57 protein-coding genes and 1 riboswitch (2 of these 58 cut by a window edge) are annotated in these 57,671 nt (G+C 34.1%); of the genes, 42 read left to right on the forward strand and 15 right to left on the reverse strand.

What is annotated here, in order from left to right:
- On the reverse strand, positions 1 to 360 hold the 5' portion of the coding sequence (locus LAB100_RS00590) for a hypothetical protein (RefSeq protein ID WP_119326874.1). The gene continues 183 nt to the left of window position 1, outside the view; only the first 360 of its 543 coding nucleotides appear in the window; its start codon is at positions 358 to 360; its stop codon lies off the left edge, out of view.
- A gap of 166 nt (positions 361 to 526) precedes the next feature.
- On the opposite strand from LAB100_RS00590, the gene LAB100_RS00595 reads away from it, so the two are divergent.
- The 9 genes from LAB100_RS00595 (at position 527) to LAB100_RS00635 (ending at position 10,137) form a co-directional block, all read left to right on the forward strand.
- Positions 527 to 2,032, forward strand: coding sequence for a YfcC family protein (locus LAB100_RS00595; RefSeq protein ID WP_119326873.1), 1,506 nt, complete (start codon positions 527 to 529; stop codon positions 2,030 to 2,032).
- A 30-nt stretch (positions 2,033 to 2,062) separates the two neighbouring features.
- Positions 2,063 to 3,397: a M20 family metallopeptidase gene (locus LAB100_RS00600; protein ID WP_119326872.1), complete on the forward strand. Its 1,335-nt coding sequence runs from the start codon at positions 2,063 to 2,065 to the stop codon at positions 3,395 to 3,397.
- Positions 3,398 to 3,562: 165 nt separating this feature from the next.
- Positions 3,563 to 4,867, forward strand: a complete 1,305-nt coding sequence (gene aroA / locus LAB100_RS00605; RefSeq protein ID WP_119326871.1) for a 3-phosphoshikimate 1-carboxyvinyltransferase — start codon at positions 3,563 to 3,565, stop codon at positions 4,865 to 4,867.
- Between the two features lie 81 nt (positions 4,868 to 4,948).
- Positions 4,949 to 5,770: a Cof-type HAD-IIB family hydrolase gene (locus LAB100_RS00610; protein ID WP_119326870.1), complete on the forward strand. Its 822-nt coding sequence runs from the start codon at positions 4,949 to 4,951 to the stop codon at positions 5,768 to 5,770.
- Between the two features lie 170 nt (positions 5,771 to 5,940).
- Positions 5,941 to 6,249: a PTS sugar transporter subunit IIB gene (locus LAB100_RS00615; RefSeq protein ID WP_119326869.1), complete on the forward strand. Its 309-nt coding sequence runs from the start codon at positions 5,941 to 5,943 to the stop codon at positions 6,247 to 6,249.
- Between the two features lie 136 nt (positions 6,250 to 6,385).
- Positions 6,386 to 6,715 (forward strand): PTS lactose/cellobiose transporter subunit IIA, encoded by a 330-nt coding sequence (locus tag LAB100_RS00620; protein ID WP_119326868.1) that lies wholly within the window; start codon positions 6,386 to 6,388, stop codon positions 6,713 to 6,715.
- A 65-nt stretch (positions 6,716 to 6,780) separates the two neighbouring features.
- Positions 6,781 to 7,554 carry a MurR/RpiR family transcriptional regulator gene (locus tag LAB100_RS00625; RefSeq protein WP_162894237.1) on the forward strand — a complete coding sequence of 258 codons (774 nt, stop codon included), beginning with the start codon at positions 6,781 to 6,783 and terminating at the stop codon, positions 7,552 to 7,554.
- Between the two features lie 182 nt (positions 7,555 to 7,736).
- Complete coding sequence (locus tag LAB100_RS00630; RefSeq protein ID WP_119326866.1) at positions 7,737 to 8,864, forward strand: GGDEF domain-containing protein; 1,128 nt, start codon at positions 7,737 to 7,739, stop codon at positions 8,862 to 8,864.
- A 145-nt stretch (positions 8,865 to 9,009) separates the two neighbouring features.
- The gene (locus LAB100_RS00635; RefSeq protein ID WP_119326865.1) at positions 9,010 to 10,137 is read left to right on the forward strand and encodes a GGDEF domain-containing protein; all 1,128 of its coding nucleotides are present in this window, start codon (positions 9,010 to 9,012) and stop codon (positions 10,135 to 10,137) included.
- Positions 10,138 to 10,211: 74 nt separating this feature from the next.
- Here LAB100_RS00635 and LAB100_RS00640 read toward each other — a convergent pair whose 3' ends face one another.
- Together LAB100_RS00640 and guaD are read right to left on the reverse strand one after the other, a co-directional pair.
- On the reverse strand, positions 10,212 to 11,564 hold the full coding sequence (locus tag LAB100_RS00640; protein ID WP_119326864.1) for a uracil-xanthine permease family protein: 1,353 nt from the start codon (positions 11,562 to 11,564) through the stop codon (positions 10,212 to 10,214).
- Positions 11,554 to 12,876 carry a guanine deaminase gene (guaD, locus tag LAB100_RS00645; protein ID WP_443092617.1) on the reverse strand — a complete coding sequence of 441 codons (1,323 nt, stop codon included), beginning with the start codon at positions 12,874 to 12,876 and terminating at the stop codon, positions 11,554 to 11,556. The genes LAB100_RS00640 and guaD overlap by 11 nt, the downstream gene beginning before the upstream one ends.
- Positions 12,877 to 13,406: 530 nt before the next feature.
- On the opposite strand from guaD, the gene LAB100_RS11630 reads away from it, so the two are divergent.
- From LAB100_RS11630 to LAB100_RS00715, 14 genes are all read left to right on the forward strand, one after another.
- On the forward strand, positions 13,407 to 13,649 hold the full coding sequence (locus LAB100_RS11630) for a hypothetical protein (protein ID WP_281273968.1): 243 nt from the start codon (positions 13,407 to 13,409) through the stop codon (positions 13,647 to 13,649).
- Between the two features lie 382 nt (positions 13,650 to 14,031).
- Entirely contained in the window at positions 14,032 to 14,892 is an 861-nt protein-coding gene (locus LAB100_RS00655; RefSeq protein WP_119326862.1) for a PRD domain-containing protein, read from the forward strand.
- 6 nt (positions 14,893 to 14,898) lie between these two features.
- Positions 14,899 to 15,243, forward strand: a complete 345-nt coding sequence (locus tag LAB100_RS00660; RefSeq protein WP_119326861.1) for a PTS lactose/cellobiose transporter subunit IIA — start codon at positions 14,899 to 14,901, stop codon at positions 15,241 to 15,243.
- A 25-nt stretch (positions 15,244 to 15,268) separates the two neighbouring features.
- Positions 15,269 to 16,996, forward strand: a complete 1,728-nt coding sequence (locus LAB100_RS00665) for a lactose-specific PTS transporter subunit EIIC (protein WP_119326860.1) — start codon at positions 15,269 to 15,271, stop codon at positions 16,994 to 16,996.
- Between the two features lie 18 nt (positions 16,997 to 17,014).
- The gene (gene lacG, locus LAB100_RS00670; protein ID WP_119326859.1) at positions 17,015 to 18,439 is read left to right on the forward strand and encodes a 6-phospho-beta-galactosidase; all 1,425 of its coding nucleotides are present in this window, start codon (positions 17,015 to 17,017) and stop codon (positions 18,437 to 18,439) included.
- 108 nt (positions 18,440 to 18,547) lie between these two features.
- A complete protein-coding gene (locus tag LAB100_RS00675; protein ID WP_119326858.1) occupies positions 18,548 to 19,360 on the forward strand; it encodes a Cof-type HAD-IIB family hydrolase in 813 nt (270 codons plus the stop codon).
- Between the two features lie 71 nt (positions 19,361 to 19,431).
- On the forward strand, positions 19,432 to 20,286 hold the full coding sequence (locus LAB100_RS00680; RefSeq protein ID WP_119326857.1) for a PRD domain-containing protein: 855 nt from the start codon (positions 19,432 to 19,434) through the stop codon (positions 20,284 to 20,286).
- Between the two features lie 276 nt (positions 20,287 to 20,562).
- Positions 20,563 to 21,276: a gamma-glutamyl-gamma-aminobutyrate hydrolase family protein gene (locus LAB100_RS00685; protein ID WP_119326856.1), complete on the forward strand. Its 714-nt coding sequence runs from the start codon at positions 20,563 to 20,565 to the stop codon at positions 21,274 to 21,276.
- 13 nt (positions 21,277 to 21,289) lie between these two features.
- Positions 21,290 to 22,603 (forward strand): APC family permease, encoded by a 1,314-nt coding sequence (locus LAB100_RS00690; RefSeq protein WP_246001185.1) that lies wholly within the window; start codon positions 21,290 to 21,292, stop codon positions 22,601 to 22,603.
- A 70-nt stretch (positions 22,604 to 22,673) separates the two neighbouring features.
- A riboswitch (FMN riboswitch) is annotated at positions 22,674 to 22,807 on the forward strand.
- A 117-nt stretch (positions 22,808 to 22,924) separates the two neighbouring features.
- Positions 22,925 to 23,956, forward strand: a complete 1,032-nt coding sequence (gene ribD / locus LAB100_RS00695) for a bifunctional diaminohydroxyphosphoribosylaminopyrimidine deaminase/5-amino-6-(5-phosphoribosylamino)uracil reductase RibD (RefSeq protein WP_246001187.1) — start codon at positions 22,925 to 22,927, stop codon at positions 23,954 to 23,956.
- A complete protein-coding gene (locus LAB100_RS00700) occupies positions 23,956 to 24,555 on the forward strand; it encodes a riboflavin synthase (protein WP_119326855.1) in 600 nt (199 codons plus the stop codon). Before ribD ends, LAB100_RS00700 begins: the two co-directional genes overlap by 1 nt.
- The gene (gene ribA, locus LAB100_RS00705; RefSeq protein ID WP_119326854.1) at positions 24,545 to 25,753 is read left to right on the forward strand and encodes a GTP cyclohydrolase II; all 1,209 of its coding nucleotides are present in this window, start codon (positions 24,545 to 24,547) and stop codon (positions 25,751 to 25,753) included. Before LAB100_RS00700 ends, ribA begins: the two co-directional genes overlap by 11 nt.
- Before the next feature lie 2 nt (positions 25,754 to 25,755).
- Positions 25,756 to 26,217, forward strand: coding sequence for a 6,7-dimethyl-8-ribityllumazine synthase (ribH, locus tag LAB100_RS00710; protein WP_119326853.1), 462 nt, complete (start codon positions 25,756 to 25,758; stop codon positions 26,215 to 26,217).
- 78 nt (positions 26,218 to 26,295) lie between these two features.
- Positions 26,296 to 27,078, forward strand: coding sequence for a Cof-type HAD-IIB family hydrolase (locus LAB100_RS00715; protein ID WP_119326852.1), 783 nt, complete (start codon positions 26,296 to 26,298; stop codon positions 27,076 to 27,078).
- An 88-nt stretch (positions 27,079 to 27,166) separates the two neighbouring features.
- Here LAB100_RS00715 and LAB100_RS00720 read toward each other — a convergent pair whose 3' ends face one another.
- Positions 27,167 to 28,012, reverse strand: a complete 846-nt coding sequence (locus LAB100_RS00720; RefSeq protein WP_119326851.1) for an aldo/keto reductase — start codon at positions 28,010 to 28,012, stop codon at positions 27,167 to 27,169.
- Positions 28,013 to 28,233: 221 nt separating this feature from the next.
- Here LAB100_RS00720 and LAB100_RS00725 point away from each other — a divergent pair, with 221 nt between their 5' ends.
- Complete coding sequence (locus tag LAB100_RS00725) at positions 28,234 to 29,439, forward strand: NupC/NupG family nucleoside CNT transporter (RefSeq protein ID WP_119326987.1); 1,206 nt, start codon at positions 28,234 to 28,236, stop codon at positions 29,437 to 29,439.
- Between the two features lie 62 nt (positions 29,440 to 29,501).
- On the opposite strand, the gene LAB100_RS00730 is transcribed toward LAB100_RS00725, so the two are convergent.
- Positions 29,502 to 30,224, reverse strand: coding sequence for an alpha/beta hydrolase (locus LAB100_RS00730; RefSeq protein WP_119326850.1), 723 nt, complete (start codon positions 30,222 to 30,224; stop codon positions 29,502 to 29,504).
- Positions 30,225 to 30,303: 79 nt separating this feature from the next.
- Positions 30,304 to 31,353 carry a CdaR family transcriptional regulator gene (locus LAB100_RS00735; RefSeq protein WP_119326849.1) on the reverse strand — a complete coding sequence of 350 codons (1,050 nt, stop codon included), beginning with the start codon at positions 31,351 to 31,353 and terminating at the stop codon, positions 30,304 to 30,306.
- Between the two features lie 270 nt (positions 31,354 to 31,623).
- Between LAB100_RS00735 and LAB100_RS00740 the strand changes: the two genes are divergently transcribed.
- From LAB100_RS00740 to LAB100_RS00755, 5 genes are all read left to right on the forward strand, one after another.
- Positions 31,624 to 32,907 carry a GntP family permease gene (locus tag LAB100_RS00740; RefSeq protein WP_174233483.1) on the forward strand — a complete coding sequence of 428 codons (1,284 nt, stop codon included), beginning with the start codon at positions 31,624 to 31,626 and terminating at the stop codon, positions 32,905 to 32,907.
- A 13-nt stretch (positions 32,908 to 32,920) separates the two neighbouring features.
- Positions 32,921 to 34,060: a glycerate kinase family protein gene (locus LAB100_RS00745; protein ID WP_119326847.1), complete on the forward strand. Its 1,140-nt coding sequence runs from the start codon at positions 32,921 to 32,923 to the stop codon at positions 34,058 to 34,060.
- Between the two features lie 109 nt (positions 34,061 to 34,169).
- On the forward strand, positions 34,170 to 34,634 hold the full coding sequence (locus LAB100_RS00750; RefSeq protein ID WP_119326846.1) for a GNAT family N-acetyltransferase: 465 nt from the start codon (positions 34,170 to 34,172) through the stop codon (positions 34,632 to 34,634).
- 66 nt (positions 34,635 to 34,700) lie between these two features.
- Entirely contained in the window at positions 34,701 to 34,868 is a 168-nt protein-coding gene (locus tag LAB100_RS11485) for a hypothetical protein (RefSeq protein ID WP_162894236.1), read from the forward strand.
- 77 nt (positions 34,869 to 34,945) lie between these two features.
- Entirely contained in the window at positions 34,946 to 35,278 is a 333-nt protein-coding gene (locus LAB100_RS00755) for a hypothetical protein (protein ID WP_119326845.1), read from the forward strand.
- A 109-nt stretch (positions 35,279 to 35,387) separates the two neighbouring features.
- Here the strand turns inward: LAB100_RS00755 and LAB100_RS00760 are convergent, their stop codons facing one another.
- Complete coding sequence (locus LAB100_RS00760; protein ID WP_119326844.1) at positions 35,388 to 36,353, reverse strand: AEC family transporter; 966 nt, start codon at positions 36,351 to 36,353, stop codon at positions 35,388 to 35,390.
- A 34-nt stretch (positions 36,354 to 36,387) separates the two neighbouring features.
- Positions 36,388 to 38,010 carry a malolactic enzyme gene (locus LAB100_RS00765; RefSeq protein WP_119326843.1) on the reverse strand — a complete coding sequence of 541 codons (1,623 nt, stop codon included), beginning with the start codon at positions 38,008 to 38,010 and terminating at the stop codon, positions 36,388 to 36,390.
- Between the two features lie 238 nt (positions 38,011 to 38,248).
- Here LAB100_RS00765 and LAB100_RS00770 point away from each other — a divergent pair, with 238 nt between their 5' ends.
- The 3 genes from LAB100_RS00770 (at position 38,249) to LAB100_RS00780 (ending at position 40,424) form a co-directional block, all read left to right on the forward strand.
- The gene (locus LAB100_RS00770; RefSeq protein ID WP_119326842.1) at positions 38,249 to 39,118 is read left to right on the forward strand and encodes a LysR family transcriptional regulator; all 870 of its coding nucleotides are present in this window, start codon (positions 38,249 to 38,251) and stop codon (positions 39,116 to 39,118) included.
- Positions 39,119 to 39,686: 568 nt separating this feature from the next.
- On the forward strand, positions 39,687 to 39,974 hold the full coding sequence (locus LAB100_RS00775; RefSeq protein ID WP_119326841.1) for a helix-turn-helix domain-containing protein: 288 nt from the start codon (positions 39,687 to 39,689) through the stop codon (positions 39,972 to 39,974).
- Positions 39,975 to 40,424, forward strand: coding sequence for a low molecular weight protein-tyrosine-phosphatase (locus tag LAB100_RS00780; protein WP_119326840.1), 450 nt, complete (start codon positions 39,975 to 39,977; stop codon positions 40,422 to 40,424). It begins immediately after the preceding gene.
- A 60-nt stretch (positions 40,425 to 40,484) separates the two neighbouring features.
- On the opposite strand, the gene LAB100_RS00785 is transcribed toward LAB100_RS00780, so the two are convergent.
- Complete coding sequence (locus LAB100_RS00785; RefSeq protein ID WP_119326839.1) at positions 40,485 to 41,237, reverse strand: MurR/RpiR family transcriptional regulator; 753 nt, start codon at positions 41,235 to 41,237, stop codon at positions 40,485 to 40,487.
- Between the two features lie 117 nt (positions 41,238 to 41,354).
- On the opposite strand from LAB100_RS00785, the gene pfkB (LAB100_RS00790) reads away from it, so the two are divergent.
- The 6 genes from pfkB (LAB100_RS00790) (at position 41,355) to LAB100_RS11730 (ending at position 46,544) form a co-directional block, all read left to right on the forward strand.
- Positions 41,355 to 42,284, forward strand: a complete 930-nt coding sequence (gene pfkB, locus LAB100_RS00790; RefSeq protein ID WP_119326838.1) for a 1-phosphofructokinase — start codon at positions 41,355 to 41,357, stop codon at positions 42,282 to 42,284.
- Positions 42,285 to 42,286: 2 nt separating this feature from the next.
- Positions 42,287 to 44,200, forward strand: a complete 1,914-nt coding sequence (locus LAB100_RS00795; RefSeq protein WP_119326837.1) for a fructose-specific PTS transporter subunit EIIC — start codon at positions 42,287 to 42,289, stop codon at positions 44,198 to 44,200.
- Positions 44,201 to 44,397: 197 nt separating this feature from the next.
- Complete coding sequence (locus LAB100_RS00800; RefSeq protein ID WP_119326836.1) at positions 44,398 to 44,961, forward strand: PTS sugar transporter subunit IIA; 564 nt, start codon at positions 44,398 to 44,400, stop codon at positions 44,959 to 44,961.
- A gap of 102 nt (positions 44,962 to 45,063) precedes the next feature.
- Positions 45,064 to 45,768 carry an MgtC/SapB family protein gene (locus LAB100_RS00805; protein ID WP_119326835.1) on the forward strand — a complete coding sequence of 235 codons (705 nt, stop codon included), beginning with the start codon at positions 45,064 to 45,066 and terminating at the stop codon, positions 45,766 to 45,768.
- A gap of 136 nt (positions 45,769 to 45,904) precedes the next feature.
- On the forward strand, positions 45,905 to 46,435 hold the full coding sequence (locus LAB100_RS00810; protein ID WP_119326834.1) for a hypothetical protein: 531 nt from the start codon (positions 45,905 to 45,907) through the stop codon (positions 46,433 to 46,435).
- Positions 46,422 to 46,544: a hypothetical protein gene (locus LAB100_RS11730; protein WP_281273962.1), complete on the forward strand. Its 123-nt coding sequence runs from the start codon at positions 46,422 to 46,424 to the stop codon at positions 46,542 to 46,544. The genes LAB100_RS00810 and LAB100_RS11730 overlap by 14 nt, the downstream gene beginning before the upstream one ends.
- 120 nt (positions 46,545 to 46,664) lie before the next feature.
- On the opposite strand, the gene LAB100_RS11490 is transcribed toward LAB100_RS11730, so the two are convergent.
- Complete coding sequence (locus LAB100_RS11490; RefSeq protein ID WP_162894235.1) at positions 46,665 to 46,817, reverse strand: SPJ_0845 family protein; 153 nt, start codon at positions 46,815 to 46,817, stop codon at positions 46,665 to 46,667.
- Positions 46,818 to 46,911: 94 nt separating this feature from the next.
- Complete coding sequence (locus LAB100_RS00815) at positions 46,912 to 47,472, reverse strand: hypothetical protein (protein WP_119326833.1); 561 nt, start codon at positions 47,470 to 47,472, stop codon at positions 46,912 to 46,914.
- A gap of 205 nt (positions 47,473 to 47,677) precedes the next feature.
- Here LAB100_RS00815 and uvrC point away from each other — a divergent pair, with 205 nt between their 5' ends.
- Both uvrC and map read left to right on the forward strand, forming a co-directional pair.
- Positions 47,678 to 49,495 (forward strand): excinuclease ABC subunit UvrC, encoded by a 1,818-nt coding sequence (gene uvrC, locus LAB100_RS00820; protein WP_119326832.1) that lies wholly within the window; start codon positions 47,678 to 47,680, stop codon positions 49,493 to 49,495.
- A gap of 16 nt (positions 49,496 to 49,511) precedes the next feature.
- Entirely contained in the window at positions 49,512 to 50,348 is an 837-nt protein-coding gene (map, locus tag LAB100_RS00825; protein ID WP_119326831.1) for a type I methionyl aminopeptidase, read from the forward strand.
- A gap of 73 nt (positions 50,349 to 50,421) precedes the next feature.
- Here map and LAB100_RS00830 read toward each other — a convergent pair whose 3' ends face one another.
- Entirely contained in the window at positions 50,422 to 52,269 is a 1,848-nt protein-coding gene (locus LAB100_RS00830) for a hypothetical protein (RefSeq protein ID WP_119326830.1), read from the reverse strand.
- 287 nt (positions 52,270 to 52,556) lie between these two features.
- On the opposite strand from LAB100_RS00830, the gene LAB100_RS00835 reads away from it, so the two are divergent.
- Positions 52,557 to 52,991: a hypothetical protein gene (locus LAB100_RS00835; protein ID WP_162894234.1), complete on the forward strand. Its 435-nt coding sequence runs from the start codon at positions 52,557 to 52,559 to the stop codon at positions 52,989 to 52,991.
- A gap of 48 nt (positions 52,992 to 53,039) precedes the next feature.
- On the opposite strand, the gene LAB100_RS00840 is transcribed toward LAB100_RS00835, so the two are convergent.
- Genes LAB100_RS00840 through LAB100_RS00850 form a run of 3 tightly spaced genes read right to left on the reverse strand, consistent with a single transcriptional unit; the run spans position 53,040 to position 56,673 of the window.
- A complete protein-coding gene (locus LAB100_RS00840; RefSeq protein WP_119326828.1) occupies positions 53,040 to 54,983 on the reverse strand; it encodes a PTS fructose transporter subunit IIABC in 1,944 nt (647 codons plus the stop codon).
- Positions 54,984 to 54,999: 16 nt separating this feature from the next.
- A complete protein-coding gene (pfkB, locus tag LAB100_RS00845; protein WP_119326827.1) occupies positions 55,000 to 55,920 on the reverse strand; it encodes a 1-phosphofructokinase in 921 nt (306 codons plus the stop codon).
- Positions 55,921 to 56,673: a DeoR/GlpR family DNA-binding transcription regulator gene (locus LAB100_RS00850; RefSeq protein ID WP_119326826.1), complete on the reverse strand. Its 753-nt coding sequence runs from the start codon at positions 56,671 to 56,673 to the stop codon at positions 55,921 to 55,923.
- A gap of 201 nt (positions 56,674 to 56,874) precedes the next feature.
- On the opposite strand from LAB100_RS00850, the gene obgE reads away from it, so the two are divergent.
- Positions 56,875 to 57,671 carry the 5' portion of a GTPase ObgE gene (gene obgE, locus LAB100_RS00855; RefSeq protein WP_119326825.1) on the forward strand. 484 nt of this gene lie beyond the right edge of the window, so the window shows 797 of its 1,281 coding nt (coding positions 1-797); the start codon lies at positions 56,875 to 56,877; its stop codon lies off the right edge, out of view.

Below are 57,671 nucleotides of genomic sequence, written 5' to 3' on the forward strand. Positions count from 1 at the left end.
AATATCTTTTAAAGAAAATTCTTGGTTCTCTTCGACGACTTTAAAGTTTTTAATTTGGGAGTAGCTGATAAATTGAAATTCTACCGTGTTCGGAGAAATGACCATTTTTAATTTATCCCAATAAGAATTCATTCTATAGTAAGAAATACCATGAGTTTCTAGTTGCCAATGTCCGAATAAGTTAGGTAAATTCATAGGAAAATAAATGCATACTAGTAAAAATAAAACTATTAAAAATGAGAATATAGATATTCTTATGTCAGCGATTAATCCTATGCTACCAGCGATAAAACTTAAGATAAAACTTATAAATATTGGATAATGATTGATCCGTTTTCCAAACTCAATTGTATCAGTCATTTTAAAATCTCCCTCTTGAACTCAATAACATTGTAATGTTTTGCTAGCGCTTACACAACCGGCAGCAAAGGAAAATTTATTTAAAAATATTTCTTTAGAAAGCATTGTAATAGTTTATTTTATCGTATATCCTGAAACTATATTATAAATATAGGAGGGTTGATTCATGGGAAAAAAGGCCAAAAAAAGGCAAATGCCTTCAGCATACACAATTCTATTTTTTCTTATAATTTTGGTTGCCGTTTTAACTTGGATTATACCCGCAGGTGAGTATGCAACCACTAAAGCGGGGAACATCGTGGCAGGTACGTACAAAGCCCGAGCAAGTAGTCCTCAAGGAATTTGGGACGTTTTCATGGCTCCAATCAACGGAATGGTTGGTACGGATGCCACAGAAGGATCTATTTCAATTTCATTATTCATTTTGGTAATTGGTGGATTCTTAGGAGTAGTTAACAAGACTAAAGCTTTGGATGATGGGATAAGTGCCGTTGTCCGTAAGTATAATAACAAGGAAAAAATCTTAATTCCAATTTTAATGACATTATTCGCCATTGGTGGTTCAACTTATGGAATGGGTGAAGAGACAATTGCATTCTACCCAATTTTGATTCCTGTTATGATCGGTGTTGGTTATGATTCGATCACGGCTATTTCGTTAGCTCTGATAGGTTCGCAGATTGGTTGTTTGGCATCAACAGTTAATCCCTTTGCAACTGGGGTTGCTTCGCAAACAATCAATATTTCTCCAGGAGATGGATTGATTCCAAGATTCATTCTCTTAATTATTGTTACTGTGATCAGTATTCTTTACGTTATGCATTACGCTGATAAGATTAAAAAGGATCCTTCAAAATCATATGTTTTTGAACGTCGTCAAAAAGATCTTGAAGAGTTTTCAATGCCTGAAAGAGATATTAATGACAAATTAACTACAAAACAAAAATCTGTTCTATGGTTATTTGCTTTAACATTTGTTGTTATGATCGTTAGTTTGATTCCATGGTCAAGTTTGAACCCTAGTTGGACATTCTTCGATAATTTCACAAAATGGTTAACACATGTTCCATTCTTAGGAGCTTTGATTGGTCAAAATATTGCTCCACTTGGTACATGGTACTTTACTGAAATCACAACATTATTCTTTATGATGTCAGTTGTTATTATGTTTGTTTTCCGTATGAAAGAAAGTGAATATATTGATGCTTTCTTAAATGGTATGGGTGAATTCTTGAGTGTTGCTATTATCGTTGCCGTTGCTCGTGGAATTCAAGTTATTATGAATAATGGTTATATTACAGCGACAGTGCTTCATGCTGGTGAAACTGGTTTACAAAACCTTTCCGCTGGAGTATTCATTGTTTTGACATACATTTTCTATATTCCAATGTCATTCTTGATTCCATCAACATCTGGTTTGGCAGCAGCTACAATGGGCATTATGGGTCCATTGGGTAAGTTCTCTGGTGTTGACGGTTCTCTAGTTATCACTGCTTACCAATCAGCTTCTGGATTAGTTAATTTGATTACACCAACTTCAGGTATCGTTATGGGTGCTTTGGCTATTGGACATGTTGATATTGTTAAATGGTGGAAGTACATTTGGAAGTTGATTGCAATTCTATTCGTGGTTATCGCAGTATTCTTGGTTATTTGTTCGATGTTTAAATAGTAGTTTTAAAAAATTCTGGGGGGTTTTAAAATGGAACAGTTTATTACAGATAAAATTCAAGATGAAGCTATTAATGATTTGGGTCAGTTAGTTGGAATTGCTTCATTCAATGAAGCTGCAGAAGATAAGGCACCTTTTGGAAAGGGACCTAAAGCAGCTCTTGATAAAGCACTTGAATTGGTTTCTAAATTAGGATTCAAAACTTATGAAGATCCAAATGGTTACTATGGTTATGCCGATATTGGTGAAGGTGATGAAACCTTTGGTATTGTCGGACACTTGGATGAAGTTCCTGCTGGTAATTTAGAAGCTTGGAATGTTGAACCATATAAGTTGACTGTCAAAGATGGCAAGCTATATGGACGTGGAACTCAAGATGATAAAGGACCAACAATTGCTGCTATTTATGCAATTAAGGCAATTTTAGATAAGGGATATAAGTTCAATAAAAAAATTCGAGTAATTTTTGGAACCGATGAAGAGATTCTTTGGAGATGTTTAGCTGAGTATAACAAGAAGGAAGATCCAATTGATTTAGGAATTGCTCCTGATGCTGAATTTCCATTGATTTATGCAGAAAAAGGTCTACAACAATCATATCTAACCGGTCCTGGATCAACAGAATTGAACTTAGATTTGGAAAATGCCTTTAATGCTGTACCAGGCAAGGCTATCTACGATGGCCCTAAACAAGCTGAGGTTATGGCAGCTTTGCAAAAGCATGATTTCGATGCTGATCAAAAAGATGGTTCTATTGAAGTTCATGGTAAGTCAGTACATGCTATGAATGCTCCTGAAGGTACTAATGCTGTTGTTAGATTAGGTATCGCTTTAGCAGATGTTTTCCCAGACATTAAAGTTCTTCAATTTTTAAAGAACTTTGGCGAGGATGCTAATGCTACTAATCTCTTAGGTGATGTTTCCGATGATGTTTCCGGTAAATTAACCTTTAATATTTCTAGTTTGAAGATAACTTCTGAAGAATCAAGAATGCAGATCGACTTGAGAATCCCAGTTAAAGTAGATCATGACCAATTGATTCAACAGGTTTCTGACGCCGTAGCTAAATTCGATATGAAATATGAAAACTTTGATTATGTTGCTCCATTGTATGTACCTACTGACAGTGAATTGGTACAAACATTGATGCAAACATATCAAGATTTAACTGGTGATACAGAATCTAAGCCAGCTATTTCTGGTGGTGCTACATTTGCTAGAACAATGCATAATTGTGTTGCGTTCGGTGGAATGTTGCCAACAACTCCTGATTTCATGCATCAAGCCAATGAAAATTGGAGCAAAGCGGATATGAGAAAAGCTATGGAAATCTTTGCTGAAGCTATTTACAGATTGTGTGTTTAAAAATATAAAATAATAATAAAGTAAGGCGAAAGCCTTATTTTTTTTGCATCTAAGACTAAAAATTTGTTTTCTTTGAATAAATTAGGTAGCGTAGCAGTAGGAAAGTAATGAGATTTTATAGATTAAAAGATAATGGTTCATTAATATATTTGAGGTGTAGCAATAATGTTTGATTATAATACGCAACCACGTAAGTTTAAATTTCAGGGTGAAATTACAGTCCCCGGTGATAAGAGTATTGCTCATCGAGCTATAATTTTTGGCGCATTGGCTGATGGCGTAACTCAAATAGGTAATTTTACTTATTCAGATGATCTATCCGTGACAGCTAGGGTAGCGAAACAATTAGGTGCAAGGATTCATACCGAGGTCAGTACCAAAGATATGATTATTAAAGGTGTTGATCATCAATTAAAGAAAGTTGACAATCCCTTGAATGTGGACAATGTCGGTACACTTGAGAGTCTTCTTTTGGGAGTATTAGCCAGTACTGGCAATGAATATGAAGTCATTGGTGGTGATTTCCTCAGTAAACGATCAAATGAACGAATCTTAACGCTCTTACGCGGTATGGGTGGTACTTACCAAGGGACAACAGAAAATGCTTTACCATTGAAAATAAAGGGCAGTAATAATTTAACTGGAATTACTTATCATCAAGACATTTCTAGTGCTCAAATAAAGAGTGGTTTAGTTTTAGCAGGAATTTATGCTGATTCTGATACGACAATTATTCGTAAATTGCCAACTAGAAATCACACTGAGATTTTAGCGAATTACTTTGGAGCTGATGTAACGATTAAACCGGATATTATTGTAGTTCACCCCGGACATAGTAAGTTAACTGGTCAGAACTTGACGATTCCTGGTGATTTTTCATCAGCAGCTTTTTATATTGCTGGAGCATTGTTATCTGCTGATAGCAAAATAGTTTTGCCACGTGTCGGTTTGAATTCAACTAGAATAGGGTTATTGAATGTAGCCAAGCAAATGGGAGCACAATTTTATGTTGATAATCGTTCTATTAACAGTGTTGAACCATATGGAGATCTAATAGTTAAGTCTCAGAAATTACATGGAGCTAAGATTACGGCTAAACAAGTTCCATTCATTATTGATGAAATACCATTGATAGCATTAATGGCTTCACAAGCAAGTGGACAAACAGTTATCGAAGGTATTCATGATGTTCATTTACAATTGAGTGAACGTATTAGAAATATGCGAGTTGAGTTGGCTAAATTAGGTATCATAATGCAGGTCAATGATGATACGATTGTGATTGATGGTGATCAGAAGATTTTAGTGAAGGATGATGTAGATAGTCATAATGATCATCGAATTGCTATGATGCTTTGTATTGCATCTATTTTGACTGATTCGCCCTTTAAGATTAAAAATATTGAAGCTATTGATATTTCATATCCAGGATTTATTTCGGACTTGAATAAGGTACTTGTCGCAAAGTAATTGTGAAAGGGACTTCTTTTTTGATGGGCAGTGTCGTATCATTAGTATTAAATTGTATCAATGTAAGGGGTTACTCATTTAATGATTGAATTTATAGGAACTGACCTTGACGGGACGTTACTGAATAGTTACAGTAAAATATCTTCTGAAAATATCCAAGCAATCCGTAAAGTAGTCAATTCCGGAGTGGCTTTTGCGATTTGTTCAGGGAGAACTTTGCATTCAGTTAATAAGTTTTTTGAAAAGGATTTAAAAATAGCAGGTTATCGAGTAGTGTTGAATGGCGCTGTGGTAGTTGACCCCAAAGGGCAAAAAATCATTGATCAGCCTTTGGATTCTAAGATTGTTAATGAGATTTTAAAACGATCTGAATTTAGTCAGTTTAAAGTTGTTTTGGATGGAATAAATGATATTCATATTTATGATCCTAATCATAGTTGGACAACTTACTATGAAGGAATGAGTCGACACCATTTGAAGGCTGATTCTGTCGGGGATTTGATCAAGCTAAATCAACAAAAAGATTTTGATGTTTATAAGGTTTGTTTCAGTTGCCCACCACAAAGATTGCACGAGTTACAGAAAAAATTAGAATCCTTTACATCTTTACCAATTACGATCAGTCGATCAGGCAATTATTATTTCGAGATTAATAGTCAAGATGTTACTAAGTTGTCAGCCTTGCAACAGATATCTGAACTTTCCAAGATACCAATGAGAAATTTTATGTGCTTTGGCGACTATGGCAACGATTTAGAAATGATTAAAAATGTTGGTTATGGAGTTGCAATGAAGAATGCTATTGAAAGTGTTAAAGATGCGGCTTGGAGAATTACTGATACTAATAATCAAAATGGTGTAGCTAATATGATTGAACGTGTATTGAATGATAAGTTTAATTAGATGTATAGAGTTTTTTTAGAAGAGTGTCGTTTTTTTGTAACAAAGTAGAATGAAGTGAAACGTGAAGGGCTTGATAAAAACTGAGCATAATTATACAATCAATTTAGTATATGAAAACGTTTTAAGGCGTAAATAATAGATGATATTCAAATCAAAAGGGGTATAGGATTATGGCTGAAAAAACGATTATGTTATGTTGTGCTGCCGGGATGTCGACTAGATTATTAGTTTCAAAGATGCAAAAGGCCGCTGAAAGTGATGGCATTGATGCAGAAATTTTTGCTGTGGCAGCTGCAGAAGTTGATGCAAAATTAGAAGAAAAGCATCCGGATGTCTTGATGCTTGGACCACAAGTTAGATATCTCAAAGGGCAGTTTAAAGATCAATTGGATATTCCAGTTGAAGTGATAGATATGCAGGACTACGGAATGATGAATGGTGAAAAGGTTTTACGTGAAGCAGTTAAGTTGATTGATTAATAATAGGTTGTGACACGAATCATCAAAATTAAAATGTTAGTAGAGATTTTTCCATAAAGGATCCTAGTGTGGTGACCAGATTTGATGGTTACTAGACTAGGCTTTTTATTATCTTTGAACTAAAGGGAGTCTTAAAATGTCAGAAGAAGATGCACAATTGCAAATGGCAATGAAGTTGATCGTTAATGGTGGCAATGCTAAGAGCCTTGCTTTTGAAGCAATAGAAGCTGCAAAGAAAAATGATTTTGTAGGAGCTCAGCAAAAGTTAAAAGAAGCCGATGATGCTTTGGTTAAAGCTCACCATTCACAGACGGATATGTTAACTAAAGAGGCAAATGGTGAACATGAAACGGTGACTTTAATGATGGTTCATGCACAGGATCATATTATGAATGCAATTACATTTCGGGATTTAGCCGGGGAAATGGTAGATCTTTATAAACGACTTGCTAAAAAATCGGACTAATCTTGTTATTACCGATATAATAGGATTATTAATTAATACCAAATCAATTTAAAGGAAGTTAAATAGTGTTTCCATATCAAAAAGTACATGAATTAAATCGACTTGAATTGAGTGTCTATAAATATATCATTGGTCATACTAAAGAAGTTCAGGGGATGACAATCAGAGAAATGGCTGATTCCGCTGATGTATCTACAACAACAATCCTAAGATTTTTGAAAAAGATGGATTATAATGGTTTTTCGGAATTCAAAAAAGCATTAAAAAAGAATTCAAAACAACCAATTAAGGTTCAACAGAACCCTAGTGTAGAGCCAATTAAAAACTTCTTTAAATTGGTGGCCGATCAGGAACCATTTGATAAAAAGATTAGTCAGGCAGCTGATATGATCAATGCCTCTGAATTGGTGTTGTTCTTTGGTGTTGGGAATAGTGGACGTATTGCTCAATATGGGGCCAGTCTTTTATCAAGTTATGGAATTTATTCTTTGCCAATTATTGACCCATTTCAGCCGGAACCATTTTCTGACCGTGACTTTACAAAAACACTTTTAATTCTAGTATCTATTTCTGGAGAAACAGATCAAGTTTTGGCTCAAGCACGGTATTATAAGAAGAATGGTGCCGAAACTATAGCATTGACTGCTAATTCTTATTCAATTTTGAATCAAATTACTGATTTTTCGATTTCTTATGATACACAACAAAATCGCAAAGGACATATTAACGTTACTACGCAAGTACCGATTGTTTATACATTGGAACAGATATCTGACCGGGCTTACCATAATATGGTTGATCAAGATGGTAATAATTTTACTAAACATGTTACAGATTAGTAGCATGTTTTTTGACTTTAAAACTTTATTTTGAAATAAGGATATCGAACAAATTAATAATCAATTAATAGATTGTTTTTAATATAATTATCAATTAAATTGTTGTTGATAATTATATTAGTTATAGTAATATTTTATTTGGAAACGCTTATAATCATGGTTTTTGAAAAGAGGTTATGTAGTTGACATGGCAAGTATGGCACGTATCACCGATTATCACGAGTGTCTTTTTTATATTAGGTGTCTTCACGCTCTATCAAGTCTTATTTAATTGGTTAAAGACTGTCCTTGATGAAAGAAAAATCAAATTTGATGAAGATGTAATCAACTCATGGTTTGGCGTTATTTATATGTTAATTTTTATCTTTAGTTTACAATCGACTATTGTCGGTAAAAGTAGTTCTTGGGAATTTATGAATTTTATTGTCATAGCCTTGATTTTTTGTGCCTATTTTCTTAATATTCGTATTCCTTATTATTGGTTTATTCCTATTATCTTAGTTTATATGGTTTTTAATGGATCAATCGGTTATTGGGAATCATGGTGTCATGCGGTATCAGTCATGTTTACTTATTGGTCGTTTAATTATATTAAGCGGCTACATACAGATAAGTATTTGTTTCTACGTTATATGTTAGTTGGAATATCTTGGGGAGCTATAATGTGGTTCTTCGTGGCAATCAAATTTTCACTCAGCCGAAGTGTTTTTATTCAGGAGTGGATCTATCTGATTATTTTTGAAATATTGCTTTATAGTTATGTCAGAATGTTATTAAGAGAAAGTAGTTTGAAAGTTCATTTATTTGAATTTGCTAATCATGATGCGTTAACAAAAGCTCAAAATTATGGGGCGTATAATTCTGAAATAAAATATTTGTTCAGTAATAGTCAAAAAAATAATCTGAATCTCTCAATGATGATGTTCGATATTGATCATTTTAAAAAGATTAATGATACTTATGGCCATTTAGCAGGTGATGAAGTTTTAAAGCAAGTAGTTAGTACAGCACAATCAGTGATTGATGCCAATGATTCCCAAGTATTGTTGTACCGAACTGGTGGAGAGGAATTTAATATTTTATTTCCAGGTTATGATCTGCAATCAACGAAACCGTTAGTTCAAAAGATATTTTCAGCTTTGAATAATATGACAGTTGATTTTGAGGATAAAAAAATCAAAGTAACGGTTTCGATGGGAGTTTCAGCTGTTTCAAAGCGTGATGATGAGCCAGCAGACTTTTACGATCGGGTCGATATTAATCTGTACTATTCAAAAAAACATGGAAGAATGAGAATAACCGCTCAATAGTGCTATTTATAACTAAATGGCACTATTTTTATCGTATTTTTTAATAAGAATATTGAAAGAAATTTATCTGGAAAAATATAAATATAATAGTATTGTTAAGATTAACTGATTTTAAAAATGTAATGACATTAGGAGGAAAGAATTTTTGACATGGAACGTTTGGCATGTGTCGCCATTTTTCACTAGTATTTTCTTTATTCTTGGTGTTTTTACGCTTTACCAAGTAATTTATGATGGATTGAAAACGGTGTTACATTCTAAGAATATTAATATTGACGATGATGTACTTAATTCATGGTTCGGAGTTCTCTATATGCTGATTTTTATTTTCAGTATGCAGGCGACAGTTGTAGGCACGCCAATATCTTGGCAGTTCATGAACTTTCAATTGATAGCCTTGATTTTTTGTTCATATTTTTTGAATATTCATGTTAAATGGTATTTTTTCTTTCCACTAATGCTCTGTTATATGGCTTTTAACGGATCAATTGGTTACTGGGAATCATGGGCACACGGGTTAACTTTAATGTGTTTTTATATGACTTTGAATCATTTTCGTAGGAGTCAAAAGAATCAATATTCATTTATTTATTACATTACACCGGCAATCTTTTTTGGAGCAATGTTATGGCTATTCATGAAAATCAAATTTAATTTTTCTTGGACAACGTATATTGAAGAATGGTTCTATTTTATTTTATTCGATGTTCTATTGTACAGCTATGTAAATATGATTTTACGTGATAGTAAATTGAAATTACATTTGCTAGAGTTTGCTAATCATGACGCTTTAACTAAGACCCAAAATTATGCGGCTTATAGTTCACAAATTAAGTATTTGTTTGAAAATAGTACTAACAATAAATTACATCTTTCGATGATGATGTTTGATATTGATCACTTTAAGTCCATCAACGATACTTATGGCCATTTAGCTGGGGATAAGGTTTTACAGCATGTTGTTGACGTTGTACAGACGGTGATTGATGCTAATGATCCTAAAGTAAAATTGTATCGAACTGGAGGGGAAGAATTTAATATAATTTTTCCTGGATATGATTTGAATTCAACAAAACCAGTAGTGCGGGAAATATTTATGTCTTTGAATCACTTGCCGGTCGAAATAGATGGGAAGTTAATCCATATCTCTATTTCTGTCGGTGTTTCAACGTTGTCCAGTGAGGATGTTGAACCAAGTGATTTTTATACACGTGTGGACGGCAATTTATATCATTCAAAGAGAAACGGTCGAATGCAAATAACAGCTGCTTAAATAAAAAATGACATCTATAAGAGTTATGAAGACCCTTTATAGATGTCATTTTTATTGTAGATATTTATTTGTAATTAGACTGTTTTTACCTTGCTATTAGCCACTTTAGTTTGTGGCATAACTAGGTTAAGGATAATAGCTGCGATTGCTGCTACAGCAATTGGTGAACCTAATAGATATTGTAAAATTTGAGGTGCGTTTTTGGTTACATTAGCGGGTAAAAGAACCAAGGCTAATGTCAAAATAATTGGAATACCAATAATGTAAAGGTCGCGGTCAGTTGTTTCTAAACCACGGATAACATTTAAACCATTAAGCATGATAGTAACAGTGATGATGGCGAATACTCCACCAATAACTGGTGCAGGAATCGCTGCTAGAAAAGCTGATAATTTGCTGAAGAATCCTAGAACTGAGAACCAAATACCGGCAAATAAGAAAACTCGTTTACTAGCGACGCCAGTAATAGAGATGACACCAGCGTTAGTTGAATAACCTGTTACAGGAGTTGTACCAAGTAATGCAGCAATCATACAACTTAAACCTTCACCGATGATACCATGGTTCCATTGTTTATCAGTGATCTTATGATTGGTAACGGCACCCATAGCGAACCAAGTACCAGTAGTTTCAGTTGTAATTACAGCGTAGATGATGATGAAAGTAATAATAGCTGAAGGGCTAAAATTGATACCCCAGTGGAAGATAGTTCTTTGAGGAAAACCAAACCAAGCAGCTTCGTTGACCGTCTTCCAGTCAAATATTCCCATCATAGTTGAAACAATTGTACCGACGCCAAGTGCCAGGATAATGGAACTAGTTCTAAAGAAACGACGAACTTTAGGAAATTTTAAACTGATACCAACGGAAACTAATAGAGTTAATGCAGTGATTGAAGCTAAGATAATGTTGTTATCAATTTTACCAGGAGCATTGAAGATATTACTGTTTAAAGCAGTTGGGATTAGCGACAATCCTACACAAGTAATAATTGTTCCACCAACTAGAGCAGGTACTAAACGATTGATGACCTTTTGAAAAATACCAGTAGCTCCTAAGATAACTAAGATGATTGAACCAACTAAAAGAGCACCAATCAAAGTTCCCATACCGTTGCCTTTAAGACCACCCGATGCCAAAACAACTCCGGCAGCAGCACCTAATGGTACGAAGGATGGTCCTTGAGAAACAGGCATCTTCATGAAAACAAAAGTTTGAAGAATAGTTCCAATACCTGCGGCCAAGAATGTTGATTGTAGTAGTCCCATTTGATCGCCTAAGCCCATTGCCATCATGCCAGCAAGAATGATTGGCGGAACATAGATATCCATCGCTAAGACGTGTTGAAGCCCCAAGAATCCAGCTTCACCCATACCGATTTTGTCATCTGGTCCAACTAATAAACTGCTTTTATTCTTATTTTCCATTATCTTCTCCTACACTGTTATGTACTAGTTTTCCTGATACGTAAACTTGTTTGATATTTTCTTTGTTTGTGTGATAAACAAGTCTTTCAAATATATCTGAAGCATTATTTGAAAAGACATCGAAGTATTGATCTTGGACAATTTGTAAATCGGCCTTAAAACCAGGTTTAATTTGTCCTGAATTAAGATGCAAAGCCTTTGCGCCACCGATAGTTGCAAGATAAAAGGCATTAGCACAGGTAATACGTGCGTTATCATTGCCGTTATCTTTTAAAATTTGTGATGACATAACAGCTTGTTGCATATTACGATAAATACTTGGAGAAAATCCTCCGGAGATATCGGTTCCTAAACCGATGTTAATGTTTTTTTGATGAGCATCTTGAACTCGCATAACTGAATTTCCAAAATAAACATTGGAAATGGGACAGTGGGCAAGGGATGCTTTTCTTTCGCGAAAGAGTTTGAAATCTGCGTCAGTTAATTGAGTTCCATGAGCCATAACAGCTTTATCAGTTAATAGACCAAATTGATCCAATACTTGAGTATCGCTTTTTTTGAACCGTTCTTGAGCATAACGATCTTCCCAAATACTTTCACTGCAGTGTGATTGAATTGGTAAGTTATATTTTTGAGCTAATTTTCCTAATCCGTAAAGAGTTTCGTCTGTACAGCTGGGTACAAAGCGAGGCGTGATCACGGGAGTTAATTCAGCTTGAGTGTGATTTTGTAACTCTTGAAGGGCCTTAATGAACTTTTCGGTCTCTTTCAATGATACTTGAGATGAATCATCACGATAGTAATCAGGAGTCTGTTCAGGATTATCCATCGCTACCTTACCAATGAAGGCTCTTTGTCCTAATTGAGCACAAACCTTTGCTAATTCTAAGTTGGCGTCATTGTGAATCGAACCAAAATATAATCCGGTTGTAGTTCCGTGAGCAAGTAATTCTTTGACTAAGCTTTGATAGACTTTTTTGGCAAAACTTAAATCTTTAAATTTTGCTTCGAGTGGAAAAGTATAGGTATTCAACCATTCGTTTAATGGCTTGTCCAAAGCCAATCCGGCTTGAGACCATTGTGGTGCATGAATATGTAAATCAGTGAATCCTGGCAAAAGAAAACTGCCTTCTGGGATCTTTTGGAGAACGTGGTTATCTATTGCAGCTTGTTTGACTGACTGATAATCGCTATCAGTTGCGGATATAACACGGTCAATTGTTCCTGACTGGTCTACACATGTAAGTACTTCTGGTGTAAAATCCGCCTTGTCAAATGTTGCTGAAGAAATAATCGTTCCTTCAAAAACAATTTGATAGGTGATAATCTAACACTTCCTTAAATTTTATATATGTAAGAGTAACATGAATAATAATGTAAATAAATAGTAAATAGTTCGTATTTTACTTTTCAAAATAGCTATTGCCGTTCATAACGTCTCTAAAAAGCATTAATTTCTTTAAATATATATTTTTGTATCCGTTTTTATATACTGCTAAATTAGTTTTTAGTAGGAAAGACTTTTACTTTTAGAATGGAATAAATTTAATTGAAAATATTTTAAATATTAACTTGCTTCGAAACGCGAAATATGAATTTCAATAATAAAGGTAAATAAATCTTTACAAAAATAGTGCTTGTTTGCATAGATTTACTTACTTATACTTGAAAAATGGGGATTTAGTAAAGGGGAGACAATTTTGTGGAAAAAATTTAGAAGCCAAATTGATTTGAATAGCTGATAAGTTGGCTAATAACGTCGTTCTGAAATCGTTACGCGACGGATTTTTGATTATAACGCTGTTGACTTTAATAACATTTTAGGTTTGTAAATCTAAGAGAATCAAGAGTTTAGGGAAGTTGATCATTGTATCAAGTATGTTTGGTATTGGGGAACCTTTTATCTATAGATTACCAGTTGTTTTGAATCCAATAATAATGATTTCTTTCGTTATAACGCCTATTGTTAATGTACTAATTTCAAATTTATCGTTTACCTTATATTTAGTGCTGTATATCAACAGTGCTATGTTACCTTGGACAACACCACCTTTAATTTTAAGTTGTCTGACAATTGGTAGCTGACGTGGTGCAGCTTTGCAATTATTTGAGATTGTTTTAGGAACGGTTATTTATTATCCATTCGTTAAAATACTGGATCAGTAGTATTTGTTGGAAGAGATGGGCAAATAACCAAGATATTATTGTGAGATACTTCCCATGCGTAAGAACAAAATGTTTTATTATTGTAAATAAATGACTTAAAAAATAATTATGTGAAACCGTTTACAAATAGAAAAATGTGTTTTATACTAATTTGTGTTGAAAGATGAATATATATTTAGTGAATTGTTACTATTAGATTAGGCGAGATCACTTAACGAGTTTTCTATAAATGTTCTTTTGGATATTTATAGAAAAACGTTAGTGGTCTCGCTTTTTTTGTTGTTAGAAAGGGGGTAAAGCAATGGTAAAGATTGCCCAAGTCTTTAACAATAATAGTGCGCTAGTCAACCTAGGAGATGATCGCCAAGCAATTGTAAAAGGCAAAGGAATCGCTTTTAAAAAGACTAAAGGAATGGAAATAGATACTAGTAAAATAGAACGTACTTTTTATTTAAATACAAAATCATCGCAGAAAAATTTATATTTTTTGATTAAAGATATTCCAATAGATATAGTTACCACTACTTATGAAATTATTGATTATGCAATCAAAAAATATAACTATGATATTTTGGATTATGTTTATATAACCTTAGGTGATCATATTTTTGGAGCTTATAAAAGATTATTGGCTCATACGTATAAGGAAAGTTTGATTCCTGATATGAGTCAGCAATATCCAACCGAATATCTTATTGCTGAACATGCATTATTAGTTATAAATCGTAACTTGCATGTTAATTTTCCTAAGTCTGAAATAAAAAGTATTGCTCTACACTTTATAAATGCCAAAGGAGAGGAAACGAAGAAAAGCGATTTAAAGGAAAATATGACTAAGGAAATTAATAATATCGTAATTTCAATTTTAAAGAAAAATCATATTTATCGTCTGGAAGGTAATGGAAATTACTTTGATCGTTTCATGATTCATTTACAGTATTTGGCAGGTAGACTTAATAACAATGAGAACGAAGATAAAGATTTTAGTAATAAGTTAGAACAAGAGATGAGAATTGAATATCCAAATTCATCAAGAATTGCACGAGAAATATACGATAATCTTCAATCTAAATTTGATACAAGGATTAGTAGTAATGAACTTTTATATTTCATAATTCATATTCAACGACTAACTCAAGAAAAAGTAAAAGGTAAGGAGTAAATTATTATGGCAGTTACAAAAGAGGATATTTCAATGACGGGATTTGCTATCGTTGCTTACGCAGGAGATGCAAAGACAGCTTTATTAAAAGCTTTAGATAATGCTCGTGAGGGAAAAATTGATGAGGCAAAAAAGTTAGTAGAAGAAGCTAATCAATCAATTGTTGACGCCCATAATGAACAAACAAAATTGTTAGCAAATGAAGCTGGCGGGATGGATATGGATGTCACATTCATTATGGTTCATGGACAAGATACTTTGATGACAACAATGATGATGATGGATGAATGCAAGTTCTTCATTGATGAGTATGAAAGAATTAATAAGATTGAAAAAAAATTAGATATGTAAATTAAAAAATGGGGGAAAGGTAATTATGAACAGTGATAGCAGTAGCAGTAATGGTATTTTTGATAAGCTAAAGCCAGCATTTGAAGCAATTGCCGCTAATAGATACGTTTCTGCAATTCGTGATGGTTTTATTGCATGTATGCCGATTATTATTTTTTCAAGTATTTTTATGATGGTTGCATATGTACCAAATGCTTGGGGATTTTATTGGCCAACTAAAGTAACTAATATTATTTTAATTGCATATAACTATTCAATGGGATTGTTAGCCTTATTTGTAGCAGGAACAACTGCTAAAAATTTAACTGACAGTAAAAATCTTGATTTGCCAAAAACTAATCAAGTTAATCCAGTTTCTGTAATTGTTGCTTCAGAAATTGCTTTTATTATTTTATCGATCATTCCTTTAAAAACAGGTAATGATTTGACTTATATGGGTACCCAAGGTTTGATCTGTGCCTATATTGTTGGTTTAATTGTTCCAAATATTTATTATATTTGTATTAAAAATAATGTGACAATTAAACTTCCACCACAAGTACCACAAAATATTTCACAAACATTTAAAGATCTTATTCCTATGGCTTCCGCAGTTACAGTATTTTGGCTTTTCAGCGTTGGTTTTAAGGCAGCAACAGGTACAATTCTTCCTCGCTGGATTATCCAAGTATTGTCACCATTATTCCAAGCCAGTGATTCTTACATCGGACTTTCGATTATTGCCGGAGCTATGGCTTTCTTCTGGTTCTGTGGTGTTCAAGGTCCATCAATTGTACAGCCTGCTGTTGTTCCAATTATGATTGCTAATACAGCAACAAACTTACAACAATATCAAGCTGGAGTTCATGCATCTCATGTTTTAGCTATGAATACAATGGACTATGTTATGAACTTTGGTGGTACAGGATCAACCTTCGTAGTTGCCTTTATTATGTTATTTGCAGCTCGTTCAGCTCAATTAAAGGCTGTTGGTAAAGCTGCCTTTATTCCAGGTTCGTTCTCAGTTAATGAACCAGTATTATTCGGAATGCCAATTATTATGAACCCAATGTTCTTTGTTCCGTTCCTATTAACACCAATTGTTAATATTTGTATGTTTAAATTCTTTGTAACTGTTTTAGGTATGAATAGTTTTATGTTCACAATGCCTTGGACGGTACCTGCACCAATTGGTATTTTAATATCAAGTAGTTTTGCACCGTTATCATTTGTATACGTGTTGTTAGCATTGGTAGTTGATGTATTGATTTACTTCCCATTCATTCGTACTTATGACAACACACTATTAGCTCAAGAAAAAGCTAAGGAAAATGAAATGACAGATGAAAATGTTGTGACAGATACCGTTGATAATAGTGAGGCTTCCCAAGCACAAGTTGCTATGTCTTCGGATAATTCAGGTGATTCTGCATCAAATAAGACACAAGATTACTTTAAGAATAATGAAGTAGATGTTTTAGTTTTATGTGCTGGTGGAGGGACTTCAGGTATTTTGGCTAATGCATTGAATAAGCTATCTAAGAAAGAAGATTTAAAACTTTCCGCAACAGCACGTGCTTATGGTCAAGATATGGACCTGATTCAGGATATGGATATGGTTATTCTGGCTCCACAAATGGAAAGTATGAAAGGCAACTTAAAGAAAATTACGGATAAGTATGGCGTTAAATTAGTAACTACAACCGGACGTCAATATATAGCGTTAACAAATGATGGAGACAAGGCTTTGAACTTTGTTGAATCGAATCTTTAATTCGGAGGATGATTGTAAATGAATAAGACATTACCAAAAGATTTTCTTATGGGCGGTGCGAGTGCCGCATATCAAGTTGAAGGTGCAACGAAAGAAGATGGAAAAGGAAGAGTACTTTGGGATGATTTTTTAGAAAAACAAGGTCGTTTTAGTCCTGATCCAGCAGCTGATTTTTACCATCGTTATGATGAAGATCTAACATTGGCTGAGGAATATGGTGTACAAGTAATTCGTGTTTCAATTGCTTGGTCGAGAATTTTTCCAGATGGTGCTGGGCGTGTTGAACCAAGAGGGGTAGCATACTACCATAAGCTGTTTGCTGATTGTGCTAAACATCATATTGAACCTTATGTAACGTTGCATCATTTTGATACTCCTGAAAGATTACATAAAGCTGGAGATTGGTTGAGCCAAGAAATGCTTACTGATTTTGTTAAATATGCCAAGTTCTGCTTCAAAGAATTTCCTGAAGTTAAGTATTGGATCACAATTAATGAACCCACTTCAATGGCTGTTCAACAATACACTAGTGGGACATTCCCACCCGCAGAACAAGGAAGATTTGATAAAACTTTCCAAGCTGAGCATAATCAAATTTTAGTTCACTCAAAAATAGTTAATGCTTATAAGAATATGAATTTGGGTGGAGAAATAGGTATTGTTCATGCACTTCAAACAGTCTATCCATATAGTGATAGTCAAGAAGATAAGCACGCTGCTGATTTACAAGATGCCTTAGAAAATAGACTTTATCTTGATGGAACATTAGCTGGAGAATATCACGAAGAGACTTTAGAGCTCATCAAAGAAATTCTAAATGCTAATAATCAGCCAATGTTTAAATATACAGATGATGAAATGGAAGAAATAAATCGAGCAGCCCATAATTTGGATTTTGTAGGAGTTAATAACTACTTTAGTAAGTGGCTACGAGCCTATAATGGTGCTTCTGAGACAATTCATAATGGAACAGGAGCTAAAGGAACTTCAGTATCACGGCTACATGGAATTGGTGAAGAAAAGAAGCCTGAAGGTATAGAAACAACAGATTGGGATTGGTCTATCTATCCTCGTGGAATGCATGATATTTTGATGAGAATCCATGATGATTACCCATTAGTGCCAGATATTTATGTAACTGAAAATGGGATTGGTTTAAAAGAAAAACTTCCAGAAAATGCGAAAGAAAATACTATTATTAATGATGACAAGCGTATTGATTATTTAAAGAAGTATTTTAATGCCATTGCCGATGCTATTGCTGATGGAGCTAATGTAAAGGGATACTTTATTTGGTCATTACAAGATCAATTCTCTTGGACTAATGGATACAGTAAGAGATATGGATTATTCTTTATCGATTTTCCAACCCAAAAACGCTATGTAAAAAAGAGTGCCTTTTGGTTTAAAAAATTAAGTGAAACACACGTAATTCCTGATTGAAGGGGCTTGTCCTTAAAGAAATGTAATACTAAAAGGGCTTTGAGATTGTTAATATATCTCAAAGCTTTTTTAGTATTACAATTATCAAAAAGAGTTAGGAGAAGAGTAATGAACTATAAACTAATAGCATTAGATCTTGATGATACACTTTTGACAAGTAAAAAAACCATTTCGGTTGAAAATAAAAAGGCAATCACTCAAGCCTTAGAAAAAGGAATCAAAGTAGTTCTTTGTTCTGGAAGAACCCATAATGCAGTGGTTAAATTTGCCAAAGACTTGGGGATTTCAGGTCCAGATCAGTATATGATCACTAACGGTGGAGCAATTATTGAAAATATGGAAGAAAAAATTATTTTCCAAAAATTAATGAGCAATCAATTTTATAGAGAATTTGTTAGATTTATTAAGGAAAATAAGTTGCATTACAATGTAGTGGATAATCGTGGAAATACTTATACTAGTGCAGATGAGCATTTGGATAAATATACTATTATGCAGGCTTTTGAGAATGATAATGGACTATATTTAAAAGAACCGAATCAGTTGCCAGATAATTTTGAAATTACAAAAGCGATTATTAATGGAGACGAAAAAGAAATAGATAGTATTTCTGAAATAGTTCATAAGAAATTCGATGAAAGTTATTTTGTAGTTAGAACCGGAGTTGGTTTTCTTGAGATTTTTCCTAAAGATGTTAATAAAGGAGCAGCGTTAAAAGTTTTAACAAAAGAGCTCAATTTAAATGTTAGTGAAGTTATAGCAGTTGGTGACCGGGAAAATGATATTCCAATGTTAAAAATTGCCGGTAAAGGAATTGCTATGGGTAATGCTTTAGCAACGGTAAAGAAAAGTAGTGATTATGTAACTGCAGATAATAATCATAGTGGGGTTGGTAAAGCAATTGAAAAGTTTTTAATATGATTGCGTTTTTATAAAGGAATAAACTTAAATATCAATAAATCATTTATAATTAATTGTGTAAAGGAGGTTTTATGCGATTAATTATAGAGCAAATTTTTAATAATAATACGGCAATTGTTGATCTTGGGGATAATCAGCAAGCGATTGTTAAAGGTAAGGGAATAGCTTATAGCAAATCTAAAGGATCTTTTCTAGATAGTTCAAAAATAGAAAAGATTTTTTATTTGGATTCTAACGAATCACAAAAGAATTTATTCTTTCTATTAAAAAATATTCCAATTGATATAGTAACGACAACTTATGAAATTGTTGATTATGCTAAAAAACAATTTAATTATCCTGTTATGGACTATGTTTATATTACGTTGAGCGATCATATATATGGGACCTATAAAAGGTATTTAGCCCATCAATATCAAGTTAGTAAAATTCCTGATATGAGTGACAATTATATAGATGAGTATCTTATTGCTAGCAAAGGGTTAAAAATTATTAATCATAATTTGAATATAGATTTACCTGATTCAGAAGTAAAAAGTATTGCATTGCATTTCATTAATGGTAAGGGAAATAATGAATCCGTAAATTATAATGCAAAAAATGTTGATTTCAGTGAAATGATTAGAACTATTTTATTTAGAAATAATATTTTTAGAACCAAAAGTAATAGTAATTATTATGATCGATTTATGATTCATTTGCAGTATCTTGCTCAACGATTGAATAATACTACTCAAGAAACAAAATTTGATAGAAAAATTGAATTAGAAGTTGAACAAAATTATCCAGGGTCTACCAATATTTCTAAACAAATTGCCCGGAAGATTCAAGAAGTTATGAATGTGAAACTTACTAGTAAGGAACTCTTATATTTTATAATTCATATTCAGAGAATTACTCAAGAAGATGGACTGAATCAAAAATAAGTAAATTTTAATAAAAGTCAAAAAAAGATGTCAATTGTTTTCGGAAAAAGATTACTAATCCTATTTTAGAAAGCAAAAGACATCTTTTTTTATAAATTAAATAGATTCTAAATTGGAAATATACTTGTTAAATTAGGAATTTTACCGTTTTATATGATGTAACGTTATGAATCGCCACTTTGATTAGTAAATGTCTAATATTATTAACAAAATATTTGACAGATTAAAATAGAGTGCTAATCTTACAATTAAAATTCGGAAATGGGGTAATGGTTCATGAGCAAAGTAATCGGAGTAACAGCAGATGTATTTTTGGGCGCTACATCTGTCATTAATCAAAAACTAATGGATTTTGTACCAAGGCCAGCGATCAATGGAGTATTAAATGCTGGTGGAATTCCAATTAGCTTGCCTTATCTTCCTAAGGAGGAAATAAATGGGCTCTTGGAAAGATTAGATGGGGTTATTTTTACTGGCGGGCCTGACGTTGATCCTACTTTTATGGGTGAAGAACCTATTCCAGAACTTGGGATCACTAATCGTAATCGAGATCTTTTTGAAATAGCACTTGTGCGGACGGCTGTCGCTAAACATGTGCCTATTTTAGGAATTTGTCGAGGAGCTCAAATTATAAATGTTGCTCTAGGAGGAAATGTTTATCAAGATCTTGCAAGTCAATATCCTGGAAAAATTTTAAAACACCATCAATCTGCTCCTGGAGATCAGCCAACTCATTTTGTTTCGGTTAATCATGATTCCAAACTATTTAAAACAATTGGTGACAATGTTTTTGTTAACTCTAGACATCATCAAGCCATTAAGGATGTTCCTGAAGGATTACAAATTGTTGCCACGGCTTCAGATGGAGTAATTGAAGCTATTGAAAATCAAGATGCCAGTGTTCAAGCAGTTCAATGGCATCCGGAAAATATGTGGCAGCACGATTCTCGACAATTACAAATTTTCAAGGATTTTATTGATCGTATCTAGGGGGGTGAACGTTATGAAACAAGCAATTCCGATGCACCATGTTCAAACAATAAAAAAATCTCATAAAATGGGATTCTGGACAATTCTTTTATTTGGTATTAATGGGATTATTGGATCTGGAATCTTTCTTTTACCTAATGAAGGAATGAAACTATTTGGTCCCGCTAGTTTATTAGTTTTAGGTTTTGACGCACTACTGATTTTGACAATTGGTTTATGTTTTGCGGAAGATGCCAGTTTATTTAAAGAAACTGGTGGTCCTTATGTATATGCAAAAGCAGCTTTTGGAAATTTTGTCGGCTATGAGGTCGGTTTTGTTACTTGGGCAATTAGAATTATCGCTGAAGGAACACTTTACGTTGGTTTTGCGACTGCTTTGGCAGGTATCTTTCCGCAACTTAATAATATTATGGCTAAAGATATTATCGTTACAATATTAGCTTTATCCTTGATGTCAATGAACTTGATGGGGGTTCAAGTAGCATCAATTGTTAATAATGTCATTACTGTTTCTAAATTGGTGCCATTGATTATTTTTATCGCTGTTGGAATTTGGTTTATCAAAGGACCTAACTTTACTCCCTTTGTTCCAGCTGCAGTTGCTAATACAAGTTCGTTTTCATTAGCTGCGATTACAATGTTTTATGTATTTACTGGCGTCGAAGGAGCTGTTGTTGCAGCTGGAGAAATGAAGAATCCACAAAAAGATTTACCACATGTTTTAATTATTATTATTTTGGCCGTAGCAACTTTTTATATCCTAATTCAAGCGGTTTGCATTGGTGTACTAGGTAGTTCACTTGCTAATAGTGTTACACCAGTTCAAGATGCTTTTAATAAAATTGCAGGTAGTTTTGGAAAATATTTAATTGCTGCCGGAACCTTATTATCCATCGGGGGTATCTGTGTATCTTCATCGTTCATCACGCCACGTTCAGGGGTTGCCATGGCTAATCATGGTATGATGCCCAAGATGTTGGCTGAAAAGAACCGTTTTGGTGTACCGTATCATGCCATTATTATTTCGGCCCTTTTGGGTCTAGCAATTGCCTTATCTGGAACATTTAATACTTTGGCACAAATCAGTGCCGTATCAAGATTTGCACAATATATTCCCAGCTGTATTGCGGTTTTAGTTTTTAGAAAAACAATGAAAAATAGAGAATCAGGTTTTAAAATTCCCTTTGGATGGTTAATACCTGTTGTAGCGGTGACAGTTTCAGTTCTATTGTTGTCACAAACTAACTTGGTTAACTTAGCTTGGGGCTTTGGAGCGTTATTAGTTGCAGTGCCATTCTATTTTATGACTAGAAAGAATTTTAATTAAAAATATGTTTAAGAAGTCAGGCTTGTCAAAGATAAATTTTTATAGTAGCATTTGTTCTTGAAAACTGAATAGATTTCTTCGGGGCAGGGTGTAATTCCCGACCGACGGTAACAACTTTAAAAGTTGAAGTCCGTGACCCACGTAAGTGGTGGACCCAGTGAAAGTCTGGGACCGACAGTAAAGTCTGGATGGTAGAAGAAAAATAATTATTTCATGCTATTAGATGGCTTATTTAAGTCGCTCTCGTGTGAAATCTTATTTAGCTTAACTTTAAGGCCCCGCAATTTTTTGCGGGGCCTTTTTTTGTGGGGTGAATAGGATTTGGATAGATTTATGAAATTAGCTTTATTGGAAGCACAGAAAGGAAAAGATACTTGGCAGAATCCTCAAGTTGGAGCCGTCATTGTAAAAAATGGACAAGTACTCTCTAAGGGACATCATGAAACATATGGTCAAGCCCATGCTGAGGTTAATGCTTTGAATAACTTGTTACATTTGTCTGATGCTCAAAATGCAACATTGTATGTAACTTTGGAGCCATGTTCTCATTTTGGAAAGACACCGCCATGTGTTAAACGAATTGTCGAAGTCGGTATTAAAAAGGTCGTTATTGGTGATGTTGATCCTAATCCACAGGTATGTGGTCGTGGGATCAAATATTTAGAAAGTCACGGAATCGAAGTTATTGATTTGAGAATCCATGCTCAAATTAATCAAGCTTATAATTTTTTTCATGAGTTTAAGCGTCCTTTGATAACAGTAAAATACGCAATGTCGTTGGATGGTAAAATCAATCAGACATTTGGTCAAAGAACTATAATTTCTAATCAAACATCTTTTCTTGATTCTCAGAAGTTACGTAGTAAAAATCAAGCAATTTTAGTTGGAGAAAATACTTTTAGAATCGACGATCCTCAATTAACTGTTCGAAAAACGGATTTAAAGTTCCCGCCTATTAGGATTGTATTAATAAAAGATATTAATACGGTTAATTTAGGACAAAGAATTTTTTCATCACCTGAACCCATTTGGTTTTTAAGCAGTACCCGACCTGAGCAAGAATTTCCCAAAAATGTTCAGATTTATACAGACCAATGGTCGGTAGAAAAGATTGTTGAATTTCTGTTTAAAAAGGGCATTCAATCACTACTAGTAGAAGGTGGAAGTTCAATTCAGGCTGATTTTGTCGAAGCAAACTTAATTGATAAGTTGATAGTTTACTTAGCACCCAAGTTTTTGGGGCAAGGGTTGCCAGCAATCAATAAGAATATTGGCAAGGTCATGAAGTTTAGTAAGCCAGAAATAGTTTGGTTGGATAATGATCTAAAACTAACTGCCTGGAGGGAAAGATAATGTTTACAGGTATTGTAAAAGGCATTGGTAAAATCACGCAAGTTGAACAAACCAAAGATAATTATCGACTAACTATCTCTGATTCGTCATTAAGTTTTCAGCCAGGTGATAGTGTATCAGTCGATGGAATTTGTTTAACAGTAGTAGAAAACTCTAATAATGATTTTCAAGTTGAAGTAATGCCAGAAACAGTTAAAAGAACTAATATCAAGCAACTTAAATTGTCTGATGAGGTTAACTTGGAACCGGCTTTAGGAGTCAGCGATAGATTGGATGGTCACTTTGTTTTAGGTCATGTTGATACAACTGGAATATTGTTAGCAAAAGAAGTTAATAAAAATGCTTATTTACTGACATTTTCAATTGATCCGGGGTACTCAAAATATCTAGTAGAGAAAGGCTCTATTGCAATTGATGGCGTAAGTTTAACAATAATATCGATCACTGAGAAATCTTTCCAAGTGGGGATAATTCCGTATACATCGAAAGAAACCATTTTAGGTAGTTTACAAGTAAAACAAATTGTTAATTTGGAAGTTGATATCTTAGGAAAATATATTTTGAAATTAGGATTGAGGGGTTCTTTAAATGTCAAATAATAATAGTGTGTCTAAAGTTGAAGCTGCATTAAATGATTTAAAAAAGGGTAAATTGATTATTGTCGCTGATTCGCCAGATCGAGAATCAGAGGGAGATATGGTAGGGTTGGCCGATTTTGTGACTCCGGAGAGCGTTAATTATATGATCAAAAATGCTCGTGGTTTGTTATGTGTACCAATGTCCAAAGAGGTTGCCCATAGATTAGATTTTAAGCCCATGACAAATGAGCATGATGCTTTTGGAACTGCTTTTACAATTAGTACAGATGCTAAAACAACAACAACTGGTATTTCTGCTTTTGATCGTGCGGATACAATTAAAAAGTTAAGCATGACTGACAGTCAGGCAGCTGATTTTTATCATCCAGGACATATTTTTCCTTTGATTGCGAAAAATAATGGTGTTATGGAACGAGGCGGTCATACTGAAGCTGCCGTTGATTTGGCTCGACTGGCTCAAGCAAGTCCAGTTGCTTACATTTGTGAAGTTGTTAAAGATAATGGTCGGATGGCTCGATTAAATGATTTACAAAAAATTGCGAAAGCAGATGATATGGAATTAATTACAATTGCTGATATTAAGAATTATCGTTATCAGAAAGATAATTTTTTGTTACAAAAAGTATCAGATGTTGATTTACCTACTAAATATGGTCATTTTCGGTTAGCAGCGTATCAGTATCAGGAGAAACCGGTATTAGTCATTTATCAAGGTAAATTAAAAAATACTCAATCATTATTATTAAGAATTCATTCAGAATGTTTTACAGGCGATATCTTAGGATCTAAAAGGTGTGACTGTGGTGAACAATTGGAGAAATCATTGCAGATAATTAATGAATCTGGTCAAGGAGCATTGATTTATCTTGATCAAGAAGGCCGTGGTATCGGTCTATTGAATAAACTAAAGGCATATCAATTACAGGATCAAGGCTTAGATACTGTGGAGGCTAATGTAGAATTAGGCTTTGCAGCTGATCAAAGAGAATATGGAATTGTTGCTAATTTTCTACAGCAAGAAAATATTTCTTCAGTGAGATTATTAACTAATAATCCAGATAAATTACAACAATTGGAAGATTTAGGAATTAAAATTGATCAAAGAGTACCTTTGGAAGTGGTGCCTAATGAAAATGATCGTAAATATTTACAAACTAAAAAACACAAATTTAATCATTTATTAAACGAGGTCGAATAAAAATGGAAATAGTAGGTCAATCAAATGGACAAAATCTTAGAATTGCTATTGTGGTATCAAGGTTTAATCAATTAGTTACTGATAGATTATCCAATGGAGCGATGCAACAATTATTGCAATTGGGAGTTTCAAAAAAAGATATTACGGTAATTCAAGTACCAGGAGCCATGGAAATACCTAGAATTGTGAACTTAATTTCTAAAAATAAAAAATATGATGGAATATTGGCCTTGGGAGCAGTCGTTCGAGGAGAAACAGCACATTTTGATTACGTTTGTGCTCAGTCGGCTCAGGGTGTGGCCCAAACAACATTGAATGGCGAAGTTCCCGTAATGTATGGAATTTTGACAACTGACAATATGTCTCAAGCTTTAAATCGAGCAGGTGGTAAATCAGGTAACAAGGGTGCTGAATGTGCTAGTGATGTGATTGAAATGATCAATTTGGAAAAAGAACTATCCTAATCGTCTATATTAATTTCTTTATATTCATGCCGAAAGAACTACAATCACTATGAGAAAAGTATCCTTAGGAGATTGATTATGAAATATAAAATGATAGCGATTGATATGGATGGTACACTTTTAAATAGTAAGCAAAATACCAGTGAAAGTAATATTTTAATGATTCAAAAGGCTCTAAAAAGTGGTGTTAAAGTAGTTTTGTGTACAGGACGAGATTACGATGGGATCATCAGAAGTGCCAAAAAAATAGGCTTGAATAAGAACAATCAATACATGATTTATTTTGGTGGAAGTGTTATCCAAAGTTATGATAAAAAAATTCTTTATCAAAAAACACTTAAAAATGAGAATTGTGAATCAATAGCTAACTTTTTAAGCAATCGTAAAGTTCGATTTGAATTAATTGATAATCTTGGTGATCATTATGATAGTTATCAAGATTGGATTGAGAAGCAAATGCTCAATCGAAAGTTAGGTATTGTTAAGTTCATCATCAAAACGCATAAACACGAATTGGATAAATTATTAGGTTTAATGCATACAAATTACGATAAAGATTATTTTATTGTAAAAACTAGCGCTAATGAAATGGAAGTATTTCCCCAAGGTATCAATAAGGGGTCTGCCTTAGTACATTTAGCTAAGCATTTAGGTATATCAATGAATCAAGTAGTGGCAATTGGTGATATGGACAATGATATTCCGATGTTAAAAAGAGTCGGTCTAGGAATTGCTATGGGAAATGCCTCAGCGGAAGTAAAAAAAATCAGTAATGTTGAAACCACTGACAATGATCATGATGGAGTTGCTAACGCTATCCGAGAATACGTACTTGCACAATCGAAAACTGAAGTTAAATGAATATAATTATTTTAGATTAAAAAACATCTATCTAGAGTTGGCGGTGCTCATATGAAAAATGAGTATCGCCTATCTAAATAGATGTTTTTTAAATAGTATCTAATTGTCTGTCTTTTTCAGGTGCAGGATAGGCTTGATTTAGAAGTTCTAGTTCATCTTTAGCAAAGTCAATATCGATTGCTGCAAGATTACTTCTCATATGTTCCACTGACGCGGTTTTAGGAATGCTAAGAAGGTCACGATTTCGTAATACCCAAGCTAAAAGTAATTGGTGTACAGTGATTTGTTTTTGCTGTGCCATTTCCTTTAGAATTGGTTTGATTTTTAAGTATTCTCCATTTTCAGATCCAAAAGGAGAGTAACCAATAAAGGACATATCGTGTTCTTTTTGCCAAGGTAGGATTGAATGTTCAACACCACGACTACCGATATTGTAAAGATCTTCATTTACACAACAATTCTTTCCATTAGGTAAGTCTGATAATTCTTTTAAATCATGAAGATCAAAATTAGAAACGCCCCAATTCCTTATTAAACCTGCTTGAACCATTTTTTCCAAACCATAGACTGTTTCTTTTAAAGGTGTTTCACCACGCCAATGTAGTAGGTAAAGATCTAAGTAGTCTGTTTGTAATCTTTTTAAACTCGACTTAAGACTACGTTCAATCAAATTGGGAGTGGCGTGGAATGGATAAAATTTAGAGATTAATTGAAGATCATTGCGATGATAATCTTGAAGAACTGTACCGACTAATTTTTCGGATAGACCTTCACCATACATTTCTGCAGTGTCAATGGTGTTGATTCCATGATCAAGTCCGTATTTGATAGCTTCAATCTCTGACGTAGTTTGCTTGTTATTTCCTTCACCAATATGCCAAGTTCCAATACCAATATTGGATGTTTTTTGATGGTTAAATGTAATATATTTCAAGAATATACCTCACTTTCATATTTTTGATTTTTAAATCATTGTAAGGGCTGACATCACTTGTGTAAAGGCAATGTATGAATTAATAAATGAAGACGATTTAGCAATGAATAATTGTAAAAAAATATTTACAAAGTTTATCTTGCCATGTACTATAAAAAAGAAGTGAAAGGTTTAACTAAATATAAGCTTCAAATAAAAAAAGGGGTTAAGTATATATGAATATGTACTTATTGGTTAATGTTTTAGGTCTTATCGTTTTTCTCGGTATTGCGTACCTTTTTTCAAAAAACAAACGGGATATTCAGTGGAAATCAATTGCTATTATGATTGCCTTGAATTTGGTTTTGGCTTGGTTTTTAACAAGTTTTGCTGTTGGTCGTGCCATTGTTTCTGGTGCTGCTGATGGATTCAATTGGTTAGTGCAGGTCGCCTATGTAGGAATTGAATTTGCTTTGCCAAGCTGGGTTCATGTTAAAAGCATGGACTTTGTTACCAGTGCACTGTTGCCGATCTTATTGATCGTGCCATTGTTTGATATTTTAACTTATATTGGTGTATTACCATTTATTATTAAATGGATTGGTAAAGGGTTGTCATTCATTACAGGTCAACCCAAGTTTGAATCATTCTTTGCGGTTGAAATGATGTTTCTTGGTAACACAGAAGCATTGGCTGTTTCCAGTTTACAACTAAAGCAGATCAAAGCTCAAAGAAATGTAACTTTGGCAATGATGTCAATGAGTTGTGTAACGGCATCAATTATTGGTTCTTATATTCAGATGATGCCAGGAAGATTTATTTTAACGGCTATTCCTATCAATATCATTAATGCCATTATTGTTACTAGTTTGTTAAATCCGGTTCAAGTTACTCCTGAGGAAGATACGATTGCCAAATTAAGTGGTCAAGGAGAGGGTGGCAAAAAAGAACCATTCTTCTCATTCTTAGGAGATTCTATCTTGGGCGCCGGTCGTTTAATCTTAATTATCGCTGCAAATGTTATTGCCTTTGTTGCTTTGGCAGCTTTAGTTGATAAAATTCTACAATTAGTAAATCCTTGGTTAACTTTGGAACATATCTTAGGTGTTATTATGTATCCTTTTGCATGGTTGTTAGGATTGAATACACATGATTCTTTCCAAATGGCTCAGTATATGGGAACAAAGCTCGTAACGAATGAATTTGTGGTTATGGGTAAGGTCACAGGAATTATTAAGAACTTTGATCCTCACTTTAAAGCTGTTTTAACAGTCTTTATCACTTCCTTTGCTAATTTCTCAACTTTGGGAATGATCATTGGTTGTTTCAAGGGAATCGTTAATAAAGAAAAAAATGACATTATCTCTAAAAATGTAGGCTATATGTTGCTATCAGGTATTTTGGTATCACTTTTATCAGCCGCATTTGTCGGATTATTTGTTTGGTAATTAATTTAATAAAAAACTATCGATCATTGGGTCGATAGTTTTTTTGTACTTTGTGTAAGTAATTATAGCCAAGCAAAAACTTTATTGATATTTTTACTCCAAGTAGACCAGGAATGATCCCCATCAACAGGTATCCAGGTGTAGTGGTCCTTAGCGTGAATTGAAAGAAAGTTTTTAAACATGATATTGTCTTCATGCATAAAATCAGAATCGCCACAGAGTGTCAGGATTTGTTGTTTAGGCTGATGTTTATTAAAAATATTAATCAGTTGATTTTGAGCAACTTTTTCGGGACTATCAAAGATTGCATCGAAGGTTTCTTTTGCCATTGGGCTTTTGGGATTGTCACGAAAATGTTCAATATCAGTGATTGGAGAAAGAGCAGCAACCTTACTAAATTTATTGTCATTTAGAAAACCGATTTTCAATGCTCCATAACCACCCATACTTGAGCCGACGATAAAATTATTTTCACGTTTAGTGGAAATAGGAAGTAGATTCTGCATTTTGGGGATGAATTCGTCAATAAAAAATGAGTAATAAGGTATGAAAGCAGAATCAGAATAAAATGAGTTTCTAGCTTCGGGCATGATGACAACCCAGTCCTTTTTGCGGGCTAGTTGTTCAACATTAACGTGCCTTATCCAAGCTGAATTATCACCAGTATAGCCGTGAAGCAACCAGACAACAGGGTAATTTGATTTACCTGTATCAGGAACAACGACAGTAGTTTTAAAATATGTATGGAGATAGTTTGTTCGATAACTAAGATTCATTAGTACCATTTTTATAAGCCTCATAATATTAATTTTCAACCAAATCATAATCATTCTGCTCAAAAATGTCCATTAAAAGAGGATTGATTTATTTATGTTCATATTGATATTTTTTGAAGTAGAGAAAATTGACATATAGTTCGAAGACATCAGTTAGAACATGTAAATCCAATCCAAAAGATTCGGAAATATGATTTAGACGGTAATTTGTTGTATTACGATGAACCTTTAATTCGCTAGAGGTTTCTGTCACGTTACCATTGTTTTTAAAATAACAATCTAGAGTTTCTAGTAGTTCAAGTCCTGATTTAGTTTTAAGAAAACTTTTGAAAACATTGAGAGCTTTTTTTGAATAAAGTTGGCTTTCTAATAATTGGTTCAAAAATTTAACTTGCTCGAAGTAAAAGGTATTGTGCAACTGTAACTCTTGGCTAATGGTGATAGTTGCTTGGGCCTGTTTGACGGCATTCTTAAGATTAGAATCCTTATTGCTGACGCCGACAATGAGATTATTATCGTGACAGAATTTTAAATAGCGTTGTAAATCATTTTCTGATTTAACGATAATTAATTGTTGCTCAGGTGTTTTGCTGAAGGAGAAATCGTTGTTGCTTAATTGCAGTTTGTTTAGTGAATTAGTTTCAATTAAAATTACAAAACGCTTAAGTGTCAAATCAATATTAAGGTTGTGAGCACGAAGCAATAATTCAGAATCTACTAATGGATCGTCTATGTTGGTCCATTGATACAAGAAATGATTGAGACTTTCTTTACGTTGGCTTTCTAATTTAGTGTTATTGATTTGTGAAATAAGTAATTCAGTTGAAATTTTTAAGAGAGATGCTAAAGGGGTTACTTGTTTGGGATCACCGGTTATTCCAATAACACCAATGGTTTCTCCCTGAAATTGAACGGGGATATTAACACCAGGTTGACCAAATTTACCGAATGATTCGATCATGGGTTTAGTTTTACCACTTTGAATTGTATCAATAGCACCGATATGAAGTGTATCGATACGTTTTTTATCACCACTAGCAATGATATAGCCCTTTTCATTCATCATGTTGATGTTATAAGGAATACTCTCCATCATTCTATCTACAATTGATTGAGCTAATTTGGGATCTAATTTCATCTTTTCCTACTTTCTTGTTAAAAGATAATCAAAGTTTCATGAAAACAATGGAACATAATATTTGTGCATATAAATATTTTACAATATTTCAGTGATTTAAAACATTGATTTATCAAGGAAAAAAATTAAAATTTAATCATACTACCAATTAAAATTGTGCAATTGCACGTTGATTTTACTGGTTTATCAAGGTATCATACATTCGTTGTTTGATTGTTAAATAATTAACAATCAAAATGGAAACATGTTGAGGAAAGGTGTTTTTTGATTATGGTTATTGCTTGGTGGGCGGCCTTATTAGGTCTACTTTTAGCAATTGGTTTGATTCTTTTTCGAGTTAATCCAATTTATGCTTTAATTTTTGGTGCAATTATTGGTTGTTTAGTAGGTGGAATGTCACTTTCACAGACAACTGACACAATTATCAAAGGTAGTTCTGGAGTTATGGGAACTATTATCCGTGTTATTGCAGCTGGTGTTTTGGCTGGTGTAATGATGGAATCTGGAGCAGCAAACGTGATTGCTTCGAATATTGTTAATCATTTTAGTGATCGTTTAGCTATTTTAGCTCTAGCATTATCAACGATGGTTTTAACTGGTGTAGGGATCTTTATTCCAGTGGCTGTTTTGATCGTGGCTCCAATTGCCTTAGAAGTTGGACAAAAAATGCATTATAGTAAGTTATCGCTTTTAGTAGCTTTGTCTGGTGGAGGTAAAGCAGGAAATATTATTTCTCCCAATCCTAATACTATTGCGGCGGCTAAAGGATTTAACGTTGATTTGTCGCAAGTTATGATAGCTGATTTCGTCCCAGCGGTAGTGGGTTTAGTAGTAACAGTATTATTGGCTACTTTAATTAAACACAAAGGAAGCTTTGTTTCTGAAACACAAAAGTTTGAATCAAAGGCTTCTAAAGATTTACCTAGTTTACGTGCAGCAATTGTGACTCCATTAGTTGCCGTTGTTTTGCTTTTGATTACTCCAGTCGGAGATATTCTAGGAATCAAAGCTTTAGCATCATTTAATCTTGATGCAATGTATATCTTGCCAATAGCTGGTTTGATTGGTACTTTGGCCATGGGACAAAGAAAGAAATTTCTTCAGTATATGTCTAAAGGTTTGTCACGTATGACAGATGTAGTATTGATCTTAATTGGTGCTGGTGCGATTGCTGGTTTGGTTTCCGCTTCTAATTTGCCACAAAAAGTGGTTGAAATTGTTCAAGCATCAGGTATTTCTGGAACTTTCTTGGCTCCAATAGCTGGTATTTTGATGGCGGCAGCCACAGCTTCAACTTCAACTGGTGTTATTTTGGCTTCTAATTCATTTAGTAAGTCGATTATGTCATTTGGAATTTCTGGAACAGGTGCAGCAGCTATGGTTCATACTGGTGCTACAGTTATCGATCAGTTGCCACATGGTAATTATTTCCACGTTACTGCAAAAGCGGTCGATATGCACTTTAAAGAACGAATGAGCGTTGTGCTTTGGGAAATGCTAGTTGGACTTTCAATGACAGTTGTTGCAACATTAATGTATGGAAATCTGTTTTAGAGGGGGATTATAAATGAAAATTGTTTTAGCGCCGGATTCATATAAGAACTCATTAACAGCTAAAGAAGTTGCTCAATCAATACGTAAAGGCTTTGAAAAAGTTTTTCCTGAAGCTGAGTATGTCAATGTGCCAATGGCAGACGGTGGTGAAGGAACAGTTCAATCCTTAGTCGATGCAAAGAATGGTCAAATCATTACTGAAGAAGTCGTTAATCCCTTAGGTAATTCGACTGAGGCCCATTATGGTCTTATTGATAATGGTAAAGTAGCTGTGATCGAAATGGCTGAAGCTAGTGGGATTCAATATATTAATCAATTTACACAAAACCCTTATATCACAACTACTTTTGGTACTGGACAACTAATCAAATCAGCCATAAAAAATGGTGCGAGAACTGTTATCATTGGTATCGGTGGGTCTGCTACCAATGATGGTGGTGCAGGTATGGCTCAGGCTCTAGGTGCACATTTACTCGATGAAAAAGGCGAAGAATTACAGTATGGCGGTGCCATGCTTAAAAAGCTTGATCATATTGATGTATCAGAAATGCTACCGGAGTTGAAAGATGTAAGAGTAGTAATTGCTTCAGATGTTACTAATCCATTAACTGGTCCTAATGGTGCTAGTCACGTCTTTGGACCACAAAAGGGTGCTAGTCCTGAGATGGTTGAATTTTTAGATGATGCTTTGTCACATTATGCTGAAGTTCTGAAACGTGATTTGAATAAAAATTTAGAGAATGTTGCCGGTGCTGGTGCTGCCGGGGGATTGGGTGCTGGTCTATTGGCCTTTACTAACTCACAGATGCGCTCAGGCGTAAGTATTGTGATTGATTACACAGATTTAAAGGAAAAAGTAAAAGATGCTGACATCGTCGTTACAGGCGAAGGACAGATTGATTTTCAAACTAAATTTGGTAAAACTCCAATTGGAGTGGCTAAAGCTACGAAAGAAGTAAATCCTGATGCTACCGTAATAGCTATTGCCGGTTCGATTGGCGAAAAAATTTCTGAATTATATCCATTAGGAATTGATGCCATTTTCACCTGTGTTCCAGGTGTTGAAGAACTATCTCAAGCCATTCAAAATACAGATAAGAATTTACAACAGGCTGCAGAAAATATTGCTCGCCTAATCAAAAATACAAAATAAAAAGATTAAGCATTTAACCTTCCGTGTGGTTGAATGCTTAATCTTTTTGATTTCTGGAATTTTACTTAGTAGATGATATATTTATAATGTACAAGTTTAAGGAGAAAATATGAGAATAATTCAAGTCACTGATCGTTCTACGATCTTAATAAATGAATTAATCGTTGTTTGGGAAAGTTCAGTTCGGGCTACCCATAAATTTCTAGATGAAGAATCAATTCAAGGATTCAAAAAAGAACTTCCTCAAATAATTAAAAATGTTCCGATATTAATAGTGGCTTTAAATGATGATGATAAGCCTTTAGCCTTTATGGGAATGACAAAGCGGGAAATAGATATGTTATTTGTTTCTGACACATGTCGAGGTAAGGGAATTGGGAAAAAATTGATACTTTTTGCATTTAGTAATTTTAATGCCAATAAGGTAAATGTTAACGAACAGAATCCGCAAGCAGTTGGATTTTACCAACATATGGGGTTTGAAGTATATGATAGAACCGAAAAAGATGATGCAGGAAATCCATATCCAATTTTATATATGCGAAAAAAAGAGTCACATATAAAAATGTCTTAAATTTGATTGCTAAGAAAATTAATTAAGAGTTATTCTTTTTTTAAATCAAATGGAAGGATAAAACTAATGGAGAAAGAATATAAAACTATGTCATTTGGGACGACAAGCTTGAAAATAGATACTGGAAAGAATCAATTTTTTCCTCAAGGAGTAAACGTCAAAGCACATGTAGACATGGATACTGGCGAGGTTAAGCTTTTTATTGATTCTGAAGATTTAAAGAAATTAAAATGAAGACATCTCTTGTCAATTCGTGGTCATTTGCGTAATACTTAACTGTAGAGATGCTTTTGAGAGGTGGCTTTGGATAGATGAATAATGAAATTAAATATATTATGGATGAATTAGATGTAATCTATGGGTTTTATCAAGATAAATTTAGTTTAAAACGGATCAAGACATATATTTTGAGCATGCCGGAAGGAACAAAAATTATTAAAGTGAATTCAGGTAAAGTTCCAATGTATGATCATCAAGTTAGTTTACCGATTGCCGAGTTTAATGATCAAACCGATGCAGTAGGGTTACTACAAGTTAGTCATACGACGGTAAATAATCGTTCTGAAGAGGATATTGCAGCTGATTCTGAGCGAATTACAACATTAGTCAATCGTTTAGTTGTTTTGATAGCACCTAAAGCGTAAAGATACAAAAAAGAACGTCAACCGCAGAAGGTTGACGTTCTTTTTTTACTTAATTAGAGGAGGATCTAATTTTTTCTTTGAATGTGTGAATGAATGTATTGATATTAAATTAGATCAAGTTTGCGATTTGCATTAAGATTGGCACAACAATAACGAATAAGACGGTTGAAGTTGTAACCAAGTTAGTAGCGTAATCGACATCACCATGTGATTGATCAACTAGGATAGGCAAGACAGCTAATCCAGGAGCGGCTGATTGAATGATGAATGAATTTGATTCGATATTAGGTAGTGAAGTACCCATCATTGAACCACCAATTAAAATGATAGCAATCATGATAGCTGGAGCAACAACGAATCTACCCAATAAAGCTAAAATAGTATCGCGATCAAATCTGATTGACTTCAAACCAGCATCTGCCAAAATGATACCAATGTAGATAAGTGACATAGGTGTAACGATACCACCAACCATGTCAAGGGTCTTATTGATCCATTCTGGAACAGGGATAGCTAGTAGTAAGAAAACAAGTGATACTAAGAAACCAACAAGTGGAGCAGGAAGTAATTTCTTCCAGTTAAAGTCTTTTTTAGCACCTTTTTCAACAGTTGGATCATCACTAGAAATAAAGAAGATACCAACAGCCCAAGTAGAGATAGTATTCATAACATAGTAGATAAGGAAGTAAGGTAAACTCTTAGTTCCAAATAGAGCCATGTTCAAAGGTAAACCGATGAAGATTGTATTAGCATTAACGAACATGTTAATGAAAGTACCACGACGGCCTTTTCTAATACGGAAGACCTTTGTTAAAATCCAAGCAATGATGTAACCAATAGTAAAACTGGCGAAGGTGAAAATCAAACCACCAGATAAACTAGCTAATTTATCTCTGTTTAAATATTTCAAAACAGAAACGAAGATTGATGCGGGCAAAGCGATTTTCATAATAATGAATGAAATATTACCCTTAAATTCGTCACCCAAACGACCAGAGCCTCTAAGCCAGTAGCCCAATGCGATGACAAGAACGATTTCAGCAACACTTTCAAGTGAAGTGATAAATGCAGCCATAAATAAATTCCCCTTTATTTAACAAAAATTTTAATTAATATTTAGGTTCCCACTTTAAGTCGGCAACTGACTTTTTAGCATCAGTTGCAGTTGTTAATTTTTCGTCGATAGCTTGTTGAGCAACACCGACAGCAACAGTCATACTGAATTCATCTAGTTTTGAAACTGGAGGAAGAACAGCAGCACCAGGTTGTGTTGGATCGACAATACCACCCAATGAGTGAGCAGCTTTGTTGATCATACCATCTGAAAGAATCTTAGCATTAACAGCCATAGAACCTAATCCAAGACCAGGGTAAACTAAAGCGTTATTAGCTTGACCAATATGGTATGTAACACCATTGTATTCAACTGGTTCAACAGGAATACCAGTAGCGATAAGAGCTTTACCATCTGTCCATTTCAAAAGATCTTCAGCCTTTGCTTCAGCAAGTTTTGTAGGATTTGATAGAGGGAAGATGATAGGACGTTCCGTATGTGCAGCCATTTCCTTGATAATTGGTTCTGTAAAGGTACCAGGTTGTGTTGATGTACCAACAAGGATAGTAGGATGTACAGCTTTAACAACAGCTTCCAAGTTTGTTAATTCGTCAGCGTTAGAAAACTCACTACGTTGTCTTGTGAATGGCTTTTGTTCAGGTGTCAAACCTTCAGTGTCATCGAATAGAAGACCTTGTTTGTCGACTAAGTAGAAATGTTTTCTAGCTTCGTCTTCTGAAAGACCTTCTTCAACCATGGCGTCAAAGATTCTCTTAGTGATACCAGCACCAGCTGTACCAGCACCGAATGACAAGTAAACTTGATCAGTAAGCTTTTGCTTAGAAATGTTCAAAGCACCAAGAATACCAGCAAGAGTAATAATACCTGTACCTTGAATATCATCATTGAATGTCAAAATCTTATCTTTATACTTGTTTAAGATATTAGCAGCATTGCTACGACCAAAATCTTCAAAGTGAAGATACATATCAGGGAATAAGCTTTCAGCTAAATCAACGAATTTGTCAACAAAGTTGTAGTACTTGTCACCTGTAACACGTTCATGGTGATTACCCATGTATAGATCATCAGCTAATAATTCTTTTCTGTTTGTACCAACATCAAGTACAACAGGAAGAACTGACTTAGGATCAACGCCAGCAGCGGCTGTATAAACCATTAATTTACCAACAGAGATGTCAACACCTTGAACACCCCAGTCACCAATACCAAGAATACCCTCACCATCAGTAACAACGATTAACTTGATGTCACGTCCAGCAGCGGCGTTCTTTAATGAAGCTTCCATGTCTTCTTGATCATCAATTGATAGGAAAGCAGCATTTTGTGGATCTAAGAAGAAATGACTGTAATTTTCAATTGTGTCAGCGATTGTTGGATCATAAACAACTGGCATAAATTCGTTAACATGTTCACTGAATAACTTGTAGAACAAAGTAACGTTTTCGTTGAAAATATCCATAAGATACATTCTCTTAGCTAAGAATGTATCTTTGCTTGAGTAATTTTCGTAGGCTTGTTCTACTTGTTGATCCAAAGTTTGAACGAATGGTGGAAGTAAACCTTCGATATGGTTTTCTTTTCTTTCTTCCTTAGTAAAGGCAGTACCCTTATTTAAGAAGTGGTTATTTAATAAATTTAAACCCTCATATTTCATAAATATAATTCCTCCTAATTAACTTTTTCAACCGTGAATACATTATAATAAAAAGTATGCTTTACTATGTCGTTATTTATAAACTTATTTTACAAATAATGAATTTATCAAAAATACTCAATTGGCATATTTTCTATATAAAAATGTCTTTCACTTAACTTTCGAATGTATCATAAACCTTAATAAAAAATATAGTCAAATATGTTATCATTGATAAATAATATTTATAGGTGAAAATATGAATTTAAAAGATTATCAATATTTTAAAAAATTATCTGAATTAAAGAACTTTTCAGAAACAGCAAGTTTCTTTGGCGTTAGTCAACCAACCATCACTTATTCATTGAAACGACTAGAGAATACTTATGGAATTCCATTGGTTGAACGTAAAAGCTATGCCAATTCACTAACGTTGACGTATGCTGGTCAACAAGTATTGCAACATATTAATCGAATACTTTTGGAAGATCATTTGATTGATGATGATATAAAAAGAATTAAGCGAAAAAAGATAGTGATGGGATGGCCACCGATAATCACTAATTATGTGATTCCTAAGATATTTGATCGTCTAAGGGACAATGATCTCTTGGATTCAATTGTTCCTGTACCAGAAAATTCTAAAGAACTATTATCTAAACTAAAAAAAGGTGATATTGATCTTTCATTGTTAGGAACAACGACAATGCCACAGGAAGATCAACTTGAATATCAGTTGATCAAAGAACATCATTTTAAGTTTATTGCTTCGGATAAGCGTGATGTTTCTAAAATTACGACCGTACAACAACTGTTTGACGAGGATTTTATTTCACTGAATGAGGGTTCTGTCCATAAATTAGTGTTAGAAAGACTGATTGAGCATTATAATGTTTCGCCACATACAATGTTTCAAACTTCTGACTATAAGCTAATGCTCAATCTTGTCAAAGCGGATAAGGGGATTAGTTTTGTAACTGAAACAGCTATTCAGGGCGTTTCAGGTATTCAAGAGATAAAGATAGATGATATACAATTACCATCGTTTTTTATTCTTTTTATTTACCGCCACAGTATGGTGGGAAATGAAACTTTAGGTAAGTTGATGCATATTTTTAAAAATATATAGAAAATAATTTTTGATTATAAAAAATTCGTGGTATACAGGTATAGTCCATTAACGTTACAATATATTTACCAATTGGTATTGGTGGATTATCGCAGTGATACTAATTACATATAAATAGGAAATTATATCTCATCAATATATTCATTTTATTTAGCTTTTATTACGTTATTATCACTTTGCACAATCAAAATGGATTAAAATTTGTGGGATAGTACATGTTAAAAGAAGTCCATTTTGTTGTTAGAAAGCCAGTTTTAGCTGGCTTTCTTTCTTTTTATAAGATGATTTATAAAAATATGTCATCTTTTTATAAAGTAATGTTTTTAAAATTTAATATGATATCATAATAGATGAAGAGGAGATTTAAATCCTACGTTTCCTCTTTCTTGATAATTTCATGATAATAATGGTTAAAGACTATTGTCGATTTAATGGTGGTTCCTCCCTGAGCTGCCATTTTTTTATGCCTAGAATTTGATAATACGACTGTTAAAACTGTGTTACAGCAATAATAGAGTTATTTTGTATGGTATAATTTTTTGTAATAAGCCATTTAGGAGTTTTTAGTATGAATTACAACGAGAGTCAACAAAAAGAAATTGCACAATATGCGATTGAGCATGATAACAATTACAAGGCTACTGGTGAAAAGTATGGAATCTCATATCAACAAGTGGCCGCTTGGGTAAGAAAATATAAAAAAAACACCCCAATTAAACAGGTAGAACCTGCTAAAAAGAAGTCAGCTAAAAAAGTAAGTCAACCTCAAGCAAGTACGTTAGATGTTTTGAATCGTAAAGATCCTGTTTTGGAGGCACAATTACGAGAAGTTAAAAAGAGATTAGGATTGATCTAAATGAAAAAAGTTATTTTTGTCTGTTTAGGTAATATCTGTCGATCACCAATGGCAGAGATGATTATGGATCAATTAGTTGATCAACAAGGATTGACTAATGAAATTCAAGTGGAATCACGTTCAACATCTACCTATGAGATTGGTAATGAACCACATCCAGGTGCGATTGCTGAATTAAAACAACGAAATGTCCCATTAGTGAAGCATCAGGCTAAACAAATAACGACAGATGATTTTGAATCTGCTGATTTAATTATTGGGATGGACAAACAAAACATTATTGATTTAAAACAAATGGCACCTCAGAGTGCTCAAAATAAGATTTACTTAGCATTTTCAAGTATGAACAAAGATGCCGAGGTCCAAGATCCATGGTATGATCATAATTTCAATCGTACTTATCGACAGTTGATGGAATTATTGCCAGCATGGTTGGAAAAATTAAAATAAAAATATTGCTTTTAGCTTCAAAAAGGGTCCAGGTATGATAATCATACTTGGACCCTTTTTTTATAGTTTATTTTGAGTTCTAATAACGTAAGCATCTAACAAAATACGACTGATAACTTGTAATGGTAGGCGAGATCTTACTTCGTAGTCAGGAAAATACGAAGTTTGTGATTTATATCCTAGAAGAACCATTTCGGAGTACTTGTTAATAGCACCTTCTTCGTTAGTTGTAATGGTTAAAGTACTAACACCATTCTCGAAGGCATTCCTAGCACCGGTTACTAATTCTTTAGTTTCTCCATTTAAAGAAATTAAAATCACTAGGTCTTCACGTTTGATGCGCTTACTCATAGTAACGATGATGTTAGGATCAGTACTTAAAATACAATTTTTACCTAATAACTGTAATTTGACCAATATTTCATGTGCAATCAATTCTGAAAAGCCTCGTGCGAAAATATAAATATTTGTTGCTTTTTTAATCTTTTGAACTGCATCTTCGATTGAACCAACATTGAGCATACTAAGAGTATTGTCTACTTCGTATTTATTCTTAAAAATGGCCTGTTTGATATCATGATCTACTTTTTCAAGATTTTTATAACGTAAGTTAGTTTTACCTTTATTTAATAATTGTTGGCGAAAGTCCGTATACCCAGAATAACCCATTTTTTTGGTAGTTCGAACAATGGTAGCTGTGGAAACATTGGCGTCCTCACTTAATTTGACAATTGAGAGATCTGGAATATCAACAAGATTATCTTGAATATAATTCCAAAGATATTTTTCTGAAGCACTTAATTTATTTTTCATTGAATCATCCTAATTTTGTAAGAGATTTTCGATAATAGTATTCATATAGTGATATTATGAAAACATTTACATGATATCACAATGTATTATGTAATTAAGAGATAGGGGGAAATGTAAATGATTTATACTTGTACCTTAAATCCAGCAATTGATTTATTTATTGAAACAGAACATTTGAAACCAGAAGTGGTCAATCGAACTAACAGTTATGACATCCAACCCAATGGTAAAGGAGTTAACGTATCTTTTATTTTAAAACACTTAGGTGTAGATAATACAGCTTTAGGTGTTGGCGGAGGATTTACTAGCGACTTTATCGAAAAATCTTTACAAGCTAAAGGTATCACAACTGATTTTACTCATATTAATGAAATTTCGAGAATTAATGTTTTCACAAGGGTAGTTGAAACGGATACTGAGTATAAACAAGTCAACAATGGTCCAGAAGTTACCAAAGAAAAAGTCGCCGACTTATTAGAAAAGATTTCTAAATTAACATCTGATGATAAATTAGTTGTTTCGGGAAGCTTTTCAAAGGGTATTGTTCCTGCAACAATCATAAAAATATCTGAGATGGCGGAACAACAAGGTTTTGATTTAGTGATTGACACAAGTTATCCAGAAGTAGTTGATACAGTTAGTCATCATCCGTTTCTATTGAAACCTAACGATGAAGAATTATTATCTTGGTTTGACCAAGAAGATACTCATGATTTAGCAGTATTAGTTAAATATTCAAAGAAACTGTTAAATCAAGGGGCTCAAAATATTTTGTTATCAATCGGTAGCAAGGGAGCCTTGTTCGTTAATCAGGAACATATTCTTTTTGGTAATGCACCCAAGATTAAAGTTGTTAATACTGCTTGTTCCGGCGATACAATGTTGGGAACTTTTCTTGCAGGAATGGAGCAACAGATGTCTTTTGAAGATAATCTCAAACGTAGTATCGCTGCAGCTAGTTCCACAGCTGCAACGTCTGGATTGACAGATTTTAGTGATGTTGATGAATTAATGAAACAAATTAAGATAGAACAATTGGAGGGATAATTATGGCAAAATATCAAGTTATTGCCGCAACTGGTTGTCCAACAGGAATTGCGCATACTTATATGGCCCAAGAAGCCTTAGAAGAGGCCGCTAAGAAACGTGGCATCTCTATTAAAGTGGAAACACACGGACAATCAGGAGTTGAACACGCCTTTACACAAACAGAGATTGATCAGGCAGATGGTGTTATTATTGCTGCTGACAAGGATGTTGATATTGATCGTTTTGATGGTAAACGTTTGATCAACGTATCTGTAACCAAAGGAATGAAAGAACCAGATGAACTAATTGAAAAAATTTTAAATGATCAAAATGTGCCTGTATATCACAGCTCAGGTAGTGTATCTAAGAGTTCAGAAGAGGCTGATTTGACGGGTTCATATTGGCATAAATTATATGTTTACTTGATGAACGGTGTTTCTCATATGTTGCCATTGGTCGTTGCTGGTGGTGTTCTAACGGCGGTATCGTTTTTCTGGGGTATTAACTCAGCTGATCCTAAGAGTGCCGAATATAATGCTTTGGCTGCCTTGCTGAATACTATTGGTGGTTTTGCCATGAACTTAATGGTACCGGTTTTATGTGCATATATTGCTGAAGCAATTGGTAAAAGAACTGGATTGGTAATTGGCTTTGTAACCGGAATGATTGCTTACACAAATGGGACAGGATTTCTAGGTGGTATTTTAGGTGGATTCTTAGCCGGATATGTTGCCGTACTTTTGACGAAATTGTTTAAGAAACTTCCTAAATCTTTAGATGGTTTGAAATCAATCTTCATATTCCCAGTATTAGGAGTTTTAGTTTCAGGTACGATTATGTGGTACATGTCAGTTCCTATGAAGGATCTTAATCAAGGAATGATGTCATTTTTAAAGAGCATGGAAAATTCCAGCCCAATTCTTTTAGGATTAATTGTAGGGATTATGTGTGCTGCTGATATGGGTGGCCCTATCAATAAAGCCGCTTATTTAACTGGTACAGCTTTATTAGCACAAGGTAATTACTTCTTTATGGCAGGAGTTTCTGCTGCATGTATTGCACCACCATTGGCAACAGGCTTTGCAGTTCTTTTCAATAAAAAAGCATATACAGCTAAAGAACGTAGTGCCGGTTATGTTAACTTCCTACTTGGTTCAACTCATATTACCGAAGGTGCAATACCTTTTGCCGCTAAAAATCCATTGTTAAATATTCCGTCATTTATGGTTGGATCAGCAATTGCAGCTATTCTTTCTTATGTAACTAGGATTTCCGTTCCAGCACCACATGGTGGCTTTATCGTCTTGCCATTAGTTAATAAACCATTCCTGTGGGTTCTCTGGATCGTGATTGGAGCTTTAGTTTCAGGATTCTTGCTATCAATTATTGCTGGACGTCAAAGTCGTCATGATGAAGTCGTTGCTACAACTGCTGGAAATGTAACAGCTGCTAATACTGAATCAGATACAGCCCCAGTAGCTCAAAATAATGATTTAAGTGAAATCTTGAATGAAGATAATATTGCTTTGAATGTAAAGGCTTCATCTCGGGATGAATTGTTGCAATATTTAGCAGATTTTTCTAAAAAATTAGGTTACTCAACTGATTCCACGGCAGTTTATAAAAAGTATTTGGCCCGTGAATCAGAAAGTTCTACTGGTATGGAAAAAGGTATTGCCATTCCGCATGCTCAGGATAAATCAATTAAAGGTTCGGCTATGTTGATTGTTAAATTAGCTCAACCAGTTGAATGGAAAACCTTTGATGGTCAACCAGTTGATATTGTTATTTCTTTCTTGATCCCTGATGAAGATGATGGTAGTAGTCATTTGGAATACTTATCAAGCACTTCTAAGTTATTGATGCACAGTGAATTCGTTGACTCATTACGTCAAGCTCAGACTAAAGCTGAAATTTTAAAGCTATTTAAATAGTTGCTATTCTTTGCAACAATTTTATATAGTCAATATTAATTAAGGTGATTAAAGAATTTCATCGTCTACAAAAGAAGAATAATAGTTATTAAGAAAACATTTAAGGTAATAAAATTACTTAAAAAATTTCTAATAGCTATTGTTCTTTTTTTAGTGGGGAAGGTTATGATAAAAGTAATTAGATTGGAGGTAGACAGATGTCATTTTGGCAAAAAATAAAAGATGCTTTTTATGGTCCCAAACGAGTAGACAAGTCGCAATATATTATTTCAACAAATGATAGTAATGTTCCCAATCAAAAACCTCGAGTTGATGTAATGAGTGATTTTACCGGTGTTTTACAAAAAGAAAATATTGTTGTTGGTGTTGAAGCGAGCACTCCAATTGAGGTTTTAAAATATTTGTCGCAATTAGCCGGAAAGTTAGATCCGCAAGTTGATATTCAAAACGTTTATGGTCAATATCTTTTAAGAGAGAAATCTTGTCCGACTGATTTAGGCGATGGAGTAGCTTTACCTCATGCTCAGATCGAATCGGTTTCAAAACTAAAAATGTTTATTCTTAAATTAAATAGACCTATTAATTGGACTGATCATGAGAAAGTAAGTATCGTAATTTCTTTTTTGATTCCTGATCCAGAAAATAAATATCAACATGTTGCCTATATGTCAACAGTGGCAAGATTATTGTTAAGAAAAGGATTTAGTGAATCATTGAAAAAAGCTCAAGATCCAAGTGATATCCTAAAACTATTTAAATAAAAATTTATGATAATGCTTTTTTGATAAGTGTATTAAAAGAAAAGCTTTTATAATGTTATACTTTTATTTGTATTGACTAATGAAGAACATTGGAGGGGTAATTTGATTGATGAATTAAGTGTTCTTACAGTAGTGACGAGACTTTTAGTTTCGGTTCTTTTTGCTGGCGTAATCGGAATCGATCGTGCTTACAAACATCGACCAGCAGGACTAAGAACACACGTGTTAGTTTGCTTAGGCGCTTGTATTATTGCAATGATTCAACAGAATATCGGATTTAATGCCCTTGAAATGGCACGACAATACCCGCAATTAAAAGGTGTTTTAAGAGCTGATGATGCTCGTTTGATTGCGCAAGTAGTTAGTGGAATTGGTTTCTTAGGAGCTGGTACGATCATTGTTGAACATCATTCAATTAGAGGCCTAACTACTGCAGCTAGTTTGTGGGTAGTGGCCTGTATCGGACTTGCAGTTGGTATGGGTGATTATATTATTGCGATTGCAGGATTCTTGGTGGTGTATGCAGTGTTAGGATTTTTAAAGAAAATTATTCGTATTAGCCCTGTGCGAAAATTAAAAATTGAATATCTGCATAAGGTTGACACGAAAAAATTTATTGATGATTACTTTAAGAAAAATAATATTACTGTTGAAGGCGTTAGATTCAGTGTCACTAAACGTGATAATGAGAAAGTCTATACTAATGTCTACTCGATTGATTTCGGTAAAAGTTTAGATTATGTCGATATTGTCGAGGGATTGTCAATGAATGATAATATTATTAAAGTGGAAACTATAAATGTTTAAAAGAATATTCCTAAATTAGCGTTTAGGAGTATTTTTTATTGGTCATTTTATAGAAATTTATTTAAATATTTAAATGGTCTAAATCAATTGCAATCTGTCTAGACCTTTGCTATCTTTGGACTATTGGGGGAATTAAATGATAAGAAATTTACCGACCAGACTCTTTGTCGTGCTTTTATGTACACTGATTTTGATGACAATCTATTTGTTTTTACCCAAAAACAGATTTGCCAGTAATATCTTGGAAGCCAAGATTAATATGGTTGATAAATCAAAACAAAAGACAGTCTCAGAATTTAGTGAGAAGCGTAAAAACTATTCTTATGTTTCGTTTGATAATCTATATGCCAATACTAGTCTTTACTATGGGACAAAGATTTATCAAAATGGACATATCAAAGATTTGGATATGGAACATAAATACTTATTAGTCGCTCTGGATGGGAATGATGAATCAAGAACCATAAAATTAAAATATAATCTTTCTGATTTTGAACGTGGGGAGATGGATTTTCGAGAAAATGATCCAATAAAATTTTATGGACGCGTGTTAACGACAGATAGTTACGTTAATGAAAAGGGACGCGATATCATTCGACCTGTAATCTCAGCAGATTTTATTCAAACCAAAATAAATAAACAAGAGGCCAACAATGGTGTTATTTAGTGGTGTTTCAGATGATTACTTTGAGTATTTGATGTATCAGGAATTAATTGATCTGCGACGTGAAGAGAAGGGAACGGATTGTTTTTTTGATAATAAAAAATTCGAATAAAAAAAGCCTAGAACAAATTTGTTCTAGGCTTTTCCTTTATCAAAAGGGTTTTTGTTAAAGAAATAGTAAAAATAAATGGCATTCACTTACTTTAGAAGTGACATTATAAACAAGAGAAGTTTATTTTTTATCTTTAAGATTCTTTTGATCTTTTTCAGATTTTTTATCTGCAGAATCTACGCGTTTTACGTTTTCTTTTACATCATCGGGAAGAGAGGCAAACTTATCAAATAAACTGCCAAAATCACTTTCACGTTTCACTGTTAGGCCCATCGGTATCAGCCCCTTTCAGTTATCTTTATAATTAAATACATTATAAATCCTTCTGAGAAAAATAACAATTCTTTACTCAATATTTTTGATTAAATTAATCGATGGCTTGGATCTTACCTGTAGCAATTGGGAGTGTGACATGTGCATCATAACTACCGACTTCACCGGCAACGGTGCTTGGTAGATTCAATTCTTCAGGGACACCATGTACATAAATCACTCTTTTATCTAGTTCCAAGTCGTCTGTTCCGAAAACTTTTTTGAATTTTTTTTGAAGTTGATCTAATGGCACATCAATTTCGTAAGCAAAGTAACCATTGTCATCTGAAACTGGATAGTTGTCGTTAGGAATGTTCATCTCGTGTGGTGCGTTATCAAAGGGAACCATGGTTGTACCAGAAACAATTTCAGTTTCAGGTAAATCAACTAGACCATCTTGATTGAGGTCTTGTTTCATTGTAGCAATTTGAGCATCTTTGCCATCAGGAAAACCGTGGAAATGTTCCCAGTGTTGGGTATTCTTAGGAGTATCGAACATTTCTATTTTAATATGTAGTCTATCATTATTTTGAATAAATTCAGCGGTCCCGTGAGCGCTTGTACCAATGAAATCCTCGTTTAAGGGTACGATATTAGCAATGTATTTTTTTGTCATAAGTCGTTCTCCTTTATTAATTGTAAACTATTTAATTTTGTACAATCTATTGTAAAACGTTTTTTAATAAAGTCAAGTAATGATTCATCGTAATAAGGGGTTAAAAAAAGTATAATAGAACATATGGTTGCATTTAATTTGACAATTAATGAACTTAAATTAGTATTAAATAAGTTTAGATCTATTGAAGAGGGAGGGATATTTGTTGGCAACTGAATATCTTGAACATAAATTAAGCCTTTTGCCACCGCGCCCGGGATGTTATCTGATGAAAGATATCAATTCTAAGATTATTTATGTCGGTAAAGCTAAAAATTTAAAAAATCGTGTTCGTTCATATTTTAAAAGTTCCCACGAAGGGAAAACTGCCCGTTTAGTTTCTGAGATTCGTGACTTTGAAACTATCATTACTTCTAATGATAAAGAAGCTTTTTTGTTGGAAATAACTTTGATTCAAAAACATCAGCCTTATTACAATATTAAATTGAAACGAGGAACTGGTTATCCATACATTAAGATTACTAATGAACGTGATCCCAAAATGGAAATCACTGGATTGATCAAAAAAGATGGTGCTTATTATTTTGGACCATATCCTAATGTATGGGCAGCTTCCAATACATTGAATTTTTTACAAAAAGTCTATCCTTTAAGAAGATGTCAAGGAAACTTAGGGCGGCCTTGTTTGTATTATCATATGGGGCAGTGTTTGGGGGCTTGTTTTCAAACCGTTCCTAAAGAAAAGTATGATGTTCAGATTGAAAAAATCAAAAAATTTCTAGGCGGTAATGTTGGTGAAGTTAAGCACCAATTGGAAAACCGTATGGAAAAAGCATCAGAAAAAATGGAATTTGAAAGAGCAGCAGAATTACGTGACCAAATTAAATATATTGAAACTACTGTTGAGAAACAAAAGATTATTTCAAATGATAGTACACCGCGAGATATTTTTAATTATTATGTTGAAAAAGGCTGGATTTCGATTCAAATCTTCTTTATTCGTCAGGCACGTTTAATGAAACGTGAAAAGAAAGTTTTTGCATGTATCAATACTCCTGAAGAAGAGTTATCGACTTTTATTTTGCAATTTTATAATCGTCGTAATCAAGTTTTACCTAAGGAAATTTTGGTGCCGGATAATTTAGATAAAGATACCTTATCGCAAGTGTTAAATATCCCCTTTAGAACTCCTCAACGTGGTCAGAAAAAAGATTTAATGGATATGGCAGCGGAGAACTCGAAATTGGTTTTGCAAGAAAAATTCCGTTTGATGGAGTTGGATAATCGTCAAACTTATGGTGCTCAAAAACAAATTTTTGAAGCCTTAGATTTGCCATATGGACATGTCATTGAATCCTTTGATCATTCACACATTCAAGGAACAAATCCGGTTTCAGCTATGGTCATGTTTAAAGATGGTCGACCTGAAAAAAGTGGTTATCGAAAATATAAAATAAAAGGTGAAGTTGAACATCAATCAGGAGCTGATGAAGCGGCTAATACTCGAGAAGTTATTTATCGGCGTTATTCGAGGTTAATTAAAGAAAATGATTCCTTGCCAGATTTAATTTTGATGGATGGTGGTATCATTGAATTGCGTGCTGTAATGGATGTTCTGAACAATGAGTTAGGAATAGACATTCCTGTGGCTGGAATGGTTAAAGATGATCATCATAATACTTCGCATTTGATTGTTGGTGAAGATGGATTAGAAGTGCCATTGGACCGTAAGAGTCAAGGATTCTATTTATTACAACGAATTCAAGATGAAGTGCACCGTTTTGCTATTACATTCCATCGTAAAACAAGAAGTAAAAATGCTTTGTCGTCACAGTTGGACAATATTCAAGGGGTTGGTCCTAAGATTAGGACTAAGCTATTGAAGAAGTTTGGCTCAGTTAAGAAAATGAAAGAAGCATCGATAGATCAACTAACAGAGATGGGCATTCCTAAGACGACAGCTCAGACAATTAAAATTACGTTAGCAAGTACGGATTTCCATAAGAAATATCATAAAGGTTAAAATTGGGGGATATTGTATGATTACATTAAAATCAGAACGAGAAATTGAAGGAATGCGTGAATCTGGTAAGATTTTGGCCGGAGTTCATTTAGGACTTCGCGACATGATTAAACCAGGAATTTCGGCTTATTCAATTGAAGAGTTTGCTAATGACTACATCGTTAGTCATGGAGCAACACCTTCTGAAAAGGGCTTTGAAGGCTACAAATATGCAACTTGTGTCGATGTGAATGATGAAGTTGCTCATGGTACACCTCGTAAGGATTTAATTCTTAAAGAGGGTGACATTGTTAAAGTTGATATGACTGTCAACTACAAGGGTTATGAGAGTGACTCATGTTGGAGTTATGGTGTTGGATCAGTTAGTCAAGAAACTTCTGATTTGATGGAAGTAACAAAGAAGTCACTTTATCTTGGTATTGCTCAAAGTATAGAAGGTAAACGTTTAGGCGATATCGGCTATGCTATTCAGCATTATACTGAAGATGAACATGGCTATGGGGATGTACGTGATCTCTGTGGACATGGAATTGGACCTACAATGCATGAAGAACCAGATGTTTTACATTATGGTGAACCCGGCAAAGGTTTGCGCTTAAAGAACGGTATGACTATTACTATCGAACCAATGATCAATGAAGGTACTTGGGAAATCGTTGACCGCTCTTTGAAAGATCCTAAAGATGATTGGATCTATTATGCAAGTGCCGATGGTTCTTGGTCTGCTCAATATGAACATACTTTAGCTATTACTGAAAACGGTCCTGAGATTCTAACTTCTCAAGACGCTGCTGAAGATAAAAAGTATCTAGATTGGGCTCGTAAATATCTTCAAGAACATAAACAAGCATAATATATTGCTAATTTTTTAAACAACATAAAAACCGTATGGAAACCATTTTGGTCACCATACGGTTTTTTATTAATTAATTCTTACTAACGTCATTTACGTGTACAAATTCGTCAGTCGCAACACGATAGTGTTTTTCTTGATTGTTGCCAAGGTAAGCAATGCGGTCATATTGCCAACCAGTGTGGGCAGCTAGGCCTCGGTTTGAAATTAATTTAGTATCAGAACTTACTAGATTAGTAATTTCTTTGTCTTTAGTTTCAACAATGCCTGATTCAACTTGGTAACGATAAACGTCTTGGGCGCGAACCCATTCGTTTACAGCCACACGATAATAAATTTGATTGTCAATTTTGACGTGTTGATCAAACTTCCAATCAGTGTGTTTTGACAAAGCCTTATTAGTTAAGGCAGAGAATTTGTCATTGTCTAATTGATATAATTTAACACTTTCTTTCATGGTTCCTACAAATCCGTTCATTTTATCAGGATTAGGGGTTGGACTTGGAGCTGGATTAGTTGGTGGTTGAGTTGATCTAGAATTGTTTGTTGAATGATAAATTACGAAGTCGTCGGTTGTGATCGTACCATCTGCATTAACTTTAGCTGTAACCGTATCCTTATCAGGCTTGAAACCGTTGATTTGTGGAACCTTGACAGTTATTGTCTCGCCCTTTTTACCAGTGATATTTGGAACAAATTGTTTACCAAGATTAGTTGAAATGGTTACGCCAGTTGTAACGGAATCATTTTGGTCATCAGAATAATTTTTTGATTCATAGTAGATTGCCAAGTTTTGAACTCGACCCGCCATTGATAAATTGACTTTCATTTTACCATTAGTGTAATAATGAAGAGCTTTATTTAAAAAGCCGCTTTCGAGTGGTTCGTCAAGTCCTAAATCGAAGATCAATTGATGGAAAGCTTTTCCAGACATGGAAGTTACACCAAGTTGAGGGAAATATGTATGGCTAACGCTAGAAAGAGTTTTGTTACGATTTAAAGTGGCTGTTCCTGGTGTAGGAAGTTCTTCAGTAATATCTTCAGGAATTTCTGTATAAAGTTCGTTTTTGATTGTTTTTTGTGAAAAGATATTTCCATCTAAATATACATTGAGGTTAACAACTGATGGATCAGCTTTTTTTAATTCAACGGTAAATTCAGCATTTTCGGGACTAACTGTGTCTGGGTCATAAGTCTTTACTAGTGGATCATCATTAAAATAAATATTGATTGGGTTATTTGGATTTTCCATCTCACTTAAATTTTCAAAATCGATATCAACAGCATCAAAATGTCCGTTTAATAAATTGTCTTTATCGAGATCTTCTAATGTATCAACGGTAACTCCGTCGCTGTCCCAGGTGTTTTTTTGAACATGCTGATAAATTTCTTGCTTGGTATCTTCGAAAATATAATGAATATTAGCATCGCCACTAATGAAATTGTAAGTGATGTGGTCAGTTTTTTGACCGTCGCTTAGTAGTGAAAGTGTCTGAGCTTTATCGTTATATCGAAGCTGTGTAGTGCTTGCAGCACCACTATAGTTAAGAATACCTTTCCAACCTGTAGTTATTTCTAAATCATTGACAGTAAAGTCTGTTTCTTTAGTAGATTTTAATTTGGCGATTTCTGAATCATTCAAATTAATATAAATATCGTCTAATTTAGTATTAATGTTTTTATTAGTTGAAGGGATGACAATACTCGTAGAAGTATTTAATTTGTCTAAAGAAATTTTATCAGTTAATTTAACTTGCTGAGCTCGTGGTTCTTGATTGTTAGTATGCTTGCCAGTGGTCTCATTTTTATTTTGAATAACTTCAGTATTGATTGTGTGCGCACTGGCAGTTGTTTGTTGAATTATTGGAGTTGTAAAGCCTCCTAAAATAATTGCTGATAGTAAGATTGTTTTTGTTTTCATAATAGAACTCCTTGCTTTTTGAGGTAGGGAATTTTTTCAAGTAATCACTTGTAAGTGCTTTCAGTATAGCAAGAAAAAACAGCTTGTCACTATCAAATAACGCGTTATATCAACAAACAATGCTTAGCAAAAAATGAATTCATATTGAGTTATTTTTCATAATAATTTACTTGTTTTGAAAATAATAAATTCGATCAAAAACTAGGCCAAAAAGAATACATTTTAACCCTTATTGAATTAAAATATGATTAGCAACAAAGTATAGCTCGATGAAAAGCGAGGTAGTCATGATGTTATCAACTATTGATAAGGTATCAGAGTTATTACAGGATGACTCAATAACAATATTTGAGATTCACAATGCTACTGGAATTAATCTTAAAACTATAAAGGAGTTGCGTAAGTCAAAGGATCTTGCTAAAGCAATCAATAATTTGAAATATAACGATGTTTTAGTATTAGAAGATTTTTTTAATGACGTTCAAATCAATTACATCAATGGGCATGATGATAATGATTTTTATAAATTCGTGATTCGTATGGGTGATTGGTTTGATGAGTCAATGGGGATCCAACAAGAATATTATCAATCTGAAGAAGGACTAGATGATGATTTAATGATAGCTACCGCTATTCAGACATTAAATGATATTTCTACTAGAAATAAATCTATCATGCTGGATCTTTATTTTAGCTATTCACGTGATGAACAAAATATTTAAAAAAGAGCTGTGAATCTTAGATTCACAGCTCTTTTTACTTGTATTCAATTATTTATTAGCTTTTTTAGCAGGTTTCCAGACACCATAAATGACACCTGAAATGATAGCACCAATAACAACAGCTAATAGGTAAAGCAAAGGTTTATTAGCAAGTGGTGTAACGAAGATACCACCGTGAGGAGCGGGAACATTAACACCCCATAGTTGTGTTAAACCACCACCGATAGCAGAACCGATAACACTTGAAACAATAACGTGTAATGGATCTCCGGCAGCAAATGGAATAGCACCTTCAGTGATGAATGATAAACCTAAGATATAGTTTGAAAGACCAGCTTGTCTTTCCTGTTCTGTAAACTTGTTCTTCCAGAATGTTGTAGCAATGGCAATTGCTAGAGGTGGAACCATACCACCGACCATAACAGCAGCCATTAAAGCACCATTTTGTGTTGCAGTAAATGTACCAATAGCAAATGTATAAGCAGCCTTGTTGAAAGGACCACCCATATCGATAGACATCATACCACCAAGCAAAGTACCCAAGATAACGGCATTACCGGTACCCATTGATTCTAGGAAGTGAGTAATAGCAGCGTTAACAACCGCAAAGATTGGATCGATAGCGAAGTACATGATAGCTCCGGTAAAGAGTAACCCTAGAACTGGATAAATCAAAATAGTTTTAAGACCAGCCAATGATTTTGGCAAATTCTTGAGCCATTTCTTTAAGAAGACAACAACCCATCCAGCAATGAAACCGGCTAGAAGACCACCGATAAATCCGGCAGGACTTTTAGATGAAACAACTGAAGCAGTAGCTTGAGATGCCATGTAACCACCAACAAAACCAGGTAGTAGAGCAGGACGATCACCAATTGAAACAGCGATATAAGCAGCAAGTACAGGAATTAGGAAACTGAAGGCATAGTTACCAACGTTATTGAAGAACAAGAACCATTGTGATTTAGCACCAACAGAGTTTTCCAACAAGAAGGAAATAGCCATCAAAATACCACCACCGACAACGAATGGCAACATGTTTGAGATACCATTCATTAGATCAGCATAGATTCTTGACCAAAGTGATTTCTTTTCTTCTGAATCATCTTCAGCAGCTGCAGCTCCACCTTCTGAATGGAAGACAGGTGCTTTTTGTTCAACAGCTAAGTTAATCAATTCTTCGGCCTTATTAATACCATCACTAACAGGGCGGTTAACTAGATGTTTGCCATCAAAACGTGGCATGTCAACTTTCTTATCAGCAGCAATGATAACACCATCGGCACGTTTGATTTCATCAGAGCTCAAAAGATGTTTAACACCTTCAGAACCGTTAGTTTCAACTTTAATGTCAACACCCATTTTTTCAGCTTGTTCTTTTAGAGCAGCTTCAGCCATGTATGTGTGGGCAATACCTGTAGGACAGGCAGTGACGGCAACAACGTAAGGTTTCTTTTCGTCATCATTTGTTGCATTTTTAGCAGCTTCAGCCTTAGCCTTTTGTTTTTCTTCATCAGCCTTGTCTTTAGCTTCTTTTTCTTGCATAGCTTTGTCGAATAAATCTTGAACTTCATCAGCTGTCTTAGCAGCCTTTAAATTTTTAACTAATTCAGGATTGATCAAAAGTGAAGATAAAGCGGCAAGAGCTTGCAAGTGAAGATTGTCAGCACCATCTGGAGCAGCAATCATGAAGAATAGGTAAGCTGGTTGTCCATCTAGTGATTTATAATCAATACCCTTAGCACTCTTGGCAAAAAGTACAGTTGCACGTTTAACAGCTTTATCACGTGCATGTGGCATAGCAATACCATCACCGATACCAGTACTTGTTTGTGCTTCACGTTTTAAAATATCGGATTTGTATAATTCTTTGTCATCGATAACACCGACTTGATAGTACTTGTCAACCATTTCTTCAATGGCATCCTCTTTTGTAGTTGCTTTCAAGTCCATGATCATGGCGTCTTTTAATAGTAGTTGTTTCAAGTCCATTTAAAAGTCCCCCTAATTAAACTTCAGTAATAGAAATTTCGTTATAAACTTCGTCAATTTTATTCTTTACGGCAATATCTTGACTGAAGGCTGTAGCTGATCCGCAAGCAGCACCCATATGGAAGCTTTCGATTGGATCTTTTGTTTCCATGAAAGTACCAGCAAAGCCGGCAATCATTGAATCTCCGGCACCAACGGAGTTGATAACAGTTCCTTTTGGTGCGTTAGCTTTGTAAGCTTTATCTTTAGTAACAAGCAAAGCACCATCGCCAGCCATTGAAACAAGGGCGTGTTTAGCACCTTTGTCCAAAAGCTTTCTAGCATAAGTAATAATTTCTTGTTCATTTTTGAAGGTAACATCAAACAAGTCAGCTAATTCATGATGGTTAGGTTTTACTACTAATGGGTGCAATGGCAAAGTATCAAGCAAAGCTTGACCAGTTGTATCAATTACAAAGTCCGCACCTTGTTTTTGAATTGTTTCAGCAATATCTAAATAGAATTTTGCGTCCAAATTTTTGCAAAGGCTTCCAGCCATGATAACAATATCGCCCTCGCCGATACCATCGAGGTTATTCATGAAGGCTTTTCTTTCATCATCGCTGATTGCAGGACCAGCACCATTGATTTCGGTTTCTTCATTTTGTGCAATATCGTTAATCTTGACATTGATACGAGTGTCTTGTTGTACCTTAGTAAAAGAAGTTTTAAGTTCATGTTTTGAGAGAAGTTCTTCAAACATCGAACCAGTAGCTCCACCAACAAAACCTAATGCTGTTGAATCAACATCTAATTCTTTAAGAATTCTTGAAACATTGATTCCTTTACCACCGGGAAGTTTAACGTCGTTAGATGTTCGGTTAACTTCGCCAGTTTTTAAATCTTTCAATTGGAGTACGTAATCAATTGAAGGATTGACTGTAATTGTGTAAATCAACTAAATTGCCTCCGTTATCTTAGTATGTTTACTTAAAACGCTTATTTCTTTTTCTGATAGTTTGTCAGTAATCAGATGTGCCTGTTCTAATGTAGCAAAACGACTAAAACTGACTTGTGAATACTTAGAATTATCAGATAATACGTAAGCTTGATTTGATTGTGCAATCGCTAAACTCTTGATCGCTGCTTCCTCTGGATCAGGGGTTGTATAACCCTCATCGACAGAAAAGCCATTCGTTCCGAGGAAAGCTCTATCGAAATGATAGTTTTCCAAAGTTTGAATGATATTTGCTCCAACTAAAGCCTTAGTAGAAGACTTTAATTTCCCCCCAGGAAGAAAGGTGTTCACGTTATAATCGGCCAACATCGAAGCGTTATCGACACTATTGGTAATGACTAACAGATCAGTATGTTCTATTAAGTAGGGAATCATGAATTGAATCGTTGTCCCAGAATCTAGGAAAATCACTTCATGATTGTGTACTAAGTTTGCAGCTGTCTGACCGATCATTTTCTTTTCATTAATATGAACTGCAGCTTTTTGTGAAAGAGCAGGTTCTTCATGTAAAGAAATAACGTTTTGAGCACCACCGTGAATTCTTAGTAATTTGTGACAATTTTCTAAGTCTTGTAAATCACGACGTAAGGTTGATTCAGAAGCACCCGTTAATGGAATTAGATCGTGGAGTTTGACAATATTATGTAATTTTAATTGTTCTAAAATAATTTGTTGTCGTTCTTCGGTAAGCACTTACATCACCTCACAAGAAATATAATACATCCAAATTCATTCAAAATCAATCATAAAAACTCAAAATCTTTCAAAACCTTTCATAAAATAATTAGACTTTAATAAAATACTGGACAATCAATACCAGTTCAAAGTATTATGAAGTCTGTTTTTGTGCTAAAATTTAGAAATGATAATTATAGTTTAGAAAGGGGGATTTTAATGTTTGTAGATAACGTTAAAATCACCGTTAGATCCGGAAAGGGTGGCGACGGGGCTGTAGCCTTTCGTCATGAAAAATATGTTCCACTTGGTGGACCTTCCGGCGGTGATGGTGGTCGCGGTGGCGATATCATCTTAAAGGCCAATGAAGGAATGAATACTTTAATGGATTTTCGATACAAGAGAATTTTTAAAGCTCAACCTGGTCAAAATGGTCAAATTAAAGGTATGTATGGTCATAAAGCTGATCCAGTTTATATTAATGTACCAACTGGTACTTCAGTTTATGATGTGGACACTGGTCATTTGATTGGCGATTTGGTCAATCATAATCAAGAATTAGTAGTAGCTAAAGGTGGCGATGGAGGTCGAGGTAATATTCATTTTGCCAACTCCAAGAATCAAGCTCCTGAAGTTGCAGAGAATGGTGAACCTGGCCAAGAGAAGCATATTAAGCTTGAATTGAAGCTGATTGCTGATGTTGGTTTGGTAGGATTCCCATCTGTGGGTAAATCTACCTTATTATCAGTAGCTACTTCAGCTAAGCCTAAAATTGCGGCCTATCACTTTACGACTTTATCTCCTAACTTGGGGATGGTACGTTTGGATGATGGTCGTGACTTTGTTATTGCCGATTTGCCTGGTTTGATAGAAGGAGCTTCTAATGGTGTTGGTCTAGGAATTCAATTCTTGCGCCATGTTGAGAGAACTCGAGTTCTTTTACATTTGGTTGATATGGATCCTAATAATGGACGTGAACCATATGAAGATTATTTGGCTATCAGAAAAGAATTAGG

This window comes from Companilactobacillus musae, from assembly GCF_003967595.1.
GTDB classification, from domain to species: domain Bacteria; phylum Bacillota; class Bacilli; order Lactobacillales; family Lactobacillaceae; genus Companilactobacillus; species Companilactobacillus musae.

Bases quoted from the DNA above. Each gene is read 5' to 3' on its own strand.
- LAB100_RS00730 (WP_119326850.1), bottom strand. From the start codon at position 30,224: ATGGTACTAATGAATCTTAGTTATCGAACAAACTATCTCCATACATAT.
- LAB100_RS00840 (WP_119326828.1), bottom strand. From the start codon at position 54,983: ATGGACTTGAAACAACTACTATTAAAAGACGCCATGATCATGGACTTG.
- pfkB (WP_119326838.1), top strand. From the start codon at position 41,355: ATGATTTATACTTGTACCTTAAATCCAGCAATTGATTTATTTATTGAA.
- LAB100_RS11485 (WP_162894236.1), top strand. From the start codon at position 34,701: ATGGAGAAAGAATATAAAACTATGTCATTTGGGACGACAAGCTTGAAA.
- LAB100_RS00690 (WP_246001185.1), top strand. From the start codon at position 21,290: ATGAAACAAGCAATTCCGATGCACCATGTTCAAACAATAAAAAAATCT.
- LAB100_RS00810 (WP_119326834.1), top strand. From the start codon at position 45,905: ATGATAAGAAATTTACCGACCAGACTCTTTGTCGTGCTTTTATGTACA.
- LAB100_RS00770 (WP_119326842.1), top strand. From the start codon at position 38,249: ATGAATTTAAAAGATTATCAATATTTTAAAAAATTATCTGAATTAAAG.
- ribH (WP_119326853.1), top strand. From the start codon at position 25,756: ATGGAAATAGTAGGTCAATCAAATGGACAAAATCTTAGAATTGCTATT.
- LAB100_RS00835 (WP_162894234.1), top strand. From the start codon at position 52,557: ATGATGTTATCAACTATTGATAAGGTATCAGAGTTATTACAGGATGAC.
- lacG (WP_119326859.1), top strand. From the start codon at position 17,015: ATGAATAAGACATTACCAAAAGATTTTCTTATGGGCGGTGCGAGTGCC.
- LAB100_RS11730 (WP_281273962.1), top strand. From the start codon at position 46,422: ATGGTGTTATTTAGTGGTGTTTCAGATGATTACTTTGAGTATTTGATG.
- LAB100_RS00795 (WP_119326837.1), top strand. From the start codon at position 42,287: ATGGCAAAATATCAAGTTATTGCCGCAACTGGTTGTCCAACAGGAATT.
- LAB100_RS00830 (WP_119326830.1), bottom strand. From the start codon at position 52,269: ATGAAAACAAAAACAATCTTACTATCAGCAATTATTTTAGGAGGCTTT.
- LAB100_RS00735 (WP_119326849.1), bottom strand. From the start codon at position 31,353: ATGAAATTAGATCCCAAATTAGCTCAATCAATTGTAGATAGAATGATG.
- LAB100_RS00615 (WP_119326869.1), top strand. From the start codon at position 5,941: ATGGCTGAAAAAACGATTATGTTATGTTGTGCTGCCGGGATGTCGACT.
- LAB100_RS00750 (WP_119326846.1), top strand. From the start codon at position 34,170: ATGAGAATAATTCAAGTCACTGATCGTTCTACGATCTTAATAAATGAA.
- aroA (WP_119326871.1), top strand. From the start codon at position 3,563: ATGTTTGATTATAATACGCAACCACGTAAGTTTAAATTTCAGGGTGAA.
- LAB100_RS00620 (WP_119326868.1), top strand. From the start codon at position 6,386: ATGTCAGAAGAAGATGCACAATTGCAAATGGCAATGAAGTTGATCGTT.
- LAB100_RS00680 (WP_119326857.1), top strand. From the start codon at position 19,432: ATGCGATTAATTATAGAGCAAATTTTTAATAATAATACGGCAATTGTT.
- LAB100_RS11490 (WP_162894235.1), bottom strand. From the start codon at position 46,817: ATGGGCCTAACAGTGAAACGTGAAAGTGATTTTGGCAGTTTATTTGAT.
- LAB100_RS00595 (WP_119326873.1), top strand. From the start codon at position 527: ATGGGAAAAAAGGCCAAAAAAAGGCAAATGCCTTCAGCATACACAATT.
- LAB100_RS00745 (WP_119326847.1), top strand. From the start codon at position 32,921: ATGAAAATTGTTTTAGCGCCGGATTCATATAAGAACTCATTAACAGCT.
- LAB100_RS00660 (WP_119326861.1), top strand. From the start codon at position 14,899: ATGGCAGTTACAAAAGAGGATATTTCAATGACGGGATTTGCTATCGTT.
- LAB100_RS00785 (WP_119326839.1), bottom strand. From the start codon at position 41,237: ATGAAAAATAAATTAAGTGCTTCAGAAAAATATCTTTGGAATTATATT.
- LAB100_RS00775 (WP_119326841.1), top strand. From the start codon at position 39,687: ATGAATTACAACGAGAGTCAACAAAAAGAAATTGCACAATATGCGATT.
- LAB100_RS00685 (WP_119326856.1), top strand. From the start codon at position 20,563: ATGAGCAAAGTAATCGGAGTAACAGCAGATGTATTTTTGGGCGCTACA.
- map (WP_119326831.1), top strand. From the start codon at position 49,512: ATGATTACATTAAAATCAGAACGAGAAATTGAAGGAATGCGTGAATCT.
- LAB100_RS00725 (WP_119326987.1), top strand. From the start codon at position 28,234: ATGTACTTATTGGTTAATGTTTTAGGTCTTATCGTTTTTCTCGGTATT.
- LAB100_RS00800 (WP_119326836.1), top strand. From the start codon at position 44,398: ATGTCATTTTGGCAAAAAATAAAAGATGCTTTTTATGGTCCCAAACGA.
- LAB100_RS00700 (WP_119326855.1), top strand. From the start codon at position 23,956: ATGTTTACAGGTATTGTAAAAGGCATTGGTAAAATCACGCAAGTTGAA.
- LAB100_RS00815 (WP_119326833.1), bottom strand. From the start codon at position 47,472: ATGACAAAAAAATACATTGCTAATATCGTACCCTTAAACGAGGATTTC.
- LAB100_RS00640 (WP_119326864.1), bottom strand. From the start codon at position 11,564: ATGGAAAATAAGAATAAAAGCAGTTTATTAGTTGGACCAGATGACAAA.
- LAB100_RS00780 (WP_119326840.1), top strand. From the start codon at position 39,975: ATGAAAAAAGTTATTTTTGTCTGTTTAGGTAATATCTGTCGATCACCA.
- LAB100_RS00765 (WP_119326843.1), bottom strand. From the start codon at position 38,010: ATGAAATATGAGGGTTTAAATTTATTAAATAACCACTTCTTAAATAAG.
- ribA (WP_119326854.1), top strand. From the start codon at position 24,545: ATGTCAAATAATAATAGTGTGTCTAAAGTTGAAGCTGCATTAAATGAT.
- LAB100_RS00755 (WP_119326845.1), top strand. From the start codon at position 34,946: ATGAATAATGAAATTAAATATATTATGGATGAATTAGATGTAATCTAT.
- LAB100_RS00715 (WP_119326852.1), top strand. From the start codon at position 26,296: ATGAAATATAAAATGATAGCGATTGATATGGATGGTACACTTTTAAAT.
- LAB100_RS00665 (WP_119326860.1), top strand. From the start codon at position 15,269: ATGAACAGTGATAGCAGTAGCAGTAATGGTATTTTTGATAAGCTAAAG.
- LAB100_RS00655 (WP_119326862.1), top strand. From the start codon at position 14,032: ATGGTAAAGATTGCCCAAGTCTTTAACAATAATAGTGCGCTAGTCAAC.
- LAB100_RS00675 (WP_119326858.1), top strand. From the start codon at position 18,548: ATGAACTATAAACTAATAGCATTAGATCTTGATGATACACTTTTGACA.
- LAB100_RS00600 (WP_119326872.1), top strand. From the start codon at position 2,063: ATGGAACAGTTTATTACAGATAAAATTCAAGATGAAGCTATTAATGAT.
- LAB100_RS00760 (WP_119326844.1), bottom strand. From the start codon at position 36,353: ATGGCTGCATTTATCACTTCACTTGAAAGTGTTGCTGAAATCGTTCTT.
- LAB100_RS00740 (WP_174233483.1), top strand. From the start codon at position 31,624: ATGGTTATTGCTTGGTGGGCGGCCTTATTAGGTCTACTTTTAGCAATT.
- LAB100_RS00610 (WP_119326870.1), top strand. From the start codon at position 4,949: ATGATTGAATTTATAGGAACTGACCTTGACGGGACGTTACTGAATAGT.